The organism is Pseudomonas sp. NY15435 (genome assembly GCF_048068295.1).
In the GTDB taxonomy this organism is placed as follows: domain Bacteria; phylum Pseudomonadota; class Gammaproteobacteria; order Pseudomonadales; family Pseudomonadaceae; genus Pseudomonas.
Genome location: NZ_JBLUQA010000003.1, coordinates 55784 through 113454 on the forward strand (window position 1 = coordinate 55784; position 57671 = coordinate 113454).

Annotated in this window: 47 protein-coding genes and 2 tRNA genes (2 of these 49 running past the window's edge); 9 read left to right on the forward strand and 40 right to left on the reverse strand. The window is 64.3% G+C overall.

Annotated elements, in window-relative coordinates; genetic code table 11:
• From topA to fadB, 4 genes are all read right to left on the reverse strand, one after another.
• On the reverse strand, positions 1-599 hold the 5' end (the start) of the coding sequence (gene topA, locus ACNFH5_RS07470) for a type I DNA topoisomerase (RefSeq protein WP_416745014.1). The gene continues 2008 nt to the left of window position 1, outside the view; the window shows 599 of its 2607 coding nt (coding positions 1-599); its start codon is at positions 597-599; its stop codon lies beyond the left edge, outside the window.
• A 92-nt stretch (positions 600-691) separates the two neighbouring features.
• A complete protein-coding gene (locus tag ACNFH5_RS07475) occupies positions 692-955 on the reverse strand; it encodes a DUF1653 domain-containing protein (RefSeq protein WP_416745015.1) in 264 nt (87 codons plus the stop codon).
• Between the two features lie 123 nt (positions 956-1078).
• On the reverse strand, positions 1079-2254 hold the full coding sequence (gene fadA / locus ACNFH5_RS07480; protein WP_081519444.1) for an acetyl-CoA C-acyltransferase FadA: 1176 nt from the start codon (positions 2252-2254) through the stop codon (positions 1079-1081).
• A gap of 30 nt (positions 2255-2284) precedes the next feature.
• A complete protein-coding gene (gene fadB / locus ACNFH5_RS07485) occupies positions 2285-4432 on the reverse strand; it encodes a fatty acid oxidation complex subunit alpha FadB (RefSeq protein WP_416745016.1) in 2148 nt (715 codons plus the stop codon).
• Positions 4433-4906: 474 nt separating this feature from the next.
• Here fadB and ACNFH5_RS07490 point away from each other — a divergent pair, with 474 nt between their 5' ends.
• Positions 4907-5713, forward strand: a complete 807-nt coding sequence (locus ACNFH5_RS07490; RefSeq protein ID WP_416745017.1) for a hypothetical protein — start codon at positions 4907-4909, stop codon at positions 5711-5713.
• A gap of 5 nt (positions 5714-5718) precedes the next feature.
• On the opposite strand, the gene ACNFH5_RS07495 is transcribed toward ACNFH5_RS07490, so the two are convergent.
• Entirely contained in the window at positions 5719-6153 is a 435-nt protein-coding gene (locus ACNFH5_RS07495; protein ID WP_348586859.1) for a hypothetical protein, read from the reverse strand.
• A gap of 81 nt (positions 6154-6234) precedes the next feature.
• Here ACNFH5_RS07495 and ACNFH5_RS07500 point away from each other — a divergent pair, with 81 nt between their 5' ends.
• Complete coding sequence (locus ACNFH5_RS07500) at positions 6235-6675, forward strand: universal stress protein (RefSeq protein WP_024766849.1); 441 nt, start codon at positions 6235-6237, stop codon at positions 6673-6675.
• 43 nt (positions 6676-6718) lie between these two features.
• Here the strand turns inward: ACNFH5_RS07500 and ACNFH5_RS07505 are convergent, their stop codons facing one another.
• Together ACNFH5_RS07505 and ACNFH5_RS07510 are read right to left on the reverse strand one after the other, a co-directional pair.
• Positions 6719-7405 (reverse strand): DUF6901 family protein, encoded by a 687-nt coding sequence (locus tag ACNFH5_RS07505; protein ID WP_416745018.1) that lies wholly within the window; start codon positions 7403-7405, stop codon positions 6719-6721.
• 62 nt (positions 7406-7467) lie between these two features.
• The gene (locus tag ACNFH5_RS07510; RefSeq protein ID WP_416745019.1) at positions 7468-9378 is read right to left on the reverse strand and encodes an ATP-binding cassette domain-containing protein; all 1911 of its coding nucleotides are present in this window, start codon (positions 9376-9378) and stop codon (positions 7468-7470) included.
• A 211-nt stretch (positions 9379-9589) separates the two neighbouring features.
• Between ACNFH5_RS07510 and ACNFH5_RS07515 the strand changes: the two genes are divergently transcribed.
• Both ACNFH5_RS07515 and ACNFH5_RS07520 read left to right on the forward strand, forming a co-directional pair.
• On the forward strand, positions 9590-11515 hold the full coding sequence (locus ACNFH5_RS07515) for a transglycosylase SLT domain-containing protein (protein WP_416745020.1): 1926 nt from the start codon (positions 9590-9592) through the stop codon (positions 11513-11515).
• Between the two features lie 61 nt (positions 11516-11576).
• Complete coding sequence (locus ACNFH5_RS07520; RefSeq protein ID WP_416745021.1) at positions 11577-11957, forward strand: lysozyme inhibitor LprI family protein; 381 nt, start codon at positions 11577-11579, stop codon at positions 11955-11957.
• Positions 11958-12205: 248 nt separating this feature from the next.
• Here the strand turns inward: ACNFH5_RS07520 and ACNFH5_RS07525 are convergent, their stop codons facing one another.
• The 11 genes from ACNFH5_RS07525 to ACNFH5_RS07575 all read right to left on the reverse strand — a co-directional run bounded on the left by ACNFH5_RS07525 (position 12206) and on the right by ACNFH5_RS07575 (position 27885).
• Positions 12206-13015, reverse strand: coding sequence for an MOSC domain-containing protein (locus tag ACNFH5_RS07525; RefSeq protein WP_416745022.1), 810 nt, complete (start codon positions 13013-13015; stop codon positions 12206-12208).
• Positions 13016-13200: 185 nt separating this feature from the next.
• A complete protein-coding gene (locus tag ACNFH5_RS07530; RefSeq protein ID WP_054909190.1) occupies positions 13201-15582 on the reverse strand; it encodes an efflux RND transporter permease subunit in 2382 nt (793 codons plus the stop codon).
• Between the two features lie 14 nt (positions 15583-15596).
• Positions 15597-16613, reverse strand: a complete 1017-nt coding sequence (locus ACNFH5_RS07535; RefSeq protein ID WP_416745023.1) for a WD40/YVTN/BNR-like repeat-containing protein — start codon at positions 16611-16613, stop codon at positions 15597-15599.
• Positions 16614-17177: 564 nt separating this feature from the next.
• Complete coding sequence (locus tag ACNFH5_RS07540) at positions 17178-18545, reverse strand: DUF1329 domain-containing protein (protein WP_416745024.1); 1368 nt, start codon at positions 18543-18545, stop codon at positions 17178-17180.
• Positions 18546-18613: 68 nt separating this feature from the next.
• Positions 18614-20581 carry a DUF1302 domain-containing protein gene (locus ACNFH5_RS07545; protein ID WP_416745025.1) on the reverse strand — a complete coding sequence of 656 codons (1968 nt, stop codon included), beginning with the start codon at positions 20579-20581 and terminating at the stop codon, positions 18614-18616.
• Between the two features lie 485 nt (positions 20582-21066).
• Positions 21067-23724, reverse strand: a complete 2658-nt coding sequence (pepN, locus tag ACNFH5_RS07550; protein WP_416745026.1) for an aminopeptidase N — start codon at positions 23722-23724, stop codon at positions 21067-21069.
• A 143-nt stretch (positions 23725-23867) separates the two neighbouring features.
• Entirely contained in the window at positions 23868-24695 is an 828-nt protein-coding gene (locus ACNFH5_RS07555; protein ID WP_416745027.1) for a DUF2797 domain-containing protein, read from the reverse strand.
• On the reverse strand, positions 24695-24955 hold the full coding sequence (locus tag ACNFH5_RS07560) for a YeaC family protein (RefSeq protein WP_138525879.1): 261 nt from the start codon (positions 24953-24955) through the stop codon (positions 24695-24697). The genes ACNFH5_RS07555 and ACNFH5_RS07560 overlap by 1 nt, the downstream gene beginning before the upstream one ends.
• Before the next feature lie 199 nt (positions 24956-25154).
• A complete protein-coding gene (locus ACNFH5_RS07565) occupies positions 25155-26021 on the reverse strand; it encodes a rhomboid family intramembrane serine protease (RefSeq protein WP_416745028.1) in 867 nt (288 codons plus the stop codon).
• Positions 26018-26998, reverse strand: a complete 981-nt coding sequence (locus ACNFH5_RS07570; protein WP_416745029.1) for a metallophosphoesterase — start codon at positions 26996-26998, stop codon at positions 26018-26020. Before ACNFH5_RS07570 ends, ACNFH5_RS07565 begins: the two co-directional genes overlap by 4 nt.
• On the reverse strand, positions 26998-27885 hold the full coding sequence (locus tag ACNFH5_RS07575; protein WP_017519352.1) for an NAD(+) kinase: 888 nt from the start codon (positions 27883-27885) through the stop codon (positions 26998-27000). Before ACNFH5_RS07575 ends, ACNFH5_RS07570 begins: the two co-directional genes overlap by 1 nt.
• Positions 27886-27997: 112 nt before the next feature.
• Between ACNFH5_RS07575 and ACNFH5_RS07580 the strand changes: the two genes are divergently transcribed.
• Complete coding sequence (locus tag ACNFH5_RS07580; RefSeq protein ID WP_416745030.1) at positions 27998-28936, forward strand: DUF1853 family protein; 939 nt, start codon at positions 27998-28000, stop codon at positions 28934-28936.
• On the opposite strand, the gene ACNFH5_RS07585 is transcribed toward ACNFH5_RS07580, so the two are convergent.
• The 3 genes from ACNFH5_RS07585 to ACNFH5_RS07595 form a co-directional block, all read right to left on the reverse strand.
• Entirely contained in the window at positions 28924-29868 is a 945-nt protein-coding gene (locus tag ACNFH5_RS07585; RefSeq protein ID WP_416745031.1) for a 1-aminocyclopropane-1-carboxylate deaminase/D-cysteine desulfhydrase, read from the reverse strand. The two genes, ACNFH5_RS07580 and ACNFH5_RS07585, sit on opposite strands and share 13 nt — an antisense overlap.
• 10 nt (positions 29869-29878) lie before the next feature.
• A complete protein-coding gene (locus ACNFH5_RS07590) occupies positions 29879-31339 on the reverse strand; it encodes a chromosome partitioning protein ParA (RefSeq protein ID WP_416745032.1) in 1461 nt (486 codons plus the stop codon).
• Positions 31340-31626: 287 nt separating this feature from the next.
• Positions 31627-33660 (reverse strand): FAD-dependent oxidoreductase, encoded by a 2034-nt coding sequence (locus ACNFH5_RS07595; RefSeq protein ID WP_416745033.1) that lies wholly within the window; start codon positions 33658-33660, stop codon positions 31627-31629.
• Positions 33661-33870: 210 nt separating this feature from the next.
• On the opposite strand from ACNFH5_RS07595, the gene ACNFH5_RS07600 reads away from it, so the two are divergent.
• Entirely contained in the window at positions 33871-34989 is a 1119-nt protein-coding gene (locus ACNFH5_RS07600; protein WP_416745034.1) for a carbon-nitrogen hydrolase family protein, read from the forward strand.
• Positions 34986-36023, forward strand: coding sequence for an AraC family transcriptional regulator (locus ACNFH5_RS07605; protein ID WP_416745035.1), 1038 nt, complete (start codon positions 34986-34988; stop codon positions 36021-36023). Before ACNFH5_RS07600 ends, ACNFH5_RS07605 begins: the two co-directional genes overlap by 4 nt.
• 252 nt (positions 36024-36275) lie before the next feature.
• Here the strand turns inward: ACNFH5_RS07605 and ACNFH5_RS07610 are convergent.
• The 19 genes from ACNFH5_RS07610 to leuC form a co-directional block, all read right to left on the reverse strand.
• Positions 36276-36352, reverse strand: a tRNA-Asp gene (locus ACNFH5_RS07610).
• Positions 36353-36368: 16 nt separating this feature from the next.
• Positions 36369-36444 (reverse strand) — tRNA-Val (locus ACNFH5_RS07615).
• 263 nt (positions 36445-36707) lie between these two features.
• Positions 36708-37466, reverse strand: a complete 759-nt coding sequence (locus ACNFH5_RS07620; protein ID WP_416745628.1) for an SDR family oxidoreductase — start codon at positions 37464-37466, stop codon at positions 36708-36710.
• Positions 37467-37471: 5 nt separating this feature from the next.
• Complete coding sequence (locus ACNFH5_RS07625) at positions 37472-38683, reverse strand: O-succinylhomoserine sulfhydrylase (protein ID WP_416745036.1); 1212 nt, start codon at positions 38681-38683, stop codon at positions 37472-37474.
• 27 nt (positions 38684-38710) lie between these two features.
• Positions 38711-40216 carry an amidophosphoribosyltransferase gene (gene purF, locus ACNFH5_RS07630; RefSeq protein WP_416745037.1) on the reverse strand — a complete coding sequence of 502 codons (1506 nt, stop codon included), beginning with the start codon at positions 40214-40216 and terminating at the stop codon, positions 38711-38713.
• A gap of 106 nt (positions 40217-40322) precedes the next feature.
• Positions 40323-40865, reverse strand: coding sequence for a CvpA family protein (locus tag ACNFH5_RS07635; protein ID WP_416745038.1), 543 nt, complete (start codon positions 40863-40865; stop codon positions 40323-40325).
• 104 nt (positions 40866-40969) lie between these two features.
• A complete protein-coding gene (locus ACNFH5_RS07640) occupies positions 40970-41638 on the reverse strand; it encodes an SPOR domain-containing protein (protein ID WP_416745039.1) in 669 nt (222 codons plus the stop codon).
• A 24-nt stretch (positions 41639-41662) separates the two neighbouring features.
• On the reverse strand, positions 41663-42943 hold the full coding sequence (gene folC, locus ACNFH5_RS07645) for a bifunctional tetrahydrofolate synthase/dihydrofolate synthase (RefSeq protein WP_416745040.1): 1281 nt from the start codon (positions 42941-42943) through the stop codon (positions 41663-41665).
• A complete protein-coding gene (gene accD / locus ACNFH5_RS07650) occupies positions 42940-43815 on the reverse strand; it encodes an acetyl-CoA carboxylase, carboxyltransferase subunit beta (protein ID WP_416745041.1) in 876 nt (291 codons plus the stop codon). Before accD ends, folC begins: the two co-directional genes overlap by 4 nt.
• Before the next feature lie 254 nt (positions 43816-44069).
• Complete coding sequence (locus ACNFH5_RS07655) at positions 44070-44693, reverse strand: phosphoribosylanthranilate isomerase (protein ID WP_416745042.1); 624 nt, start codon at positions 44691-44693, stop codon at positions 44070-44072.
• Positions 44694-44750: 57 nt separating this feature from the next.
• Positions 44751-45608, reverse strand: a complete 858-nt coding sequence (gene truA / locus ACNFH5_RS07660; RefSeq protein ID WP_416745043.1) for a tRNA pseudouridine(38-40) synthase TruA — start codon at positions 45606-45608, stop codon at positions 44751-44753.
• Between the two features lie 19 nt (positions 45609-45627).
• The gene (locus ACNFH5_RS07665) at positions 45628-48519 is read right to left on the reverse strand and encodes a FimV/HubP family polar landmark protein (protein ID WP_416745044.1); all 2892 of its coding nucleotides are present in this window, start codon (positions 48517-48519) and stop codon (positions 45628-45630) included.
• A gap of 168 nt (positions 48520-48687) precedes the next feature.
• The gene (locus tag ACNFH5_RS07670) at positions 48688-49698 is read right to left on the reverse strand and encodes an aspartate-semialdehyde dehydrogenase (RefSeq protein WP_416745045.1); all 1011 of its coding nucleotides are present in this window, start codon (positions 49696-49698) and stop codon (positions 48688-48690) included.
• Between the two features lie 95 nt (positions 49699-49793).
• Complete coding sequence (locus ACNFH5_RS07675) at positions 49794-50960, reverse strand: FimV family protein (RefSeq protein WP_416745046.1); 1167 nt, start codon at positions 50958-50960, stop codon at positions 49794-49796.
• A 281-nt stretch (positions 50961-51241) separates the two neighbouring features.
• Complete coding sequence (gene asd / locus ACNFH5_RS07680) at positions 51242-52354, reverse strand: aspartate-semialdehyde dehydrogenase (RefSeq protein ID WP_045211887.1); 1113 nt, start codon at positions 52352-52354, stop codon at positions 51242-51244.
• 80 nt (positions 52355-52434) lie between these two features.
• Positions 52435-53517 carry a 3-isopropylmalate dehydrogenase gene (gene leuB / locus ACNFH5_RS07685; RefSeq protein WP_416745047.1) on the reverse strand — a complete coding sequence of 361 codons (1083 nt, stop codon included), beginning with the start codon at positions 53515-53517 and terminating at the stop codon, positions 52435-52437.
• Between the two features lie 85 nt (positions 53518-53602).
• The gene (locus ACNFH5_RS07690; protein ID WP_416745048.1) at positions 53603-54367 is read right to left on the reverse strand and encodes a class I SAM-dependent methyltransferase; all 765 of its coding nucleotides are present in this window, start codon (positions 54365-54367) and stop codon (positions 53603-53605) included.
• A gap of 32 nt (positions 54368-54399) precedes the next feature.
• Positions 54400-55044 (reverse strand): 3-isopropylmalate dehydratase small subunit, encoded by a 645-nt coding sequence (gene leuD / locus ACNFH5_RS07695; RefSeq protein ID WP_416745049.1) that lies wholly within the window; start codon positions 55042-55044, stop codon positions 54400-54402.
• Positions 55045-55057: 13 nt separating this feature from the next.
• Positions 55058-56485 carry a 3-isopropylmalate dehydratase large subunit gene (leuC, locus tag ACNFH5_RS07700; RefSeq protein ID WP_416745050.1) on the reverse strand — a complete coding sequence of 476 codons (1428 nt, stop codon included), beginning with the start codon at positions 56483-56485 and terminating at the stop codon, positions 55058-55060.
• Positions 56486-56651: 166 nt separating this feature from the next.
• Between leuC and ACNFH5_RS07705 the strand changes: the two genes are divergently transcribed.
• Positions 56652-57545 (forward strand): LysR family transcriptional regulator, encoded by an 894-nt coding sequence (locus ACNFH5_RS07705; RefSeq protein ID WP_017520368.1) that lies wholly within the window; start codon positions 56652-56654, stop codon positions 57543-57545.
• Between the two features lie 112 nt (positions 57546-57657).
• Positions 57658-57671, forward strand: partial view of an EAL and GGDEF domain-containing protein gene (locus tag ACNFH5_RS07710; RefSeq protein ID WP_416745051.1) — the start only. Its footprint extends 2863 nt past the window's final position; the window shows 14 of its 2877 coding nt (coding positions 1-14); the start codon lies at positions 57658-57660; its stop codon lies off the right edge, out of view.

Genomic DNA, 57671 nt, shown 5'->3' on the forward strand with positions numbered 1-57671 from the left:
CGGCCAGCGGACAGGCCGCGGGCGATCTTGGCCCACAGCAGCGGCGAGACCATGTAGCCCACCACGCGATCGAGGAAGCGGCGCGCCTGTTGGGCATTCACGCGGTTGATATCCAGCTCGCCGGGCTGGGAGAAGGCCTCCTGGATGGCCTTCTTGGTAATTTCGTTGAAGACCACGCGCTTGTAGCGCGAGTCGTCGCCGCCGATGGCCTCGCGCAGGTGCCAGGCAATGGCCTCCCCTTCGCGGTCCAAGTCGGTTGCGAGATAGATGGTGTCGGCATCCTTGGCCAGACGGCGCAGTTCCTCGATCACCTTTTCCTTGCCGGGCAGGATCTCGTACTTGGCCTTCCAGCCGTGCTCCGGGTCGACACCCATGCGGGTGACGAGCTGGCGCTTGGCCTTTTCCTTGGGCGACAGGGCCGGCGCTTCCGAAGCGGTCTTGCGCGCTTTCGCCGCAGGCTCCTTCGACGCAGACGAGCCACTGGTGGGCAGGTCGCGGATGTGGCCGATGCTCGACTTCACCACGTACTGGTTGCCCAGGTACTTGTTGATGGTCTTGGCCTTGGCCGGTGATTCCACGATGACCAGCGATTTACCCATGGATCGGAAGATTCCTGCGTCGAAAAGATGAATTTATAAGGAGGGAGGAGCTAGGAGCGGCACCGCTATATATAGTGGCGGTCGCGCCAAGGTCAAGCTTGGGTTTCGCCGGACGGACCAGTCGAAAGACCCAACGGATCGTTCTCGGCGCTCACCAGAGCAAAGCGCGGAAGCCGTTCTCCGTTCACTTCCACCGCTTCGGTAAACATGCTCAGCGGGCGCACCCAGAGACCGAATTCGCCGTACAGCGCCTGGTAGATCACCAGCTCTTCCTCGGTCTCCGAATGCCGGGCGACACCGAGCACGCGGTACTGCTGTCCCTTGTAATGTCGATACAGTCCGGGCTGCAAGTGCATGTCGGTTCCCCCTCGGCCGGCCAAAAGGCGGCGATTGTGCTGATTGCGCGGCCGCCGGGCAATCCCCACCTGACAAAAACGAAAGCCGGGGCACAAGGCCCCGGCTCTCCCATCGACGAAAGCTTAGACGCGTTCGAAGACGGTGGTGATGCCCTGACCGAGGCCCACGCACATGGTGGACACGCCCAGGGTGCCACTGTTCTGCTTCATCACGTTCAGCAGGGTGCCGGAGATACGAGCACCGGAGCAGCCGAACGGGTGACCCAGGGCGATGGCGCCGCCGTGCAGGTTGACCTTCTCTTCCATCTTGTCGAGGATCTTGAGGTCCTTCAGCACCGGCAGGGCCTGTGCGGCGAAGGCTTCGTTGAGCTCGAAGAAGTCGATGTCGTTGATGGTCAGGCCGGCGCGCTTGAGCGCCTTGTTGGTCGACGGAACCGGGCCGTAGCCCATGATCGCCGGATCAACGCCTGCCACGGCCATGGCACGAACCACGGCCATCGGCTGCACGCCGAGGTCCTGGGCGCGCTGGGCGCTCATGACGATCATGCAGGAAGCGCCGTCGGTGATCTGCGAGGAAGTACCCGCGGTCACGGTGCCACCTTTCGGGTTGAACGCCGGCTTCAGGGCCGCCAGGCTTTCCAGGGTGGTTTCCGGACGGATGGTTTCGTCGAAGTCGAAGACCTTCAGGAAGCCGTTCTCGTCGTAGCCTTCCATCGGGATGATTTCGTCTTTGAACTTGCCTTCCTGGGTCGCTTTCCAGGCCAGCTGGTGCGAACGCACGCCGAACTTGTCCTGCGCCTCGCGGGTGATGCCGTGCATCTTGCCCAGCATCTCTGCGGTCAGGCCCATCATGCCCGACGCCTTGGCAGCGTACAGGGACATGTGCGGGTTCGGGTCGACGCCGTGCATCATGCCGACGTGGCCCATGTGCTCCACACCGCCGATGACGAAGACGTCACCGTTGCCGGTCTGGATCGCCTGCACGGCAGTGTGCAGGGCGCTCATGGACGAACCGCAGAGGCGGCTGACGGTCTGGCCGGCGCTGGTGTGCGGGATCTGGGTCATCAGCGACGCCATGCGCGCGATGTTCCAGCCCTGCTCCAGGGTCTGGTTCACGCAGCCCCAGATCACGTCCTCGACTTCCGCCGGGTCGATCTTCGGGTTGCGCTCCAGGAGCTTGCTGATCAGGTGCGCGGACATGTTCTCCGCGCGGGTGTTGCGGTGCATGCCACCCTTCGAACGGCCCATCGGGGTGCGGCCGAAGTCGACAATGACGGCGTCTCTCGGATTCAGGCTCATAAATTCACTCTCGCTCTATTCGTTGCGCACTCAACCGAAGAACTTCTGGCCGTTCTTGGCCATTTCACGCAGCTTCGCGGTCGGGTGGTACAGCGCACCCAGGTCGGCGTACTTGTCGGCCAGTGCGACGAATTCGGCCACACCGATGGAGTCGATGTAACGCAGGGCACCGCCACGGAAGGGAGGGAAGCCGATGCCGTAGATCAGGCCCATGTCGGCCTCGGCAGCGGTCTCGACGATGCCGTCTTCCAGGCAGCGCACGGTTTCCAGGCACAGCGGGATCATCATGAAGTTGATGATGTCCTCGTCGCTCAGCTCGCGCTGCTCGGTGACGATGGACTTCAGCAGCTCATAAGCCTGCGGATCGGTGACTTTCTTCGGCTTGCCGCGCTTGTCGGTCTCGTAGGCGTAGAAGCCCTTGCCGTTCTTCTGGCCCAGGCGATTGGCGTCGTACATTACGTCAACGGCAGTCTTGCCTTCCACGGCCATGCGGTCCGGGAAGCCTTCAGCCATCACGTCGCGGCCGTGGTGGCCGGTGTCGATGCCGACCACGTCGGACAGATAGGCCGGGCCCATGGGCCAGCCGAACTTCTCCATGATCTTGTCGATGCGCACGAAGTCCACGCCGAAGCCCAGCAGCTTGGAGAAGCCGCCGAAGTACGGGAACAGCACGCGGTTGACCAGGAAGCCGGGGCAGTCATTCACCACGATGGGGTTCTTGCCCATCTTCTTGGCATAGGCCACGGTGGTGGCGACGGCGACGTCGCTGGACTTCTCGCCACGGATGACTTCGACCAGGGGCATCATGTGCACCGGGTTGAAGAAGTGCATGCCGACGAAGTTTTCCGGACGCTTGAGCGCCTTGGCCAGCAGGTTGATGGAGATGGTGGAGGTGTTGGACGCGAGAACCGCATCTTCCTTCACGACGCCTTCAACTTCGGCCAGAACGATCTGCTTGACCTTCGGGTTCTCGACCACGGCTTCGACGACAATGTCGACGTTGCCGAAGTCGCCGTAGGACATGGTCGGGCGAATGGCGTTCAGGGCCTCGGCCATCTTGGCCGGGGTCATGCGGCCTTTTTCGACGCGCTTGCCCAGCAGCTTCGAGGCCTCGTTCAGGCCCATCTGGATACCCTCTTCGCGGATATCCTTCATCAGGATCGGAGTGCCCTTGGAGGCAGACTGATAGGCGATGCCGCCACCCATGATGCCGGCGCCCAGTACGGCAGCCAGTTTCACGTCCTTGGCGATCTCGTCGTACTGCTTGGCCTTCTTCTTCAGGTCCTGGTCGTTCAGGAACAGGCCGATCAGGCTCTGCGCAACCGAGGTCTTGGCCAGTTTCACGAAGCCCTGGGCTTCGATTTCCAGCGCTTTGTCACGACCGAAGTTGGCGGCTTTCTGGATCGACTTGATCGCCTCGACCGGAGCCGGGTAGTTCGGGCCGGCCTGGCCAGCAACGAAGCCCTTGGCGGTTTCGAAGGCCATCATCTGCTCGATGGCATTCAGCTTGAGCTTTTCCAGCTTCGGCTGACGGCGGGCCTTGTGATCCAGCTCGCCGGCAATGGCGCGCTTGACCAGGTCCAGGGCAGCAGCTTGCAACTGCTCCGGGGCCACGACGGCGTCGACGGCGCCGACTTTCAGCGCGTCTTCGGCACGGTTTTCCTTGCCCGAGGCGATCCACTCGACTGCGTTGTCGCAACCGATGATGCGCGGCAGGCGCACGGTGCCGCCGAAGCCCGGGTAGATGCCCAGCTTCACTTCCGGCAGGCCGACCTTGGCGGTGGCGCTCATGACACGGAAGTCGGCAGCCAGGCACATTTCCAGACCGCCGCCCAGGGCGATGCCGTTGATCGCGGCTACGGTCGGGACGTTGAGGTCTTCGAAGTCGCTGAAGATCTTGTTGGCTTCGAGGTTGCCGGCCAGCAGCTCTTCGTCAGGCAGCTTGAAGTTGTCGACGAACTCGGTGATGTCGGCGCCGACGATGAACACGCCCTTGCCGCTGGTCACGATCACGCCCTTGACGGACGCATCGGCCTTGATGGTATCGACTGCTTGGCGCAGTTCATTCAGGGTGAGTCGATTGAACTTGTTGACGGACTCGCCCTTGAGGTCGAAATTCAGTTCGACGATGCCGCTCTCAAGAGCCTTAACCGTGATGGCTTTACCTTGGTAAATCATCAACTGATCTCCACGCTAGGGAAGCTTGAAATCACGCGTCGGACACCGTGTATCGGGACCGTTCGGCAGTGCCGAGGTTAGTCCCAAAGCTTGCGGCACACCCGCCGACGCGATAGCCGGGGCGTTCTGTCCGAGTCGTTGCACGTGGCAAACGCTCGATTCATACGCCCGTTTGATTTGGGTGCGCCCACCTTCTAGCAAAAGCCAATGCTTGTCAATCGGCGAGACGTAACAGTCGCAAAGCGGCCAGGGCGTCTGGGCCGGAGCATTCAGCGCAACCCTGACAAGCTATTCACCACGCCTATCGTGACAATTGCTACCTGGCACCGACGTCCCGACAGCCACTGTTCAAACCCCATGGCCCGCGCTAGAGTCGGGCGCAATGGCGATCTGCCTTCTGCCAATGCCGGCGGACGCCTGGAACCTGTGCAATACAAAACAACAAGAAGCCCATGGCTCCAAGGAGTTGGAACGATGCCCAGCCGTCCGCTCGTGCGTCTGCTGTCTGCGCTCGCGCTCACCGCCCTGCCCCTCATCGCTGTCGCCGACGCCGCCAGCGACCTGCTCAACGTCCACCAGACGCGCCTCGCCGCCCAGCGCAGCCTCGGCGACTTCTTCATGTTCAACGCGATGGAGGGCGACCAGAAGTACGCCAAGATGGTCGAGGCCTCGTCGCAGAGCGCCACAGACGCCCTGGGCAAGCTCGGGGAAATGCCCGGCAACGAATCGAAGAAGCTCAAGACCGAGCTGCAGGATGAGTGGAAGGCCTATGCGGCCCAACTGCATACCCTCACCGGTGCACTGGACAAGAGTGGCTACACCGACCTGCAACCGGTGGCCGACCTCGCCGCGCAGAACCGCAAGCTACTGGATACCGCCGAGCAGCTCTACGCGAAGATCCAGGACGAAAGCGGCAGCAAGGTCCCACCGCTGACCCAGCAAACCCGCGAGCAGAGCCTGCTGATGCAGGATATCGCGGTGGACTACGCCTCGCGCAACGCCTCGGTGGGTGCCAGCTTCTTCGGTGGCGGCGAGGAGCGCCCGCTGGATGACCTGGCCAACCGCTTCGCGATCAACCTGGTGAAGCTGCAACAGGCGCCGCAGACCACCCCGGAGATCGGCCAGGAACTGCGCGGCGTGGCGATCAAGTGGCGCTACATCGAGAAATCGCTGCAGAACTACAACCAGAACAGCGTGCCCTTCCTGATCAACAAGTACTCCGACCGCATCATCGAAGACCTGGAGAAAGTCTCCGGTCTCTATGCCGCGCAGCAGAGCTGATCGCCTCAGGCATGCTGTTTGAGAAAAGTGGCGACCCGCTCGAGGTCGCTGCTGTCGCCCCGCTCGCCCCAGTACAGCGCGAGGAACTGGGGTGTCGCCTCGACCATGTAGACGTCTTTCGGCAGGCTGGCCAGCGCCTGGGCCAGCTCGGCAGGGGCGCTCGCCTCACGCCAGCGATCCAGCCAGACGCCCGGCTCGCTCTGCCAGTAGCACCACGCATCGCGGTTCTTTCCACGGGCGCGGTGGTATTGCGCGCACTGGCGCGGCGGCTGCCGTTCCAGCCAGTGCGGCCACTCCTGCTGCGCCATCTGCATGGCCAGCCCCAGGCGCCGCGCCTGCAGGCGCAGGTCCATCTGCCCACGCTGACCGCGCGAAGGGATCAGCCAGGTCAGCGGGCTGAGCACCAATGCGATGAGAAGAATTACCATCCACGTGGTCATATCGGTTATACCGGTCAAACAGGTCAAGCACGGCCATTGGGGCCATACTGATTAATAACGAGTCCCCCGGAGGAGACGCTCATGCCCTACCAACACATTCTGGTCGCCGTCGACCTTACCGAAGAATGCGATCCGGTGATGAAGCGAGCGGTCGCACTGGCCAAGGCCAACGACGCCCGGCTCTCGGCGGTGCATGTGGTCGAGCCCATGGCCATGGCCTTCGGAGGCGATGTGCCGATGGACCTGTCGATGCTGCAACAACAGCAGTTCGACCAGGCCAAGGAGCGCCTGCACCAGTTCACCCTCACCTACGCCGAGATCACCAGCTCCCAGTGCCATCTGGTCTATGGCCAGCCGCGCCAGGAGATCCACCGCCTCGCCGATGAACAGGATTGCGACCTGATCGTCGTCGGCAGCCACGGCCGCCACGGCCTCGCCCTGTTGCTGGGCTCCACCGCCAACGACGTCCTGCACGGTGCGCCCTGCGATGTCCTCGCCGTGCGTCTGCAGAAAACCAGCTGAGCCAACCTGAGTAGACAGCGGGCCCTGCGGGGCCCGCTTCGTTTCAGGCCCCGAGCATGTCCCCGCTCATCAGCAGCGGCCGCACCTTCTGCAACTGCGCCTCCAGCGAATAGCTCATGCTCGACGCCATGGAGAAGAAGCTGAGGAAAGCCTTCAGGTTCGAGTCGCCATCACAGGTTTCGTGAATACGCTGCCAGAACGCCTGGTTGACCAGTTGCAGTTGCTGGAACTGCTTCACCAGCCCCTTCAGCTCCCAATCCGCATGCCGTCCTTCACGGAAGTTGAAGTACTGACGCATCAGGTACAGCGACACCGCGCGCAGGATGAACTCCTGGTTGCTGGCGAACGGCAAGTGCTGCTGCGCCATCGGCTTGAGCTTGCCCAGCAGCGGACAGGCGCTGGTGGCCATGATCACGCCGAGCAGCGCGCGCAGGCCCTCCTCCAGCCCCGCGTGCTTGATGTACTCACGCTCCGGCGTGCGTACCTGCACCGAGACCTTCTTGAAGGCCGGCAAACCACGAAAGTCCTCGATCACCCGGTGCAGGTCCACCGCCGCCGGGCAGTGGCTGTACTGCGCCGGACTCAGTGGGCAGTTGCTGCAACGGTTGTTCTCCAGGCGCGTCCAGCGTGGCGTCTGGGCGGCTATATGTGGGTCGTACTGGCGCTCCAGCTCGATGCGGTAACTGAACTCGTGCTCATCATCCAGGGTGATGCGGTACTCGATTGCCATTCGGCCATCCCTAACAGTCTTTGATCAGCGATACGCACGGGCACATCACCGGACCGAACGGATCACTCTTCCAGTTCGGCCCAGCGCTCGATCAACCGGTCCAGATCCTCCTGCAGGGTACCGAGGCGCGCGAGCGCGGCCTGGGCTTCGTCCTGCGGACGCTGGTAGAAGTCCGGTGACGCGGTTTCTTCCTGCAGCGCGGCCATTTCCGCTTCCAGGGCCTCGATCTGCCCGGGAATGGCTTCCAGTTCACGCTGCAGCTTGTAGCTCAGTTTCTTCTTCGGCGCGGCTTCCACCGGCGCACTCACAACCGCCGGCTGCTCGGCAGCAGGAGCAGCAGCAGGCTTGTCACCCTTCTCCTCGCCCACGCCGAGCAGCTTGGGCGAGCCGCCCTGACGCAGCCAGTCCTGGTAGCCACCGACGAATTCGCGCACGCGCCCTTCGCCCTCGAACACCAGGGTGCTGGTCACCACGTTGTCGAGGAAGGCCCGGTCGTGGCTGACCATCAGTACGGTGCCGTCGAAGGTCAGCAGCACTTCTTCCAGCAGCTCCAGGGTTTCCACGTCCAGGTCGTTGGTCGGTTCGTCCAGCACCAGCAGGTTGGCCGGCTTGCTGAACAACTTCGCCAGCAACAGGCGTGCCCGCTCGCCACCGGAGAGCGCCTTCACCGGGGTACGGGCGCGCTGGGGGGAGAACAGGAAGTCGCCCAGGTAGCTGAGGACGTGGCGATTCTGCCCGTTGATGGTGATGAATTCGCGACCTTCGGAAATGTTATCGATGACGGTCTTTTCCGGCTCCAGCTGGTGACGCAGCTGGTCGAAATAAGCCACTTCCAGTCGGGTGCCTTCCTTGACGCTGCCGGAAGTCGGCTGCAGATCGCCCAGCAGCAACTTGAGCAGCGTGGTCTTGCCGGTGCCGTTGGCGCCGAGCAGGCCGATACGGTCACCGCGCTGCAACACCAGCGAGAAATCACGGATCAGCGCCGGGCCACCCGGATGGGCGAAGCCGGCTTTCTCGACGACGATCACCTGCTTGCCGGACTTCTCGGCTGTCTCCATCTGGAAACTGGCCTTGCCCTGGCGCTCACGGCGTTCGGCGCGCTCGTTGCGCATCGCCTTGAGCGCGCGCACACGGCCTTCGTTACGGGTACGACGGGCCTTGATGCCCTGGCGAATCCACACTTCTTCCTGGGCCAGGCGCTTGTCGAACAGCGCGTTGGCTGCCTCTTCCGCCGCCAGCTCCTGCTCTTTATGCACCAGGAAGCTGGCGTAGTCGCCGTTCCAGTCGATCAGGTGGCCGCGGTCCAGCTCGAGGATGCGGGTGGCCACGGCCTGCAGGAAGGAGCGGTCGTGGGTGATGAACAGAACCGCGCCGGGGAAGTCCGCCAGGGCGTTTTCCAGCCAGGCAATGGCGCCGATGTCCAGGTGGTTGGTCGGCTCGTCGAGCAGCAGCAGGTCAGGCTCGGCCACCAGCGCCTGGGCCAGCAGCACACGGCGACGCCAACCGCCGGAGAGTTCGGCGAGGGTCTTGTCAGCCGGCAGTTGCAGGCGGCTCAGGGTGGTATCCACCAGTTGCCCCAGACGCCAGCCATCGCGGGCTTCGAGGTCCTGCTGGACGCGTGCCAGCTTGTTCAGATCCTCTTCGCTTTCGATGTGCATGCTCAGGTGGTGGTACTGCGCCAGCAGCTCACCGACTTCGGCCAGGCCTTCGGCGACCACGTCGTAGACGGTACGGTCATCGGCGCGCGGCAATTCCTGCGGCAGCTCACCGATCTTCAGCGACGGAGCGCGCCAGATATCACCGTCATCGGGCTTCTGCTCGCCCTTGACCAGCTTGAGCATGCTCGACTTGCCGGTGCCGTTGCGGCCGATGATGCAGACCCGCTCACCGCGAGCGATCTGCCAGGACACCTTATCCAGCAGCGGAGTGGTGCCGAAGGCGAGGGACACGTCGGTTAACTTGAGCAGGGTCATGAGGGCATCTTCCGTAAAACAGGGCGCGCAGTTTAAGGGAAAGCGCAGAAAAGTCAGAGGGGTGCGGACAAAGTGCAGGAGCGAGATATTCGTCCGCCTTTGAGTCAGGCAAGCCCTGGCGGCGCTTTCACCCCCCGCGCGCAACAGGCTAAGCTACCCGGCAGCGGGCGCGCGCCATCCAGCGCCCACCGATCATCTTCCCGGAAGAGCCATGCGCGGTCGCCTTTTCTCACTGTTTTCCTGCCTGATCCTCAGCCTGTCTGCTTCGACAGCCAACGCAGCGTCCCTGCCCCAACAGCGCCAGATGTACGACGAGGCGCAGAAGGCACTGGCGCGCGGCGACAGCGGTCCGTATTTCAGCTACCAGTCGGCACTGGCCGATTATCCGCTGCAGCCGTACCTGGCCTACGACGAGCTGACCAACCGCCTGAAAAGCGCCAGCAACGCTGAGATCGAGCGCTTCATCGAGCAGCACGGCGACCTGCCGCAGATCAACTGGCTGAAACTGCGCTGGATGCGCCAGCTGGCCGACCGCGGCGACTGGAACACCTTTGTCCGTTATTACGACCCGAAGATGAATTTCACCGAGCTGGACTGCCTCTACGGCCAGTACCAGCTGGGCCACGGCAACAAGGCCGAGGGCTATGCCACCGCCGAGAAACTCTGGCTGGTGGGCAAGCCGCAGCCGGACGCCTGCGATACTACCTTTGCCATGTGGCAGGCCGATGGCCAGCTCACCGAAGAGAAGGTCTGGAAGCGCCTGAAGCTGGCCGCCGAGAAGGGCAACTACAGCCTCGCCAGCGTGCTCTCCAAGCGCCTGCCAACCCTCGGCAGCCAGGGCGCGCTGATGGTCAACGTGGCACAGAATCCATCGCAGCTGAGCCAGACCACCCGCTTCGGCGCCCGCGACCACGCTACCGCCGACGTGGTCGGCCTCGGCCTGCGCCGCCTGGCCAAGCAGGATCCGGAAAAGGCCATCAGCCTGCTCGACTACTACAGCTCGGTGCTGCCCTTCTCCAGCGACGAGAAAGTCTCCATCGCCCGCGAGATCGGCCTGAGCCTGGCGCGTCGCTATGACCCGCGCGCGCTGCCGATGATGGTCAAGTACGACCCGCAACTGCGCGACGACACCGTCACCGAGTGGCGCCTGCGCCTGCTGCTGCGCCTGGGCCGCTGGGAAGAAGCCTACGAGCTGACCCGCGCCCTGCCGCCGTCGCTGGCCGAGACCAATCGCTGGAAATACTGGCAGGCGCGCTCGCTGCAACTGGCGCAGCCGCAGAACAAGCAGGCCGTCAGCCTGTACCAGCCGGTGGCCGGCGAGCGTGACTTCTACGGCTTCCTGGCCGCGGACCGGATCAACGCTCCCTACCAGTTGAACAACCGCCCGGTATCGCTGGACGCGGCGACGATGCAGCGCGTGCGCAACGCGCCGAGCACCCGCCGCGCCCTGGAGTTCTACGCCCGTGGCGAGATCATCAATGCCCGCCGCGAGTGGTACCACGCTGCCCGCCACTTGAGCCACGACGAGCTGCTGGCCCAGGCGAAGATCGCCTACGACATGCAGTGGTACTTCCCGGCCATCCGCGCGATCAGCCAGGCCAAGTACTGGGACGACCTCGATATCCGCTTCCCCATGGCCTACCGCAACACCCTGGTGCGCGAGGCGCGCAACCGCGGCCTGCACTCCAGCTGGGTATTCGCCATCACCCGCCAGGAAAGCGCCTTCATGTCCGATGCGCGTTCCGGCGTCGGCGCCACCGGCCTGATGCAACTGATGCCGGCCACCGCCAAGGAGACTTCACGCAAGTTCGGCATCCCGTTGGCCTCGCCGCAGCAGCTGATCGTGCCGGATGTGAACATCCAGCTCGGCGCCGCCTACCTGAGCCAGGTGCACGGTCAGTTCAACGGCAACCGCGTGCTCGCCACCGCCGCCTACAACGCCGGCCCCGGCCGCGTGCGCCAGTGGCTGAAGGATGCACGTCACCTGGCCTTCGACGTCTGGGTCGAGACCATTCCGTTCGATGAGACCCGCGCCTACGTGCAGAACGTGCTGTCCTACGCGGTGATCTACGGGCAGAAGCTCAACGCGCCGCAACCCATTGTCGACTGGCACGAACGCTTCTTTGACGAACTCTGATCCCTCCCCCGCCCGGCATCCGCCGGGCGGTTTTCATTTCCTAAGGAAAAAGGAAATTTCCATGCGCAAGACCGTTCTCTCCCTGACCATGCTCGCCGCCGGCCTGCTCAGTGCCAACCTCGCCCTGGCCGCCTGCGAGAAGCCGCGCAACGCCTTCGACAGCGTGTACTGCCTGAGTACCGAATACGCCCAGGTCGACCGCGAGCTGAACAATGAATTCGGCACCCTGCGCAAGATGCTCAACGACGGGCAGAAGGCTGCGCTGAAGAAGAGCCAGATCGCCTGGATCAAGGACCGCGACGCCCAGTGCAGCTACGAGCGCGACGGCGGCTACTTCGTCAATCTGCAGTGCGCGGTGGACAAGACCAACGAGCGCCTGGCCGTGCTGCGTGAGCGTGAGCGCGAGTGCCAGAGCACCGGTTGCGTCGAGGCCAAGCTGTAAGACCAGCCCCAGGGCCCGACTGAGCAAGGCATTGGCGATGGGCTCGGTGTAACGGCGTACAACCGCCGACGGTTGTACGCCCTGCGGCTATCTGTAGGAGCGAGCTTGCTCGCGAACCGCCCCAACGCCAGAGCTGCCGGCGAGTCTGTTCGCGAGCAAGCTCGCTCCTACAAAAGATGTTCATCCAAGCGTTGGAAGCAAGGGCGCACAACGCTCCACGTTATGCGCCGCCGGGCCTTGGCCATGCCCTACTCCAGGACTTCCACGTCCATGCCCACGCGCAGCTCGCCGCTGTTCAGGGCAATCAGGTTCTGGCCGAACAGCGCATCGCCGTTGACGTTACGGTACTGGAGCAGCGTCGCCAGCGGCTGGCGCTCCGGGTCGCGCTCGCCAGTATGCGGGTCGATGGTGGTGAGGATGCAGCGCGAGCAGGGCTTGGCCACCTTGAAGGTAACCTCGCCGATGCGGATGCGCTTCCAGCCGTCTTCGGCAAAGGGTTCAGCGCCAGTGACCACCAGGTTCGGGCGGAAGCGCAGCATTTCCAGCGGGCGGCCAACTTTGGCAGACAGGTCGTCCAGCGACCCCTGGCCGATCAGCAGCAGCGGGAAACCATCCGCGAAGTGCACATGCTCGCCGGGCTCGGCGTAGGCCGCATCCACCTGACGCGCACGCTGCTCAGGCATCTGCACCAGGCGCACATCCCGACCGAGGAAAGCGCTCAGCCACTGGGCGGCGGCATCGCCCGCATCGGGCACCTGCAGCATGTCGCGCCAGATCAGCACGCCGCGCAGGTTATCGTCGCTGCCCGGCACGTCCACCAGCAGGTCATCCATGCCGGGCGCGCGCAAGCGCAAGGCGGCGAAGCCGTCCTGCCAGCGTGCCTCGATGCGACCCATCTGCGGCAGCAGCCGCTGAGTGAGGAAGCGTCCATTGGCGGCATCTACCACCATCCAGCGTCGATCCCCTTCCAGACCGAGGGCGTCCAGTCGGACGGCTTCCAGGGGCTCATAGGCGGTGGATTTGACCGGGTAACGGTAGAGCTCGCTCAGACTGAACATCGGAAGCTTCCTTTCATGCGGGCGAAAGCGACCTTATACGGTGTGGGACGGGCGTCTAGCAATGGGGCATTGCGATCGCGGGCATGGCTCCAGATGCATTCCCGAGCGCGCCGAGCTCCTTATCCGGCGCAATAAAAAACCGCGGCCCTGGGGCCGCGGTTTTTTGTTTACCGCTGAAGCATCGATCAGTGGACCAGGATCGATGCCTTCTTCTGACGCACCTTCTCCGGGTTGATCAGGAAGCGCGCCAGCGCCGGCAGCAGCCACAGGGCACCGAACATGTTCCAGAGAAGCATGAAGGTCAGCATCAGGCCCATGTCGGCCTGGAACTTGATCGCCGAGAAGATCCAGGTGGCGACGCCGATGGCCAGGCACAGACCGGTGAAGAGCACCGCTTTACCGGTGGACTTCAGGGTCTCGTAGTAGGCCTCCTGCAGAGACAGCCCCTGGCGCAGGAAGGACTCCAGGCGGGTGTAGATGTAGATGCCGTAGTCCACGCCGATACCTACGCCCAGCGCGATCACCGGCAGGGTCGCCACCTTCACGCCGATGCCCAGAGTGGCCATCAGCGCGTTGCCCAGCACCGAGGTGAGGATCAGCGGCAGCACGATGCACAGGGTCGCGGCGAAGGAGCGGAAGGTGATCAGGCACATCACCGCCACGCAGATGTACACCAGGATCAGGATGGTCAGTTCCGAGTGCTTGATCACGTCGTTGGTGGCGGCCTCGATACCGGCGTTACCGGCGGCGAGCTTGAACTTCAGGTCGTCCTTCTCGTTGGCCTTGGCGAAGTCCTGCACGACGGCCACGGCACGGTCGAGGGTCTCGGCCTTGTGGTCGTTGAGGAACACCAGCAGGGGCGCCAGCGAGCAGTTGCTGTTGAACAGGCCTTCGGCGCGGCTGATGGAGTTGTTCAGCACGTCCTGGTTGCGGGACAGCGACTCCCACTTCAGGTTGCCTTCGTTCATGCCCTTGATCATCTGCTTGGAGACGGTGACCAGGGAAATGGCCGACTGCACGCCCTGGGTGTTCTCCAGGCGCCAGGCCAACTCGTCGATGGCGGACAGGGTCTTGTGGGTGGAACAGCCCTCGGCTTCGGACGCCACCATCACCACCAGCACGTCGGAGCTGGTCGAGTAGTTGCGGATGATGAAGTCGTTGTCCAGGTTGTAGCGCGAGTCCGGACGCAGCTCCGGCGCGCCCTGGTCGAGGTCACCGATCTTCAGGTGATGCCCCTGCCACATGCCGCCGGCGAACATCGCCAGGGCGATGACCACGGAGATCGGCGCCACGGACGGGCTGGCGAAGTTGGACAGCGCGCGCCAGAAGGGATGGTCGCGCACGGCGTCTTCCTTGCTGCGCTGCACCGCCTTCTTGCTGATGCCGATGTAGGAGATGGCGACCGGCAGCAGGATCAGGTTGGTGAACACGATCACCGCCACGCCGATGGAGGCGCCGATGGCCAGCTCGCGGATCACGCCGATGTCGATCACCAGCAGGGTGATGAAGCCGACGGCGTCCGCGAGGATCGCGATCATGCCCGGCAGGAACAGCTGGCGGAAGGTACGGCGAGCAGCCAGCAGCGGGGTTTCCGCGTCACTGGACTGCAGGGCGATACCGTTGATCTTCTGCACGCCGTGGGAAATACCGATGGCGAAGATCAGGAACGGCACCAGCATCGAGTACGGGTCCAGCCCGAAGCCGATGATGTGCAGCAGGCCCAACTGCCAGATCACTGCCACCAGGGTGGTGGACAGCACGGCAATGGTGGAGCGCACGCACTTGGTGAACCACAGCAGCAGCACCAGGGTGATGACGAAGCAGATGCCGAAGAAGCCGACCACCATCAGCAGGCCGTCGATCAGGTCACCGACCTTCTTGGCGAAGCCGGTGATGTGGATCTTCACGTTGGGGTTCTGCAACTGGTACTTGTCGCGGATCTTCTCTTCCAGCTCATGGGAGAACTGGCGATAGTCCAGCTTCATCAGCTTGCCCTGGTCCTTCGGGTCTGGGTAGACCTCCAGCAGCGGCACGTCGACGATGCTCGACTTGAAGTTGTTGGCGACCAGGCGGCCGATCTGGCCGGACTTGAGCACGTTGTTGCGCAGCAGGTCCAGGGCCTTGGCGGAGCCGTCGTAGGTCTGCGGGATCACTTCGCCACCGGCGAAGCCTTCCTCGGTCACTTCGGTCCAGCGCACGCTCGGGCTCCACAGAGACTTCATGCCGGAGCGGTCGACGCCGGGGATGTAGAAGACCTCGTCATGGATCTGCCGCAGCGTCTCCATGTACTCCTTGGTGAAGATGTCGCCGTTCACCGCTTCCACCGAAATGCGCACGGTGTTGCCGAGGTTGGCCAGGTCGTTGCGATGCTCCAGCATGTTCTGGATGAACGGATGCTGCAGCGGAATCATCTTCTCGAAGCTGGTGGACGGGCGCACCTGCGTGGCCGACCAGGCGAGGAAGACGGTCACCAGCAGGCACGCGATGATCACGAACGGCCGGTGGGTGAAGATGATGCGTTCCAGGAAAGTCGCCTTGTCCTGTTGATGCTTGTTCAGAGCGTTCATTGCGGCTCCCCGGCTTATTGTTGTTCTGTCAGCTCGGCGCCGGTCGCCGTAGCCAGGTGGATACCGCCCTGGCCGACCAGGACCAGGTTGCCATTGCCGGCCGCGCTCACGCCCGCGAGGGACAGGCGGTCCGGACGGTTGACGACACTGAAGCTCACGCCGTCGTCCTTGCTCTCCAGTACGCTGCCGCCATGGCCGACGACGACGATGGTGCCGTCATCCAGCAGGCTGCCCTCGGAGAGACCGAACTCCAGCTCGCCACCATTGGCGGTGGGCAGGCTGACCTGCTGCCAGGTGCCGCCGAAATCGGTGGAGCGGAACAGGTGGCCGCGCAGGCCGTAGGCCAGGACGGTGCCAGCCTGGGTGGTACCGGTGGCGCCGAACAGCGAGCCTTCATATGGGCCCTGGAGTTTTTCCCAGGTCTCGCCCCAGTCCTTGGAGCGGAACATGCTGCCCGCTTCGCCGACCACGAACAGGCCGGAATCCTTCACCGCCGTGATGGCGTTGAGGTGGAACTGGTCTTCATTGTCCAGGCGATCGCTGACATCTTCCCAGCTCTTGCCACCGTCGGTGGTTTCCAGCAGCGCGCCGTAGGCGCCCACGGCCATGCCGTGGTTCTCGTCCTGGAACCAGATGTCCAGCAGTGGCGCTTCGCGCTTCAGGTCTTCGAACTGACGAGTCCAGGTGGTGCCGCCATCGGTGGTAGCCAGGACCTGGGCGTCATGGCCGACGGCCCAGCCCTTCTTGTCATTGATGAAGAACACCGAGGTCAGGAGTTGGCGGGTCGGCACGGTGGCCTGGGTCCAGCTCTTGCCTGCGTCGTCGGAATAGAGGATGTGCCCGTGATCACCCACCGCGACCAGACGCTTGCCGGCGTGGGCGATGCTCAGCAGCAGGCTGCTGGACGCCTTGGCGGAAATGATCGAGTTGGAATCGCTGGCGGCGTCCGTTGCGGCAACGGCATGCAGCGGCGCCAGGGACATCATCAGGAAGGAAAACGCGCCGAGCAGGGAAACCGTCTTGCGCGACATCGGGAAGGAGCTTCGCACTCCCGATACGGGCTGCTCGCTCGAAGTGCGCCACAGGGGCTCACGCATATGCCTTTACCTCTTTTTCTTATGCAGGCGGTATGTAGTTTGGAGCTATATAGCCAGCCTTTTCCGGGGCTGACAATTAACGGCACGTTATCTTTTGTTAAGCCCCGGGCGCCTCACTCGAAAGGATGAGTGCATTTTGCCATCTCGCCCGAAAGGCGCGCAGCTGGGGGCTTGCAGCGGGTGGAGCGGTAACACTTTTCCGATTCCAGCTGTTCGCCCAGCCCTCGTGCAGCCTTGCCGGGGAAACCTCTTTTTGTAGGAGCGAGCTTGCTCGCGAACGGCGTCATGACGCCGCTTCGGAGCTTGGCGGGTTCGCGAGCAAGCTCGCTCCTACAATGTCGAGAGCCCTCACCCTCGCCTCTCCCGGCGGAACAGGGTTGGGCGAGGGAAAGCACAGGCAAGGCTTATCCAGAAGACTGTTGTTCCTACCTGTCCCGGTTTTCCTGAGCACATGAAAAAGCCCGCCAAGGGGCGGGCTTTTTCAGGCATGACGCGAACTCAGCGGGTGCCGCGGCGACGCAGTGCGGACGGGCTGAAGTAGGAGTCGTCCGGTACGGCCTGACCGAAGTCGATGGTGCTCGGCTCTTCGTTGTCCAGGTTCTGTACGTGGTAGCGACGGGCCTGCAGGTCGTGGAAGGTATCCAGAGCGGTCCAGGTGGTGGGCAGCTCGTAGTAGTTCTTCAGGTAAGCCAGCGAAACACGCCACAGCTCGCCGCGACCGTCGTACTGGTCGACTTCGGCGGCGCCCCAGCTGTCTTCGTCCAGGAACAGCACGCGCTTGGAGTAGATGTGGCGCGAGCCCGGCTTCAGGGTGCCTTCGACGACCCACACGCGGTGCAGTTCGTAGCGGGTGTATTTCGGGTTCAGGTGGTTCGGGGTCAGCAGATCCTTGTACTTAACCTCAGGGCTGGAAACCTTGTAGTTGTTGTACGGGATGTACATTTCCTTCTTGCCGATCAGCTTCCAGTCGTAGCGGTCTGGCGAGCCGTTGAACATGTCGGTGTCGTCGGCGGTACGCAGGCCGTCGGCGGCAGCGATCGGGGTGTCGTAGGCCAGGTTCGGCGCACGGCGCACGCGGCGCTGGCCGGCGTTGTAGCCCCAGGCCTGGCGCGGCTCCTTCACCTGGTCCAGGGTCTCGTGTACCAGTGCGGCACCACCGGCCAGGCGCGCCGGGCTCTTGGTGAACGACAGGTAGTAGAACAGCAGGTTGTTCAGGTCCGAGAAGCTCTTGCCCTGGATGTAGTACTTGAACAGCGCTTCCTGCTGCGAGGTCACCAGCGAGTAGTCACCGTTGCGCTGCACGGCCACTTCGGACGCGCGACGCACGACGTAGGTGCCGCGGTAGCGGGCGATGTGGTTCCACACCGCTTCCACGCCGTTCTGCGGGATCGGGAACGGAATGCCGCCGAAGGCGTCGACGAAACCGTTGCCGCCCTCGGCCAGCTTGGCGCTGGTGGCGTTCTTCAGGGTGTTGTCATACACCCACTGCGGCGCCGAACCGCTGCGGCGGCTCGGGTACACCGGCATCTGGAAGGTGTCCGGGTAGGTGGCGAACAGCGCCAGGGTGCCCGGGGTCAGATTGGCCTTGTACTGATCCAGGTTCGCCTTGGTGATGGTGTACAGCGGCTTGTCGCTGGCGAACGGGTCAATGTGGTGCTGGCCTGGTTTGTAGCCGGCCGGCGCCTGGGTGATGCCACCAGTCCAGGCCGGGATGGTGCCGGCAGCGTTGCCGGCCTTTTCCGCGCCCAGCGGGGTCAGGGACGACTGCAGCTTGGCCGCATCCTGCGGGGAAACCGCCGCCAGAGCGCTGCCGGCGGACAGGGCCAGGGCCACGGCGGCGCCGACCAGGGTACGCATGTTGCGCATGTTGCTTCTCCGTGAGGGGCGCGCGACAGCTCGGAGAGCTTGCCGCGCGGCTTTGGATCTAATGGTCGTTAGAACGAGTACTTGACGTTGAAGCCCACGTTGTCGCGGTCGCGTGCGGCGTTGTTCTGCCCGGCGCCGTAGAACTCGGTGTATTGCAGCTCGGCTTCCAGGGCGTTCAGGTAGGTAGCCTTGACGCCCAGGGTGTAGGCCTTGCGGCCTTCGATGAAGTTGCCGGTCTGGTAGGAGTTGCCTTCGAAGTCGTCCTTGTAGACGGCGTAGGGCGAGATGTTCACGCCGGCGAAGACATCGTTCCAGGTACCCGACAGCAGCAGGGTGTAGCCGTAGGCGTTCTTGTTCACCTGATCGTCGCGGTCGTAGCCGGAGATGTAGGCGCCGTTGCCACGGCCGGAGTAGTAGCGGGTGCTGCCGTCATAGGCGGTGTACTGCAGGTCGCTGCCGCGCAAGTGCTCGGAGGCCAGTTCCGCCACACCCATCAGCGAGTCGAAGGACAGCGACGGGCCGAAGTTGTAGATGGTGCCCAACGAGGTGTTGAAGGCCTCGACGCGTTCGTAGTTGTGGATCTGGTCGCGAATCGAAACGTCACCACCACCGATGTTCACGGTCTTGCCACTGGCCAGCGCCGGAGCCTGGACCAGCAGGTCGCCGAGCAGGTCGTTGGTGGTGGCGATGCCGATCGGCAGATTCGGGCGGTAGGCCAGCTCGCCGAACACCGAGGCGTCGCCCACGGTGGTGTTGAAGCTGAAGCCGTACATGCGGATGTTCTCGACGTACTCACGACGAGCGTTGACCTGGTTGGCCACGTCCACGGAGGTCGCGCCGTTGACCAGGCTCAGCACCTGGCCGGCCAGGGCATTGCCGCTGCCGGCAGCGCTGACGAGCTGGTCGTAGGAGGTGAAGCCGCCGACGCCAGCCAGTTGGTCGAGGTCAACGCCGGCATAATCGCTGTTGAGGTCGGCGTAGATGGTCGGCTCTTTGGAGTGATAGTTGACGAAGTAGAAGCCGAACTCGGTGGAGTTCAGTTCTTCAGCCACATAGTGGAAGGCCACGCCGAACTGACCGTCGTTCTTGGCGTTGATGTCCTTGCCAACGTTGGCGACCTTGAACACGCCATTGGAGTCCAGGTACTGGGTACCCTGCAGGCCACCGACATGGGCAGCGGACAGCTGCGGGTAGAGGCTCTGGAACAGCGGGTTGGAGAGCGCACCCACGGTGGTGTAAGCGGTATTGCCGCCATCGGCGAACAGGTCGGTCTCGGAGAAGAAGGTGCCAACCGGGTCGATGCGGGTCTCTTTCCAGTTCCACTGGTAGAAGGCATCCATCGACAGGTTGTCGGTCAGGCCGATGTTGAAGCTGGCGGCTTCAACCGGCATCAGCACTTCCTTCAGCTCCGAGCCCGGCAGGCGGAACTTGGCGGCGTCCACCGGGTTGGTGGTGTTCACGCCACCACGGTAGAAGATGCCCTCGCCCCAGTTGAATACCTGGCGGCCCAGGCGCGCGGTCAGCGGGTGATCGGCCACGTCCCAGTTGCCGTAGACGTAGGCGTCTAGGATCTCGGCGCGGTTACCGGCGGCGTCGCGGGTCTCGCTGGTGAAGCGATCGCTGTTGGGGTATGTCTGGCTCGGCTGCGCAGGATGGTTGTTGTCGTAGTAGTCGTTGCGCTTGTCCATGATCTGGGTGTCATAGAAAGCCGAGCCACGTACGAACAGACCGTAGTTCTTGTAGGTCGCTTCCAGGTCGGAAGTGATCTTGTACACCTCGGAAACCAGGCCAGTGTCGAAGTTGCGGTTGCCGTCGTTGCCGTTGATGTCGTTGTTGGTCTTGTCCTGGCCCTGCACGCGCCACAGGGCGCCGTAGGACACGGTGCTGTCCAGCGAACCGGTGACTTCGTTATCGAGGAAGCTGAACTCGACCGCCGTTGCCTGGGCAGACATCAGCAGCGGCAGGATACCTGCCAGGGCAAAGCCCGCACGGGCAGGCGCATAACGCAAGACGGGCTTGCGAACTGGGATTTCCATTAGGACTCACTCCATGGACTGATCATTCTTTGGCGGCGCCGCCAGTGCGCGGTACGCCTTGTCAGCCGTTATTCCACGGCCTTGTTGTCGTCGATCTGAAGGAAACTCCCCCAAGGTGCTCGACACGCCTCCCGTCCCAATGGACGGGCAAAGGCTAAGCGGGGTCCGCCGGTGCAACCCCAGTGCCAAGAGCACCGATGCATACGATTCTGCTTACAAAAAATAAAGAAACAGCGCGCTACTTTTTGTGACTGGTCATTCACTGATCAAATCAGGTGGCCGATTGCGCCATTCAGCACGCCAGATGGCGCAATCGGCCCCTGAAGGCGCGACGCAGACACATCGGCGTTTTTCGCTCAATAGCGTGCAGCGATAAGCCAGACGTCGATTAATTTCGATAGGTAACAAAAAGGTGTTACCAACATAAGTTGGTAACACCTTTTCGAACATGGCATGCGCCCCTGGAACGGGGCGCGGCGGGTGTGTTACGCGAGGCTTTTGCTGACCACTTCGTATACATCGCTGGACAGCTCGCCGGACGCCAGGATGCGCTCCAGTTCAGCCTTCATCAGCGCCTGGCGCGCCGGCGCGTACTTGCGCCAGCGGGTCAGCGGCGTCAGCAGGCGCGAAGCGATCTGCGGGTTGAGCGCGTTGAGGGTGATGATCTGGTCGGCCAGGAAGCGGTAGCCAGCGCCATCCGCGCGGTGGAAGTTCACCGCGTTCTGGTTGGCGAAGGCCCCGATCAGCGCGCGGATCTTGTTCGGGTTCTTCAGGGTGAAGGCAGGATGGCTCATCAGCGCCTGCACGCGCTCCAGCCCGCCCGGCAGGGTGCAGCCGGCCTGGACACTGAACCACTGGTCCATCACCAGCGGGTCATCCTTGAAGTAGTCGGCGAACATCGCCAGCGCCTCGTCCTTCTCGCTCTCGAAGGACGAATTGACCAGCACGGCGAGCGCGGTCAAACGCTCGGTCATGTTGTCGCAATCCTTGTACTGCTCCTGGCAGGCGGCGAGCACTTCGGCCTTGCCGCTCTGAATGAGGTAGGACAGCGCGATGTTCTGCAGGCTGCGGCGGGCAATGTGCGAGGCCTCGGCAACATAGGCGGTCTCGCGGGATTGCTTGCGGTTGGCCTGGTAGCGCTCCCACAGCTGCTCGTGCAGCGCCGCGGCGATCTGCTGGCGGGCAAACTCGCGCGCGGCGTGGATCGCTTCGACATCGGCCACTTCGCTGATCTCGGTGAGGTAGGCCTCGCTGGGCAGCGAAAGCATCTCGGCGACCATGGCCTGATCCAGGCCGGTGTCCAGCAGCAGGGTACGGAAGGCGGTGATCAGGCGCTCATCGAGCACCAGCGTCTCGCCACGCTGGTGCTGGCCGATCAGTTCCTGCAGCACCTGCACGGACAGCTGCTGGCCAGCTTCCCAGCGGTTGAAACCGTCCTCGTCATGCTGCATGAGGAACATCAGCTGGTCGCGGTTGTACGGGAAGCTCAGCTTCACCGGCGCGGAGAATCCACGCAGCAGCGACGGCAGCGGCTTCTCGGCGAGACCGACGAAAGTGAAGGACTGCTCGGCCTCGGTCACCTGCAGCACACGGTCGCTGCCGTGGGCATGCTCTTCACCCTGCAGGCGCAGCGACAGGGCGTTGCCGAGCTTGTCGATCAGGCCCATCTGCACGGGAATGACGAAGGGCTGCTTCTCGCTCTGCCCCGGCGTGGCCGGGCAGCTCTGGCGGAAGGTCAGGGTGTAGCTCTGCGCGGCAGCGTCGTAGCTCTCCTCGACCGCCAGACGCGGGGTGCCGGACTGGCTGTACCAGCGCTTGAACTGGGTGAGGTCGACGCCGTTGGCGTCCTCCATGGCCTTGACGAAGTCGTCACAGGTCACTGCCTGGCCGTCATGGCGCTCAAAGTAAAGGTCGGTGCCCTTGCGGAAGCCGTCGGCACCCAACAAGGTATGGATCATCCGCACCACTTCCGAACCCTTCTCGTAGACGGTCAGGGTGTAGAAGTTGGAAATCTCGATGAAGGAATCCGGGCGCACCGGGTGCGCCATGGGGCCGGCGTCCTCGGCGAACTGGTTGGTACGCAGGAAAGCCACGTCCTCGACGCGCTTGACGGTGCGCGAGTTCATGTCGGCGGAGAACTCGCTGTCGCGGAACACGGTGAAGCCTTCCTTGAGCGACAGCTGGAACCAGTCGCGGCAGGTCACGCGGTTGCCCGACCAGTTGTGGAAGTACTCATGCGCCACTACGCCTTCGACACGCTGGTGCGCGGCGTCGGTCGCGGTCTCGGCCTTGGCCAGCACGCAGCTGGAGTTGAAGATGTTGAGGCCCTTGTTCTCCATCGCGCCCATGTTGAAGTCGTTGACCGCGACGATCATGAAGATGTCCAGGTCGTACTCGCGGCCGTAGACCTTCTCGTCCCAGCGCATCGAGTTCTTCAGGCTGTCCATGGCGTGCTGGCACTTGTCGATGTTCTCCGGCTCGACATAGATGCGCAGGGTGACTTCGCGCTCGCTCATGGTGGTGAACTGGTCTTCCACGCACCAGAGGTCGCCGGCGACCAGGGCGAACAGGTAGGCCGGCTTCTTGAACGGGTCCTGCCAGGTCGCCCAGTGACGGCCGCCCTCTTCCGAACCGCTGGCCACCGGGTTGCCGTTGGACAGGAGCACCGGGTACTTGTGCTGCTCGGCCGAGAGCGTGGTGGTGAAGCTGCTCATCACGTCCGGGCGATCGAGGTAGTAGGTGATCTTGCGGAAGCCTTCAGCCTCGCACTGGGTGCAGAACATCTTGCCGGACTTGTACAGGCCTTCGAGCGCGGTGTTGCTTTCCGGGTGGATGCGCACGGTGCTGTCGACGGTGAAAGTCTTCGCCGTCGGCTGCAGGGTCAGGTGGTTTTCGTCGAGCTGGTACTGGCCCGCCGCGAGCGGCTGGTCATCCAGCGCCACTGACAGCAGCTCCAGCTGCTGGCCGTCGAGCACCAGCGGCGGCAGGCCGTCGCCACGCTCGGGGTTGCGGCGCATCACCAGCTGGGCGTGGACCAGGGTGTGGTCCTCGTACAGCTCGAAGGTCAGGTTGGTCTCGTCGATCAGGTACTCGGGCGCCTGATAATCCTTGAGGTAGATGACTTTCGGTTGCTCGGTACGCATGGCTTTTGGCCCCTTGGAAGGCGGCAGGCGAATGGGCCGGCCGGAGGAATACTGACTCTAGCGATTGGGAACGGCGCGGGCGAGTCGGGAACGCATCTATCCCTAGATGCGTTCCTCGCGCCGAAAATTCAATGCAGGTCCGATCAGGCGCTGATGGCCAACTGGTACGCGGTGAACTTGCGCACGTTGATCACGCCGGTATCGAAGATCAGGTACTGACCCTTGATACCCTGCAGGGTACCCTCGACCACCGGCGTCTTGTCCAGATCGAAACTGGTGATCTTGGCCAGGTAGGCCTCCACCGGATAGCTGATCTCGATGGGCGCCATGTCGATCACCGGCTGGATCGCCTGCAGGCCGAAGCGCTGCTGCAGGGCGACGATGCCCTCGGCGCAGGCGTCGAAGATCTGCTCGCGGATGGCCACCAGGTCCAGCGGCTCGGCTTCGCCCTTGAGCAGGGCGCGCCAGTTGGTGCGGTCGGTGACCTGGCTGCGCAGCAGGTCCTCGACGAAGCCCGACTGCTGGCGGGTTGCCACGCGCATGATCGGCAGCGCCTGGCGCGCGCCCTGGTCGATCCAGCGGGTCGGCACCTGGGTGGCGCGGGTGATGCCCACCTTGGCTCCCGAGGAGTTGGCCAGGTAGACCACATGATCGGTCATGCAGAAGCGCTCGCCCCACTCCGGCTCGCGGCAGGAACCGTCCTCGAAGTGGCACTTCTCCGGGCTCATGATACAGCTGTCGCATTGCGCCAGCTTGGTGAAGCACGGGTAGCAGTAACCCTGGGCGAAGCTCTTCTTGGTCTTGCGCCCGCAGTGGCTGCAGAAGATTTCGCCCAGGTATTCCAGGCGCACGGTCTTGCCAATCAGCGGGTTCACCGGAATCTGCGCATCGCCCAGGCGGAAGGCATACTGCACGGGGCTTTCCAGGCGCGCCGACATCTTGTCCAGGGCGCCGCGTCCGATCTCTTGCATCAGTGCAGGGAGTTGGAGGAGAAGATCATGTTCGGGATCGGCTCGGCGTGGGAAGCGCATTCCTGCGGGCCCATGTAGCCGGTACGCTGGTCCTCGGGCAGGTTGTCCATCTCCCAGGCAATCATGGCCTGCAGCGACAGCTCCTTCTGTTCCTGGGACAGCTTGCGGCCGTCTGGCCATTTGCCGATTTCCACGGCCAGCTTGAGGCTCTCGTAGATTTCGGGGGTGATGTTCTCGATCATTTCGGCGAAGGACGACATGGGCCGGCTCCTGCAGGGGAAAAACGAAGCCGGCATTCTACCGGCCCGATGGCTTTGACGCACGAACAGAGGTCAGGCGGTCGGTGATTGCTCTTGTGGTCATTGCTCTTGTGTAGGAGCGAGCTTGCTCGCGAACAGGCCCCTGGGATGCTCCGGAGCTAGACGGTTCGCGAGCGAGCTCGCTCCTACATAGCCAGAGTCAGGCCGCGCGGCGCCGTGCCAGCAGCCCACCGATCAGGCCACTCAGGCACCCCGCCACCAGCCCACCCACATGTGCGCCGTTGGCGATAGAGCCGAAACCGAGCAGATCAATCACCCCCGACAGGCACACCAGCAGCCAGATCAGCATCATCGCCACCACGCCCTTGGGCAGGTGGTAGGCCGGCGTTGGCGCCATGCGCTGGAAGATCCAGCAGTGGCCGAGCAGACCATAGAGCACACCGGACAACCCGCCGAACAGGCTTGGCCCGCTCACAGCGTACTGCACCAGGTTCGACACCAGGCCAAAGCCCAGGCTCAACCCCAGCAGCAACCATGGGCCCTGGCGATACTCGATGCGCCGGCCCAGCTCCCAGTACCACATGGCATTCATCGCCAGGTGCAGCCAGCCGAAGTGGATCAGCATGGGCGTGAACAGACGCCACCACTGGCCCTGCGCCAGCGAGTCGGACAGCGGATAGAACAGCGCGCGGTCCTCGCCGACCATCTGGAAATTCTGGAAGGTGAACCAGCGCAGCGTCTCCGGCGAAGTCCCCAGCAGGGTGATGGCCGCCACCACAAAGGTCACCAACAGCACCACCGCAGTCATCCGGCTCATCCGCAGTTGCTGGACAAAACCCGGCCCGCGGCGCTGAGGTTCGGCCTGCACGGTGAACTCCGGGTCGCCCTGCGGATAGCGCTGGTAAAGGCTGCGAACCTGCTCGGCCAGTTGAGAGTTGGGCACCCAGAGCACCTGTTCACCGGCCTCTTCGCTGACCCGAAACGGCACATTCAGCCGTCGCAGCAGGCCAACGAACTCACCCAGATCGACTGCCGCCGGCAACCGCATTGCTTCAATGGCACTCACTCATCGCCCTCCGCACGCTTCACATCCACCCAAACGAACTTGTTGCGGTCCAGCCGCGTTTCCTCGTCCAGCCGGTAAGCCGAGAGCTTGCCGTACATCACCGCGCTGTAGTCCAGGCAGGCAAGGTTCGGGCGGATAGGTGCCGGGGTGCCACGCCGCCAGTAGTGGCCGACGAACAACAGTGGCTCGTCGGCGCCGTAGGTCAGCAGGCGAGATTTCTGGTCTTCGCTCAGGCGCTCGCTGGCCACTTCGTCGGGCAACGCGTCGGGCTGGAACACGATGTCGCCGTAGGTCTCCGGCGCGCGGTCCTCTGCCCAGAACTTGGTGCGGAAGAAGGCGCGGGTAAAGCCGTCGCTGCCGGTCAGGGTCAGGCCGTTGGGCAGGCGCATATCCGTGCCACGCAGCAGGCGGTCGCAGGCCTGCTGGGCGAAGCTGCCCGGCTCGGCGGTGGCCATGAGGAAGGTTTCGTCGATGCGTCCGTCCGGGAACTGCTGGCGCAGCGCCTCGATCACGTCGTGATCCCAGCAGGCGTGGACCATGCGGAAGCGCCCGGCATCGAGGAACAGCGGCATCTCCTGGAACCAGCCGAGAAAGTCGCGCCAGTCCGCCGGGTGGCCTTCGAACTGCTCCAGCGTCTCGCGGATCAGCCGGGCATGGCGCGGCGTGTGCTCGCGCACGTACTGGCGGCCACTGCCGGGCGCCGCGGGGGTGGACCAGCCCAGGGCGTTGAACTCGTGGTTGCCCATGATGCACAGCGCCTCGCCAGCGGCGACCATGTCGTGCACCCGATGCAGCGCCTCGCGGATCCGCGGGCCACGGTCGATGATGTCGCCGAGGAACAGCGCCTGGCGCCGTGCATGTCGCCACACGCCACCCTGCGATCGATAACCGAGGCGCTCCAGCAGGTGGTCGAGGGTGTGCGCGCAGCCGTGGATATCGCCGATCAGGTCATAGCCGCGTGCGGGGTCGAGTTCCATCACTCGCTGCTCCCGAGGCGGCTGCCCCAGCCCAGCTTGGTCCGGCAGACCTCGTAGTAGTTGTGGTCGATGGGGTGGATCAGGCGCAGCTTCTGCGGCTTCTTGCTCACCGTGACGGTGTCGCCCGGCGCACAGGTGAAGTGGTTCTGGCCGTCACAGGAAACCTGCGGGTAGATCTGCATGTTGGGCGAGACGACGATCTTCAGCTCACTGTTGCCGTCCACCACAATGGGCCGACTGGAGAGCATGTGCGGGTACATCGGCACCACCACGATGGCATCCAGCTTGGGATGCATGATCGGCCCGCCGGCGGAGAGCGCGTAGGCGGTCGAGCCGGTCGGCGTGGCGACGATCAGGCCGTCGGCCTTCTGGCTGCAGACGAACTGACCGTCGATATACAGCTCGAACTCGATCATCCGCGTGGACTTGCCGGGGTGCAGCACCACGTCGTTCAGCGCATCACCCTGGCCGATGGATTCGCCATGGCGGCGCACCAGGGCGTCGAGCAGGAAGCGGCTCTCGACGATGTACTGGCCGCCGAGCACTTCGGCGACCTTGGTCTCCAGCTCGTCGGGGCGGATATCGGTGAGGAAGCCCAGGCTGCCGCGGTTGATCCCCAGTACCGGCACCTTGTGCCGCGCCAGGGCACGCGCGGCGCCGAGCATGCTGCCGTCGCCGCCAACCACGATCACCAGGTCGCAGATCTCGCCCATGATCTTTCGCGAGCAGGTCTGCAGGCCGTGGCCCGGCAGCACCTCGGCAATGGTGTCCTCGAGGATCACGTGCAGGTGGCGCTCGGTGAGGAATTTCTTCAGCCGACGGATGGTTTCCAGAACCTGGGTGCTGCCCAGGCGGCCGATAATGCCGATATTGCGAAAGGGTTCCATGGGACTCCGGACGGCTTTGCGGTGCTCGAATATCGGAATTATGGGCGAAAGGCGGAAGCAGCGGCAAACCGCAGCGTGGCCGGAACGAGTCTGTAGCGGCTAGGCTTGGGGCATGACCGACTCCACCGCCCTGCTCGACGAGCTGCTGATCGACCTGCGCCAGCCGCAGGTCCGCGACCTCGCCTGGACGCTGCTCTCCCCGCCCCTGCTGCAGCCTGGCAGCCCCGCCCTGCGCCACCCGCTGCATGCCAGTCGCTGGTACTCACGGCCCGCACTGCTGGCCGACTGGCTGCGCGACCAGGAACGGTCGCCGGACGAACTGGTGGCGCAGCTGGAATCCGCGCCGCACCAGCGTCTGGGGCGCTACTACGAGCACCTCTGGCAATACGCTCTGGAGCGTGCCCCTGACCTGCGCCTGCTGGCGGCGAACCTGCCGGTGCGCGACAACGGCCAGACCCTCGGCGAACTGGACCTGCTGCTGGAAGACGATGACGGATTGCACCACCTGGAGCTGGCCATCAAGCTCTACCTCGGCCCCAGTGACGACGGCCCCGACTCCTGGCTCGGTCCGGGCGCCGAAGACCATCTGCTGCGCAAGATCGAGCACTTCTACCAGCACCAGTTGCCGCTCTCCTCCACCGCCGAAGGGCTGGCCGTAGTCCGCGAGCACAGCGATGCCGCGCCCTCCGCCAGCCTCTGGCTGGGCGGCTACCTGTTCTACTCCTGGCCCACGCCCTGCCCGCCGCCCGCCGGCGCCAGCGACAACCACCAACGCGGCCGCTGGCTGCACCGACACGCCTGGCCGGCCTACCAGGCACAGCATCCGCATGGCTGGCAGGCGCTGTCGCGCAAGGGCTGGCTATCCCCAGCCGCCGAGGATGAATGCTGGAGTACGGAGCGCTTCGCCACTTGGCTGGCGGAATTGCCGGAAGACGGCTTCCCGCAGATGCTGGTGCGCATGGAGTTCCGCCAGGGGCGTTGGCGGGAACAGGAGCGCCTGTTCCTGGTGGGTGACCGCTGGCCGCGGGTGCACAGCGGCTATTCCCGCTGAGCGGCCAGCGCCTTCAGTTTCTCGGCCAGAGCCCGGCGCCCCTGCAGGCCCCCGGTGTGGATCGCAACAATACGAGTGCGCCGCGCGATACGTCCGGCGGCGATCTCCTCACGTAGCGCCAGCAGCAACTTGCCGGTATACAACGGCTCCAGCGGCACGCCGCATTCAGCTTCGGCCGCGAGAATGAAGCGTGCCAGCGTCGGGTCGATCCGCGCGAAGCCGCCACGGCTGGCGTCGATCAGGCGGTATCCGCTATCGCTCACACCCGCCTCGCCCAGCAACTCGCGCACCTGTGTTTCGACGCCATGTCCCGGCGGCACCGCCATGGCACCAATCACCGGATGCGCACCGTCCTCGCCGAGCACCAGACCGGCCAGGGTCGTGCCGGTGCCGCAAGCCACCCAGAGCTGCTGATACTCCTCCCAGCCAAGGGCGTCGAGCTGTTGGCGAACCAGCTCGACCAGTAGCGAGCAGCCTTGCGCGCCAGGGAGTCCGCCGCCGCCCTCGCCGACCGCCAGCAACTGGGGATAGCGCTGGCGCCACGGCGCCCAGAAATCCGCATCGTGACGCCGACGATAGCCGCCGTAGCCGAGCCAGTGGAGCCGCATGCCGAGCTGGCGCAGATCAGCCACCGTGGGATTGTCCTGCTCGTCCCCGCGCAACAATCCGACGGTCTCGAAGCCGAACCGCGCGCCGGCCGCCGCTACCGCATGCAGATGATTGGAATGGGCGCCACCCAAGGTCATCACACCGCCCAAACCGAGGTCGGCGGCCTGCTGGAGGTAGGGCGCAAGCTTGAACCACTTGTTGCCGGAGACCAGCGAATCCACCAGGTCCAGGCGCAACAACGCCAGCTCGACGCCGGCGCGGTCGAGCCAATGCAGGTGGACGCGTTGCAGGGGAGCTTCGGGGCGCCAGTCGGGAAACCGCAAGGCGCCCCGGTCAGCCTGTGGTGACGCTGCGCAGTCGGCCGGCGGTCTTGTGTCGGGAGCAGCAGTTGCTGTCGCCTTCGACAAAGCGGCCGGGGGTTTCCACGCGATCGATGGGCATGGCGCAGCGCTCGCCGTTGGACAGTCGTCCTTCACAGGCGGGTTGCTGGTAATGGGCGAGCCAGCTGCGGTACTGGTCTTCGGCAACGAAGCACTTGGCCGCAGCATAAGCCATGGGGTTTTCCTGGTAACGGGCGACATCCTGCAGCGACAGGGTCAGATGACCGGCGCCGGGATGGTACACCACGAAGATCACCCCCAGGCCAGCCAGACGCTCCAGCACCGAGCCATCGGCCGCCTTGGTCGACAGCGCATCCAGATCCAGGCGCAGCCCCTCGGCACCCTGCTGAAGTTGCGCGGCGACTTCGCGCAACTGAGTGGTTTCCTCGCGCAGTTGCTCAGCTTCCTTGCGCAGTTGCTGATTCTCCAGCTGCAGTTGCTGATCCAGCTCGTTGCGATAACCCAGCTCGACATCGCGGACGGAAATCTGCTCCTTGTAGCGAGCCTCCAGGCTGGCCATACGGGTGCGTGACTCTTCCTCGATCTGTTGGCGCAACTGCTCCAGCTCGTCGCGGCCGCTCTGTTCGATATGGCGCAGTTGCGCGGTCAGTTCCTCGCGCCCGCGCTGGAAGCCATTGGCCTGACCATCCAGTTCACGGCGCAGGCCGGCATTGATTTCTTCCTCGCGCTTGATGCCTTCGCGCAGCGCGGCCAGTTCGGCCTGCAGCACCTTGACCTGCTCCTGCGCACCGAGCTTCAGGCGGCTGAGCTCCTGCTCGTGCTGCTGGCTGACCTGCGACAGGCGGGCCTCATGCTGACCGAGCAACTCAGCAGTCTTCTGCTGGTGCTCCTCGAGCATCGCGCGGGCCAGCTTCTCGGCCTCTTCGCGGGACTCTTCAGCGGGCGCATACCACTGGTGCTCGTCAGCCATCTGCAGGCGCGCCAGCTCCACGGCGGCCGGTTCTTCCTCCACCAGCACGCCAAGGTTGTTGCGCTTGATCGATTCCCGCAGTTGCACCAGATGGTTCTGGCTGGCGTCCAGAGTCGGGTCCCACAAATGCATCTGATGCCAGGACACCGGGCACTGGCTGCGGCAAGCGAGGCGAATGGGACCGGCGCCCATATCAGGCCCGCGGCCGGCGCGATCGGCCAGGTTGCGCAGTGGCAGGTTCCAGCCGCGGTCAGCCTCGCCCTTCTCGTCGAAGTCCAGGTAGAAGAACACCACCGCCTTGACCAGCAGGCGCGGGTTGATCAGCACATAGGCGAGCTGCATCTGCTGATCGGCGTATTCCGGCATCTGCACGACGTTGTCGAGCAGCGCCTCGAATTCGGGGTAGAGCATTTCCCTGCAGACGCCACGGTCATTGAAGAAGACCACGGCTTCCACCATTTGAGGCTTCTTCTGCATGCTCATCGATTGACCTCTGGGCTCGTGCGGGAGGAAGTCTGGAAAAAGGGTCTGTCAGAATTGCAGCACCCAGATGGCGGGAAAATCCCGACATCCGAGCAAGTCTAGGGGAATTAATGTCGCAGGCAATGTGACTCGGTTGGCACCCGCCCCGGCGGTCAGGCCGGGCGGTTAACTGGCTGGATAATTCTGTGACGCGGTTGGATTTTCGAAAGGATATCCGAGCCCGGAAGGGAACTTTTCCGGGCCCGGTTTTGAGACCTGAATCTCAGCCGGCTCAGGTCTCAAGCACTTCAGATCTCGGCAGCGAGGCGCGAGCCCTGGTTGATGGCGCGCTTGGCGTCCAGCTCGGCAGCCACGTCGGCGCCACCGATCAGGTGCACACTCTGGCCGGCAGCGACCAGGCCGTCATGCAGCTCGCGCAGCGGGTCCTGGCCGGCGCAGACGACCACGGTATCCACCGGCAGCACCTGCGGCTCGCCGCCGGCGATGCTGATGTGCAGGCCGTCGTTGTCGACCTTGAGGTATTCGACGCTGTTGAGCATCTGAACCTGCTTGTTCTTCAGGCCGGTGCGGTGGATCCAGCCGGTGGTCTTGCCCAGGCCGTCGCCGACCTTGGACTTCTTGCGCTGCAGCAGGAATACCTGGCGCGCCGCAGCGTGCGGATGAGCCTGGATGCCAGCGATGCCACCACGGGCTTCCAGGTTCTCGTCGATGCCCCACTCCTGCCAGAAGGCATGGCGGTCCAGGCTGGTGGATTCGCCGGCATGGGTGATGTATTCGGAAACGTCGAAGCCAATGCCGCCGGCGCCGATCACGGCGGCAGACTTGCCGACCGGCTTGCGCTCGAGGATGGCGTCCAGGTAGCTGATCACCTTGGCGTTCTCGATACCCGGGATCGCTGGAGTGCGCGGCACGATGCCGGTAGCCAGGATGATCTCGTCGAAGCCGCCCTTGACCAGGTCATCGACACTGACGCGGGTATTCAGGCGCAGGTCGACGCCGGTGGTTTCCACCTTGCGCTTGAAGTAGCGCAGGGTCTCGTAGAACTCTTCCTTGCCCGGCACGCGCTTGGCAACGTTGAACTGCCCACCGATCTCGCTGGCGGCGTCGAACAGCGTCACTTCATGGCCACGCTCGGCCGCCACGGTGGCAGCGGACAGCCCGGCGGGGCCGGCGCCAACCACGGCGATTTTCTTCACGTGGGTGGTCGGGATGTAATTCAGCTCAGTCTCATGGCAGGCGCGCGGGTTCACCAGGCAGCTGGTCAGCTTGCCGCCGAAGGTGTGGTCCAGGCAGGCCTGGTTGCAGCCGATGCAGGTGTTGATCTCGTCCGCGCGGCCTTCGGCAGCCTTGTTGACGAAGTCCGGGTCGGCAAGGAACGGACGGGCCATGGAGACCATATCGGCGTCGCCTTCGGCCAGCACCTGCTCGGCCACTTCCGGAGTATTGATGCGGTTGGTGGTGACCAGCGGTATGCCGATCTCGCCACGCAGCTTCGCGGTGACCTTGGTGAAGGCCGCGCGCGGCACCTTGGTGGCGATGGTCGGGATACGCGCCTCGTGCCAGCCGATGCCGGTATTGATGATGGTGGCGCCGGCCTTTTCGATGGCCTTGGCCAGCAGGACGATCTCGTCCCAGGTGCTGCCGCCTTCCACCAGGTCGAGCATCGACAGGCGATAGATGATGATGAAGTTCGGGCCCACGGCCTCGCGTACGCGGCGGACAATTTCCACCGGCAGGCGCATGCGGTTCTCGTAGCTGCCACCCCAGCGATCGGTGCGGTGGTTGGTGTGGGCGGCGAGGAACTGGTTGATGAAGTAGCCTTCCGAACCCATGATCTCGACGCCGTCGTAGCCGGCCACCTGGGCCAGGCTCGAGCAATTGACGAAATCGGCGATCTGCTTCTCGATACCCTCTTCATCCAGTTCGCGTGGCTTGAACGGGTTGATCGGCGCCTGGATGGCGCTGGGCGCGACGGACTTGGGGCTGTAGGCGTAACGGCCGGCGTGGAGAATCTGCATGCAGATCTTGCCGCCCGCCTCGTGCACCGCCTGGGTGACGATCTTGTGCTTCTCGGCTTCTTCGGCGGTGCTCAGCTTGGCCGCGCCGGAATAAACGCCACCCTCCTCGTTCGGGCCGATGCCGCCGGTGACCATCAGGCCGACGCCGCCACGGGCGCGCTCGGCAAAGTACGCCGCCATGCGCTCGAAGCCCTGGGGCTTCTCTTCCAGGCCGGTGTGCATGGAGCCCATCAGGGTGCGGTTGCGCAGGGTGGTGAAACCCAGGTCCAGCGGCGCAAGCAGGTGGGGATAAGTGGCGGTCATGATTCCTCCGGCATTCACGGTGATGCCGCGCCCTCAGCCTGCGGAACGGCAAGGCATGGAGCACGGTCGGTATGGGGCAGACTCTAAGGAGCGCACACCGGTCGCTCAATGATCGAAAATGACAAGTTACTGACCAAAGATGACACCCCGTCTTGGCAACGCCCGGCCCAACCCCTACCCTGTGGTGCATCCCATGAGTACCCGTCTTTTATGCGCAAGCTGATCTTTCTCGTCCTGGTGATTCTCTTCGCCGGTTATGCCGGCTGGGCGGAGCGTCGCCCGGTGGGCCATTACCTGTCCGACCTGCGTAGCCAGGTGGCGCTCAACCAGGGCCAGCCGTCCGAGCGCGGCAACCTGCTGGGTGTACAGCCGGAGCTGTTCACCCAGGACTACCAGAGCGTCGAGCGCCTGCACCTGAAGTTCCATGCTTACCTGGCCAAAGCTCGCGACGAAGGGCTGATCAACCCGCGCACCGTGGTGGTCTTTCCCGAGCACGTCGGCACCTGGCTGGTGGCCGCCGGCGAGAAGCCCGAGGTCTACCAGACCGAGCACATGGCCGAGGCCATGGAGTGGATGGCCGCCAGCAACCCGCTGAAACTGGCGCGCGGCTGGCTCGGCGCCAAGGGCGAGGACCGCATGGCCGACGCCCTGTTCCGCATGAAGGCGGTGGACATGGCCCACGACTACCAGACGCTGTTCGGCGGACTGGCAAAGGAATTTGGCGTGACCATCGTCGCCGGCTCCATCGTGCTGCCCAATCCGCGCATCGTCGAAGGCCAGATTCGCACCGGCAACGGCCGCCTCTACAACGTCAGCCAGGTCTTCGGCAGCGACGGCCTGCCGCTGGGCAAGCCGCAGCGCAAGCTGTTCCCCATCGACGACGAGAAAGGCTTCACCCGCGGCGGCGATGCCGACGACCTGCAGGTGCTGCAGACCCCGGCCGGACGTCTGGGCGTGCTGGTCTGCGCCGACAGTTGGTACCCAGCGAGCTACAGCGCGCTGGCCGCGAACAAGCCCGACATCATTGCCGTGCCGGCTTTCCTCACCGGCAACGGCAACTGGAGCAAGCCGTGGAAGGGCTACAACGGCAGCGCGACGCCCAACGACGTGACCCTCAAACCCGGTGAACTCACGGAAGGCGAAGCCTGGGAGCGCCTGGCCCTGGCCGGCCGCCTCGGCGAAAGCGGCGCCCATGCTGGCATCACTGTGTTCCTCCGTGGCCATCTCTGGGATCTGGGCAGCGATGGCCGCAGCCTGGTCGTCAGCGGTAGCAACCATACCCTGGCGCCCGAAGGACCCGGCGCACACCTGATCAACCTCTGGCTATGACCCGCCCGAGCATGCGCCTCGGCGACCTTTCGGTGGGCTTCGTCCACAGTCTCGCCGACGCCCTGGCAGAAAGCGGCGTCGCTCCCCAACCCCTGCTCCAGCAATACGGTCTGGACGCGGCGCGCCTGGGCGAGCCCGGCGCACGGTTGTCGATTCCCCGCTACATGCGTTTGGGCCACGCGGCCATCCAGCAGAGCGGCGACCCAGCCCTGGGCCTGCGCATGGGTCAGTTGAGCCGACCGAGCCAGAGTGGCCTGGCCGGCGTCACGGCAGCCCAGGCACCCAACCTGCGCGCCGCCGCCCGCGCGCTGATTCGCTTCGAACCGCTCTATGCGCAGAACTATCGCGGCCAGAGCAGCTTCATCGAGGACGCCAGCGGCGCCTGGCTGCGCTTCTACTCCATCAGCCCGTACAACACCTACAACCGCTTCGTGGTGGATTCGGTGCTGGCTGGCTGGGTGAGCATGCTCGGCAGCATCGGCGCGCAGCCGCTGCGCCCGGAGAAGATCGAGATCGAGTATCCGGCGCCGGCCTGGGCATCGCGCTTCGAAGAAATGCTGGGTTGCCCGGTGGAGTTCGGTGCTGCGCACAACCAGTTGCGCCTGGACCAGTCGACCCTGGCACGCGGCAACCCGGACCACTGCCCGAGCACCTGGCGGCAACTGCTTGATATCTGCGAGAAGGAACTGGAGCAGTTGACCCGCACCCGCAGCCTGCGCGAGCGCGTCGCCCAGCTGCTGGGCCCGATGCTCAACGGTCGCGAACCGGACCTGGAGGAAGTGGCCGCACGGCTCAAGCTGCCAACCTGGACGTTACGTCGCAAGTTGGCCGAGGAAGGCACGCAGTTCCGCAGCATCCTCAACGACACCCGCCGCGACCTGGCGATGATCTACATCCGCGACACCGACCTGGCCTTCGGCGAAATCGCCTACCTGCTTGGTTTCGCCTCGGCGGAAGCCTTCCAGCGCGCCTTCAAGCGCTGGAGCGGGCAGACACCGGGGGAATTCCGCCGCGCCCAGCGCCACAGCGCCTGATCACATCTCCGTGGCGTCGTCGGCCGGCTCCGGCAGATCCTGTTCCACGGCATGCAGCTCCAGCAGTTCTTCCTGATAGTCATCCATTGGCTTTTCTCCTGACCGTTCGATCCGGTTTTAGCAAAGACCACGGGAAAAAAGCTAGACGGCAAAGGTGAACGACCTGTGACAGCGTCTTTCAGAGCGACGACAGGATTTTTCGGACGGAAACGAAAAAGCCCTCAGGTATTGCTACCTGAGGGCTTTCGAATATGGCGCAGCGGACGGGACTCGAACCCGCGACCCCCGGCGTGACAGGCCGGTATTCTAACCGACTGAACTACCGCTGCGCGTAACTTGCGAGAGTGGTGGGTGATGACGGGATCGAACCGCCGACCCTCTGCTTGTAAGGCAGATGCTCTCCCAGCTGAGCTAATCACCCTTCGTCTCGAAGTGGGGCGCATTCTACAGCCGGCAGAACCTAAGTCAATGCCCTGATTGAACTTTTTTTCATTTTCCGCAAAAAAAGTTCGGTGTGCGGTTAGCGACCTCGGCGCGGCTCAAGGTTCGCGAGCAAGCTCGCTCCTACAGGGTCAGCCTATGCCCGCTCTTGTAGGAGCGAGCTTGCTCGCGAACAGCCCAAGTGCAGAACCCCAAAAAGAAAAGGGCGACCCTCGGGCCGCCCTCCTCTGCCACACCCGACTCTCAGTCGAGGTAGATCATCTTGCGCGTCATGCCGCCATCGATCACCAGCTCCTGCCCGGTGACGAAGCCGGTACTCTCACCAACCAGCCAGGCCACCGCTGAAGCGACGTCCTCCACCGTGCCGACGCGGCCGACCAGATGCTGGTCATGGTCCAGTTCGGTCAGCGGTTCGGCCTCGCGCTCGCGCAGGTCGCGGGCGTCGATCCAGCCAGGGGAAATCGCATTGACGCGAATATCCGGACCCAGGCTGCTGGCCAGGGCGTGGGTCAGCGACAGCAGCCCGCCCTTGCTCGCCGCGTAGGCTTCGGAGTTCGGCTCGGACTGATGCGCCCGGGTGGAGGCGATGTTGACGATGGCACCGCCGTGCGCGCGCAGGTACGGCGCACAGTGCTTGGCCAGCAGCATCGGACCGGTGAGGTTCACCGCCAGGGTGCGGTTCCACTCGTTCAGGCCAAGGCCTTCCAGCGCGGTGTTGTGCGGCCGGGCGATGGCGGCATTGCTCACCAACGCATCCAGGCGGCCGAACTGACCGATCAGCTCGGCCACAGCCGCAGCGACCTGCCCTTCGCTAGCCACGTCCACCGCGATGAAGCTGGCACGCTCGCCCAACGCCGCCGCCACCTTCGGGCCGCGCTCACGATCGATGTCCGCCAGCACCACCTGCCAGCCCTCGGCCACCAGCCAGGCAGCGACACCCAGGCCGATGCCATGTGCTGCACCGGTGACCAGCACTACCCGGCCGTTGCCCAGGGCGTCCATCACGCTCACAGTGCCGCCAGGCCCCGCGCCAGGTCGGCCTTGATGTCGTCGACATCTTCCAGGCCCACGGCGACACGGATCAGGTTGTCACGGATACCGGCGTTCTCGCGCTCGGCCGGCGACAGTCGACCGTGGGAGGTAGTGGCCGGATGGGCGATGGTGGTCTTGGTGTCACCCAGGTTGGTGGTGATGGAGATCATCCGGGTGGCGTCGATGCAGCGCCACGCCGCGTCCTTTCCGCCCTTCACCTCGAAGCTCACCACCGCGCCGAAGCCCTTCTGCTGACGCTTGGCCAGCTCGTGCTGCGGGTGGCTGGCAAGGCCCGCGTAGTACACGCGCTCCACACCCGGCTGCTGCTCCAGCCACTGCGCGACCTGCTGGGCCGAGGCGCTGTGGGCCTGCATGCGCACGCGCAGGGTTTCCAGGCCTTTGATGAAGATCCAGGCGTTGAACGGGCTGAGCGTCGGGCCGGCGGTACGCAGGAAGCCGACAACGGGCTCCATCTGCGCGCGGCGACCGGCAACCACGCCCCCCATGGTACGGCCCTGGCCGTCGATGTACTTGGTCGCGGAGTGGATCACCACGTCAGCGCCGAGCTTCAGCGGCTGCTGCAGCGCGGGGGTGCAGAAGCAGTTATCCACCGCCAGCAGCGCACCCTTGGCATGGGCGATCTCCGCCAGTGCGGCGATATCGACCAGCTCGGCCAGCGGATTGGACGGCGATTCGACGAAGAACAGCTTGGTGTTCGGCTTGCAGGCCGCTTCCCAGGCTTTCAGGTCACTCAGCGGTGGGTAGTCCACCTCGATGCCGAAGCGCTTGAAGTACTTCTCGAACAGGCTGATGGTCGAGCCGAATACGCTGCGCGAGACCAGTACGTGGTCACCGGCGCTGCACAGGCTCATTACCAGGGAGAGGATCGCCGACATGCCAGTGGACGTGGCCACTGCCTGCTCGGCGCCTTCCAGCGCGGCGATGCGCTCCTCGAAAGTGCGCACCGTGGGGTTGGTGTAGCGCGAGTAGACGTTGCCCGGCACTTCACCGGCGAAGCGCGCGGCTGCGTCGGCGGCACTGCGGAACACATAGCTGGAGGTGGTGAACAGGCCCTCGCCGTGTTCGCCCTCCGGGGTGCGGCGTTGCCCGGCGCGTACCGCGAGGGTGTCGAAACCGACGCCCTCCAGGTCGCTGTCCAGCCGGCCGGCTTCCCAATCCTGAGCCATGCCCTGCTCTCCCTATTCGTTTCTAAATCAGTCGTTGTAGAGATCGATGATGGCGCTGACGGCGGCGCCCTTGGTCTTGGTCGCGTCGTTGCGCGCCTGCTCGATCTTGTTCAGATAGGCTTCATCGACGTCGCCGGTGACGTATTCACCGTTGAACACGGCGCAGTCGAAGTGTTCGATCTTGATCTTGCCGCCCTCGGTGGATTCGATCAGGTCCTGCAGGTCCTGATACACCAGCCAGTCGGCACCGATCAGCTCGCCGACTTCCTCGGTGCTGCGGTTGTGCGCGATAAGCTCATGGGCGCTCGGCATGTCGATGCCGTAGACGTTGGGGTAGCGCACCGCCGGGGCGGCGGAGCAGAAGTAGACGTTCTTCGCGCCGGCCTCGCGGGCCATCTGGATGATCTGCTTGCAGGTGGTGCCGCGAACGATGGAGTCGTCCACCAGCATCACGTTCTTGCCGCGGAATTCCAGCTCGATGGCGTTGAGCTTCTGGCGTACCGATTTCTTGCGCGCGGCCTGGCCGGGCATGATGAAGGTACGACCAATGTAGCGGTTCTTCACGAAACCTTCGCGGAATTTAACGCCCAGGCGGTTGGCCAGTTCCAGGGCCGCGGTACGGCTGGTGTCCGGGATCGGGATAACCACGTCGATGTCGTGGTCCGGACGCTCGCGCAGGATCTTGTCAGCCAGCTTCTCGCCCATGCGCAGACGCGCCTTGTAGACCGAGATGCCGTCGATGATGGAGTCCGGACGGGCGAGGTAGACGTGCTCGAAGATGCACGGAGAGTACTGCGGATTGGCCGCGCACTGACGGGTGTAGAGCTTGCCGTCTTCGGTGATGTACACCGCTTCGCCCGGAGCCAGGTCGCGGATCAGGGTGAAGCCGAGGACGTCCAGGGCAACGCTTTCCGAAGCGATCATGTACTCCACGCCGTTCTCGGTGTGACGCTGACCGAAGACGATCGGGCGGATCGCATGGGGATCGCGGAAGCCGACGATACCGTAGCCGGTGATCATCGCCACCACCGCGTAGCCGCCCACGCAACGGGCATGCACGCCGGCCACGGCGGCGAACACGTCTTCCTCGGTGGGCTGCAGCTTGTTGCGCACTGCCAGCTCATGGGCGAACACGTTGAGCAGCACTTCCGAGTCGGAATTGGTGTTCACGTGGCGCAGGTCGGATTCGTAGATTTCCTTGGCCAGTTGCTCGACGTTGGTCAGGTTGCCGTTGTGCGCCAGGGTGATGCCGTACGGCGAGTTGACGTAGAACGGCTGCGCCTCGGCGGAGCTGGAGCTGCCCGCAGTCGGGTAGCGCACGTGACCGATGCCGATCTTGCCGACCAGGCGCTGCATGTGGCGCTGCTGGAAGACGTCACGGACCAGGCCGTTGTCCTTGCGCAGGTACAGACGGTCGTCCTGACAGGTGACAATCCCCGCAGCGTCCTGGCCACGATGCTGGAGAACGGTGAGCGCGTCATAGAGCGCCTGATTGACGTTCGACTTGCCCACGATACCGACGATGCCACACATGCGACGCAACCCCTAGTTGGTGTTCAGGCTAAAACAATTCCATATTCGGCAGTATCCACCGGACCTGCCGTTGCGGCGACGGCTTCCCGTCGCCTGTGCCTGCCCGTCACTGGGCCGGCAGCAAAGACCCCACTCCGGATGGCGGAGTGATGGTCACGCCGGACATCCAATGCCCGGCAAAAGTCAGGATGAAATTCTTCGACCAGTCAGCAACCATCAGGAAATGCGGCATCAGCACCGATTGCTGCCACCACGGGTCCTGTTGCACCGGAGCCAGGCTCAGCAGGCCGACCAGCAAAACCACCAGCAGCACGCCACGGGCGCCGCCGAACACCATACCCAGCACACGGTCGGTGCCGGACATGCCGGTCACTCGGACCAACTCGCTGATGAGGAAATTGACGAGTGCGCCCAGCAGCAGCGTGACGACGAAAAGAAGAGCGCAAGCGGCGATGACACGCCCCGAGGGCAGCTGAATGTAGGGTGCGAGATGCTCGGCCAGGGCGCCGCCGAACATCCAGGCGACCGCACCGGCTACGATCCAGGTGACCAGCGACAGGGCTTCCTTGACGAAACCACGGCTCAAGCTGATCAGGCTGGAAATGACGATGATGCCGATCATCGTCCAATCGACCCAGGTAAATGCCACGTTGCGGCCCAGAAACGGAAAGGCCCCGCATTTTAGCAGAGGCCTTCGATTTAGAAGAGCCCCAGTTTGACATGGGGCCGATTGAGAGAAGCTAACGAACGAACTCAGCCGCGCTCAGGCTGGAATCGCACCACGAAACCATTGAGCTTTTGTTGCTTGCCGAGCTGGTCACGCAGGCGATCCGCTTCCGCGCGCTCGACCACCGGGCCGACGAACACCCGATTCATGCCGTCGAAACTGCGCACATAAGCGTTGTAGCCCTGGCTGCGCAGGGACTTCTGCAGTTCATCAGCGCGGGCACGGTTGGACAGGCTGGCCAACTGCACCGACCAGCTCACCGGCAGGTTGTTGCTGTCCAGGCGCTGGGCCGGCTGTTGCGCCGGCGCGGCCGGAGCGGCACTGGCCTGGGCAGGCTGCTGAGCGGGCGCAGCAGGCTTGGGCGCAGCTGGCTGCGGGGCCGGAGCCTTGGGCTGAGCGGGCTGGGACTGCTGGGCTGGCAAGCTGGCGATCGGCGCGGAAGGCGCCTGCGCAGCCGCCGTCTCGGCAGGCGGCGCACCATTGTCGACATCCTCGGCCTGCGGCTCGGGGACTTCGGTGGGTTGCACTTCGACGGTGGGCATGGCCGGCGGCTTGGGCATCACCGGCGCCTCGACCACCACCTGGCGTACATCATCCTCGCGGGAGAACAGCATCGGCAGGAAGATCACCGCCAGCGCCAGCAGCACCAGCGCTCCGACTACCCGCTGCTTGAGCCCCTTATCGAGCAACGCCATGCAACAACTCCCCTTAGGTCTACCTTATTGAGCAGCCTTGGCGAGCCACTCCAGGGCATCCGCCACGCTGTAGAACGATCCGAACACCAGAATCTCGTCCTCGGTGCTCGCTGCATCGCATTGCGCTACCAACGCCGCGGCGATATCGCCATGGCAACTGACCTGCGCCCCGCGAGCCTGCAATGCCGCCTCCAGCTCTCCAGCGGGACGGCTGCGGCCGGTGGGCAGTGGCGCGACGGCCCAATCCTGCACCAAGCCGAGCACGGGTTCCAGTACGCCGTCGAGATCCTTGTCCGCCAGCAAACCGAACACTGCATGGCGCACACCCTTGGGTGGCGCCGCACGCAGGCGACTGGCCAGGTATTGCGATGCGTGTGGATTATGCCCGACGTCGAGCAGCAAGTGGCGCTCTTCGCCGTGCCATTGCACGGTGCGGCGATCCAGGCGCCCGGTAACACGGGTGCGCAGCAGCGCAGCGATCAACTGCTCAGGCTGCCACGGCAGGTCCAACAAGGCGTAGACCTGCAAAGCCAGCGCAGCGTTCTCCATCGGCAGATCGAGCAGCGGCAGGCTGTGCAGGCTCAGCGCCTCGCCCGTGGCGGAACGGCCGCGCCAGTGCCAATCGCCCTCGCCCATCGCCAGATCGAAATCGCGACCGCGCAGCACCAGCGGTGAACCGAGCTTGCGCGCCTGCTCCATGATCGGCGCCGGCGGCTCCAGATCACCACACACGGCAGGCTTTGTGGCGCGGAAGATACCGGCCTTCTCGAAGGCCACGCTTTCGCGGGTATCCCCCAGCCAGTCGGCGTGATCGATGCCGATGCTGGTGACCACAGCGACGTCGGAGTCGATCAGGTTGACCGCATCCAGGCGGCCGCCCAGTCCAACCTCCAGCACCACGGCATCAAGGTTGGCGCGCTCGAACAGCCAGAAGGCCGCGAGAGTGCCCATCTCGAAGTACGTCAGGGAGATTTCGCCACGGGCCGCCTCGACGGCGGCGAAGGCTTCGCAGAGCGCCTCATCGCTGGCCTCGACGCCATCGATGAGCACGCGCTCGTTGTAGCGCAGCAGGTGCGGCGAGCTGTAGACACCGACGCGCTGCCCCTGCTCACCGAGCATGGCAGCGAGGAAGGCGCAGGTGGAACCCTTGCCGTTGGTGCCGGTGACGGTCACCACGCGGGGCGCGGGGCGCCCCAGGCCAAGCCGGCCAGCTACTTCACGGGAGCGATCCAGCCCCATGTCGATTGCCGTGGGGTGGAGTTGTTCGAGATAGCTGAGCCAGTCGGCAAGGGTACGTTGGGTCATCCTGCGAGCGCGGTACTTGGAGTGTGGGTGAATTTGGCCAGCAGGCTGGCGAGCCGCTGACGCATTTCTGCACGGTGGACGATCATGTCGATGGCGCCGTGCTCGAGCAGGAACTCGCTGCGCTGGAAGCCTTCCGGCAGCTTCTCGCGCACGGTCTGCTCGATCACCCGTGGGCCGGCGAAGCCGATCAGGGCGCGTGGCTCACCGACGATCACATCGCCAAGCATCGCCAGGCTCGCGGACACACCGCCGTAGACCGGGTCGGTCAACACGGAGATGAACGGGATACCTTCTTCACGCAGGCGAGCCAGCGCGGCGGAGGTCTTGGCCATCTGCATCAGGGAGATCAGCGCTTCCTGCATGCGTGCGCCACCCGAGGCGGAGAAGCAGATCATCGGGCAACGGTTTTCAAGGGCGTAGTTGGCCGCGCGCACGAAGCGCTCGCCAACGATGGAACCCATGGAGCCGCCCATGAAGGAGAACTCGAAGGCACTGACCACGACCGGCATGCCCATCAGCTTGCCGCTCATAGCGATCAGCGCGTCCTTCTCGCCGGTGTCTTTCTGCGCGGCGGTCAGGCGATCCTTGTACTTCTTGCTGTCACGGAACTTCAGGCGGTCCACCGGCTCCAGCTCGGCACCCAGCTCCTCGCGGCCTTCTTCATCAAGGAAGATATCGATACGCGCGCGGGCGCCGATACGCATGTGGTGATCGCACTTGGGGCAGACGTCGAGGGTCTTTTCCAGCTCCGGGCGGTACAGCACCGCCTCGCAGGACGGGCACTTGTGCCACAGGCCTTCCGGTACCGAGCTCTTCTTCGCCTCGGAACGCATGATGGAAGGGATCAGCTTGTCTACCAGCCAGTTGCTCATGCTCTCGTCTCCAGTGCAGGGGCTCAGCGCGGTGGGCTGCGCAGGCTCCTGAGCAAATTCATCGTCGCGGTTCCGACCTCAAGGATGGAACCCCTCGCAAACAAAGGCGCCGCCTGGGGCGTCACCACGGATACAGCACTCGATGCGGGGCGTCGGTGGGCAGGTCTTCCTGCTGCGACTCCCAGCGCTACCCGCAGGCAGCGACTGGGTAGTGGACGGCGGCAGGCCGCTCGTCGTCACATGAAGATTCCGCGTCACGCCACCGAACGACATTGCGCGATGAAATCGCGGATCTTCTGCGCATCCTTGATGCCCTTGCTCGCCTCCACTCCGCCGCTCACATCCACGGCGTACGGACGCACCTGGGCGATTGCATCGGCCACGTTGCCGACCGTGAGCCCGCCAGCCAGGATCAGCGGACGCTGCACATCCTTCGGCACCAGGGACCAGTCGAAGGCCAGCCCGGTTCCACCGGGAACGCCTTCAACGTAGGTATCCAGGAGGAACCCACTGGCCTGCGGATACTTCGCGATCTGCGCCGCCACATCATCACCAGGCTTCACCCGCAGGGCCTTCATATAGCGCTTGTGCCAGCCGGAGCAGGCCTCGGGCGTCTCGTCGCCATGGAACTGCAGGATGTCCAGCGGCACCGCATCGAGAATTTCGCCCAGCTCGCAGCGACTGGCATCAACGAACAGCCCAACAGTGCTGACGAACGGCGGCAGCGCGGCAACGATGGCCCGCGCCTGCTGGATACTCACCGCGCGCGGGCTCTTGGCGTAGAACACCAGACCAATGGCGTCGGCACCCGCCTCGGCGGCGGCCAGGGCATCCTCGACTCGGGTAATACCGCAGATTTTGATGCGAACGGCTGACAAGATGCAGCAACCTTCAGGCAAGTGATCGATCGATGGTAGCAAATGACCCCGGCATCGTCAGCCGACGATATCCGGCAAACTTGAAAGGAAATGTGGCCCCAGGTAGCGCTCGGGCAAGACGAATTCCTCGGGGTATTCCACGCTCACCAGGTACAGCCCGTACGGATGCGCGGTAATGCCGCTGGCACGCCGATCGCGCGCAGCCAGCGCTTCGGCCGCCCATTCCACCGGGCGTTCACCGGCGCCGATGGTCATCAGCATCCCGGCAAAGTTGCGCACCATGTGGTGCAGGAACGCGTTGGCACGGACATCCAGCACAATAAAGCGCCCGTGCTCGATCACCTCCAGGTGATGCACCGTTTTCACCGCCGACTTGGCCTGGCACTGCACCGCGCGAAACGAAGTGAAGTCGTGGGTACCGACCAGCGCGCGGGCCGCTTCACGCATGCGCGAGACATCCAGCGGGCGGTGGTTCCAGGTGACCTCTTCGGCCATATGCGCCGGGCGTATCTGGTCGTTGTAGATCACGTAGCGATAGCGTCGCGCCATGGCGGTGAAGCGCGCATGGAAATGCGCCGGCATCACCTTGGCCCAGGTCACGCTGATGTCACCGGGCAGGTTGGCATTGGTGCCCATGACCCAGGCGATGAGCGAACGCTCGGCGGTGGTGTCGAAATGCACCACCTGCCCGCTTGCGTGCACCAGCGCATCAGTGCGACCCGCACACATCAGCGAAACCGGGTGATCAGCCACCCGGGACAGAGCTTTTTCCAGCGCGCCCTGCACGGTCGGCACACCATCTTCCTGGCGCTGCCAACCGCGATAACGCGAACCTTTGAATTCGACGCCCAGGGCAATCCTGGAAACGCCAACGGCGGCCGATTCGGCCGCCGCTGAGGGTACTGCTTCAATCATCTATCTGGAGCCTTCCGGCTCAGGCGATACGCCCGAGCAATTCGCGCGCTTCCTGCTGCTGGTTGTCGTTACCCTCGGTGAGTACTTCATCGAGGATGTCGCGGGCGCCTTCAGTGTCACCCATGTCAATGTAGGCACGCGCCAGGTCGAGTTTGGTGGCCGCTTCGTCAGCGCCGGAGAGGAAGTCGAAATCGTCTTCGTCGTCGGCACTCTCGCCCGGCAGGTCCAGATCGCTTGCAGCGAAGCTTTCTTCTGCCAGCGACTCGACCGGAGCCTGCGGCTCGTCGTTCTGCGCGGAGAGACGGTCCAGCTCGGCGCTGACCTCATCCAACTGGGCAGCGAAGCTGTCGTCGGCCTTGGCCGGTGCCGGCTCGTCATCCGCCAGGGACAGGTCGAAGTCGTCCGGCAGGTCGTCGGCCTGCGGCGCCTTGCTCTCGATATCCAGGCTGAACTCCTCGGGGCTCACGCCGGACAGCGATGCGGTGTCGTCGTCCAGGCCCAGCAGGAAATCATCTTCCGCCGATGCCAGGGTGGAGGGGCCGTCCTTCTCCAGGTCCTTGTCCAGATCCAGGGAGAAGTCGCTCAGGTCGTCGACCAGCGACGGAGCCTCAGCCTTGGCGGCAGGCGCTTCCGGCAGGTCCAGGTCGAAGGCGAAATCGTCCTCGACCTTGGTGCTCGGCGCTGCAGCCGGCGAGCCACCCAGGGTCAGGTCATCATCCAGGTCGACGCTGCCGAAGGACAGCTCATCGTCCTGCGCGGCGGCCGGAGCGGCAGGCTTGTCGTCGCCCAGCTCCAGATCGTCCAGCGCCAGGTCGAAAGCATCGTCCAGGTCGCCATGGGGCTGCACGGCAGGTTCGACTGCGGCGGCCGGGCTATTGGCAGACGGGCTATCGATGGCGAAATCGTCCAGGCTGAACCCGTCGAGATCGTCGTCGGAAGTCGCTGCGGCCGCGGCCAGACCGCCACCCACAGCCGCCAGGACGACCATGCCCGGGTAGCGGGATTTCAGTTGTTCTACCTGCGGCTCGGCGCCGCCGATCTCACGCAGCTCGTTTTCCTGACGGGCAAAGCCTTCACGGTCACCGATCTCGGCGTAGACCTCCATCAGTTTCAGACGCAGATCGGTGCGCTGCGGCTCGTCGTAGATGGCGCCCTGCAACAGCTCGGCAGCCTGATTGAAGCGACCATAGGCGATGTAGATGTCTGCCTCGCCCAGCGCATCACTGGTTTGAGCAGCAACGCGCTCCGGAGCAGCCTGTGCCGGGGCGGCAACTTCGGCCGCCTGCGGTACGTCCAGGGTGTCCAGCTCGCTGCCGGCAAGGGTCAGGTCGTCATCGAGATGCGGCTCGTCATCAACGGCATAGGCAGCGAGGCTTTCCTGCTCCTTGGCGGCGCGACGGCGGGAAATGATCATCAGCAGGACCAGCAGCGCCAGCAGTGCACTGCCGGCGATGGCGCCCAGCCAGATCGGGTTGGCCAGGACCTCATCGAGGAAGCTGGCCTCGGACTGCACGGCCGGCGCTGCCACCGGCGCCGGAGCGGGCTCGGGTTTCTTCGCCTCAGCCACAGGGGCCGGCGCGACAGGAGCAGGAGCGGGTTGCGGTTGCGCCTCGGCGGCAGGAGCCGGCGGAGTGCCTGCATCGCCAGCGGGAGCCGGCGCGACCGGCTGCTCTGCGGCAGGCGCAGGCGGCGTCACGGGCTGGGCGGCCGAATCGGTGCCAGGCACCGACACGGCGGCACCATTGGCCGCGGCGCCCTTGTCGCTGCCCAGTTCGCTCTGCAGCTTCGCCAGTTGCGCATCCTTGAGTGCGATGAGCTTCTGCAGCTTGTCCATCTGGCTCTGCAGGTCGGTCATGCGGCCGGTCAGCTCGTCGTTCTCGCGACGGGTGCTGTCGAGGCTTTCCTTGGTGACGGCCAGCTTGTCAGCGACGGCCTGGCCGTCCTTGCTGCCCTTGTCACCGCCCTTGGCCTTGCCGTTCTCGCCGGAGAGCAGACGCAGGCTGTCCTTGGTTTCAGCCTGGGCCGGAGCATTACCGGCGTTGGCGCGCGGCGTGGCATCCAGTTGACGTGCGCCACCGGCAGGCAGGCTGCGGCCTTCGCGCCAGGCAGTGTATTGCTGTTTGACTTCGGCTTCAGCAGTCGGCTGGGTGCGCGCCTTGATCTGCTCGGCATCGGGCAGACGCAGCACCTGGCCACTCTTCAGACGGTTGATGTTGCCGCCGAGGAAAGCATCCGGATTGAGGTCCTGGATCGCCAGCATGGTCTGCTGGACGGAAACGCTGCCATCCGGGCGCGCACGGGCGGCGATTTCCCAGAGGGTGTCATTCTTGCCGGTGCGGTACTCGTTGCCGTCGATGCGGCGCGAACTCGGAGCGGCTGCAGCCGGGGCGGGGCTGCGGGCAGGCGCCGGAGCAGCAACCGGGCGCGGCGCGGCAGTGGCGGATGGACGCACCACCGGCGCGGGGACGGCCATCGGCGCGCGCGGCACGGCGGCGGCGGTCTGCGGGGAATACAGTGGCGGGTCGAGCAGCACGGTGTACTCGCGCAGCAGCCGGCCGTTGGGCCACATCACTTCCACAAGGAAGTTCAGGTAGGGTTCCTGCACCGGCCGGTCGGAGGTGACGCGAATGACGCTCTTGCCGTTGGGCTTGACGATAGGCGTGAACTTGAGCCCGGTCAGGAAGTACTGACGGTCGACGCCCGCCTTGTTGAAGTCTTCCGGCGATGCCAGCTTCGGGATTACCTCGGCCGCGGACAGATCGCGAACTTCGACCAGGTCGATCTCGGCATCCAGCGGCTGGTTCAGCGCCGAACGCAGGTGGATATCCCCCAACCCCAGCGCATGTGCCATGCCCGAGGTCAGTGCCGAAGCAGCTGCGATTGCCTGCACCAGTTTGCGAAGCCGGACCATATAGTAATCCCTTGTTTTAATAGCTTTTTTCTGGATTAGAACAACGTCTATCGGGCGCCGCTGCCCACTACACCCTCCGTTTTCACGGCGGTGCTCTCCCCTGTCAGCGACGTTCCCGGCCAGTATTGCCAAGCTAGAATACTTCTTCAAATATTCGGTAAGTATCTTTTACAGATAGTGTTTTATCAACAATTCGCCCAAGTTCACAGCATTTAGGGCTGCGCCTTTTCTCACATTATCTGACGCAATCCACAAATTCAGTTCGCACGAATCTGTCAGACCGTTCCGAAGGCGGCCGACATAAACACTATCCTGCCCCTGCGCATCGCCGATGACAGTCGGGTAATCGTCTTCCACCAGCTCGATGCCCTCCGCCGCCTCCAGCGCCGCAGTGACAGCGGACAGGGAAACCGGCGCCGCCGCCTTGATAGATAGCATCAGCGTATCGCCGAAGAACACCGGCGCCAGACTACAGGTCACGCTCAGGCCGTCCTTCAGCTCAGGGAACAGGACAGTGAGCTCGGCCGCGATGCGGCGCTCAACCACCGAATAGCCCTGCTCGTCGACGCCACCCACCTGCGCCAGCATGTTGAAGGCGAACTGGCGGTCCACCAGGCGTGGCTCCAGCGGGCGGGCATTGAGCAGCTCGGCAGTCTGTCGCGCCAACTCCTGCACACCTTCGCGCCCCAGCGCGGAGGCGGACAGGCAGGCACTCACCGTGACCTGGCGAAGCTCCAGCACACCGCGCAATGCCGCAAGCACCTCGGCAACCTCGGCGGCAGGCGCTGCCGGAGCGGCAATCAGAGCAGGAAGCTGCAAGGATTCGACGGCATCGCCATTCACGCAGGCTTGAGCCAACAGCGCAGCAGTATTGGTCAACGACGCACCGCTCAGATCGATCACGCTGCAGCCAGCCTGGCCGGCGCGAGCGGCGCAATCGGCAGCGGCGTCGGCGCCTACCGAGAGGAAGGCCAGACGCACCTTGGCGAAATCGAAATCATCGAGCTTGCCAACCCGGATGTTGCGTCCGCGGAAGGCCACCGACTTGCCGGCGGATTCGCCACTGGCCAGCAGGTACAGGTTGGCGACAGGGAAGTCGCGCTCTTCCAGCAGTTCGACCAAAGCCTCGCCAACGAGTCCAGTGGCGCCAACTACGGCGATGTCGAGTGTTTCAGGCATCGAAGTGTCTCAAATCGGTGGGAAAAGTAGCGCAGCACTTTACTGCCCCCACCGGCGACGAAGCAATCGAGGGCTCCGCCGCCTATCGCCGCAGGTCAGGGCCGCGGCTCACCCCCGGTAGCCTGGGCGGTCAGCGGCGCGGACACCTGGGCGACCTCCCCTGCCGCGGCCTGGGGATTGCCCGCCGCCGGGGCAGCCTGAGCCTTGACGCGATCCTGCTCGGCCAGGCGCGCGATCAGGCCGGCAATCTGCGAGTCCTTCAGTTCGATCAGCTTGTTCAGCTTTTGCGTCTGGCTTTCCAGGTCGGAAATCCGGCTACGCAGTTCGTCGCCTTCGCGACGCGCGCTGTCCAGGCCCTCCTGGGCGACGGCCAACTGTTCCGTCTCGACCTTGCCCTTGTCTTTGCCCGGCTGACCGGAGACCAGGCGCAGGTTGTCGCGCTCCTCGGCCTTGGCCGGCGCGCTACCCGCTTCGGCCTTGTGGGTAGCGTCCAACTGGCGTCCCTGCTGGGCCAGCTGCGGATTGCGCTTGGCCTTCCACTCGGAATTCTGGGTTTCCACGTGCGCCACTGCCTGGGCATGGCTCTGCTCGCGAACCTGCTGCTTGTCGGGCAGGCGCAGCACCTGACCGACCTTCAGGCGATTGATGTTGCCGTCGACGAAGGCGTCGGGGTTCATCCGCTGGATCGCCGCCATGGTCTGCATGACCGAGACGCCGCTGGACGGGCGATTGCGCGAAGCGATGTCCCACAGCGCATCATTGCGCTGGATGCGATAGCTGTCTGCCGGCACATTGGCCACAGCCGGCGCCAGAGCTTGCATCTGCGGCGCACGAACCGCAGCAACCACCGGTGCGACCGACGGCGGCGTCACCGGGCTGGCCACATAGGTTGGCGGGTCCAGCAGCAAGGTGAATTCACGCACCAGGCGACCCTGCGGCCAGACGACCTGGAGGACGAAGTTCACGTAGGGCTCGCGAATTGGCTTGGACGAGCTGACGTGGATGACACCACGGCCGTTCTTGCCAAGATCGGGGGTGAACTTCAAACCGCTGGTGACGACGTTGCGATCCACGCCCAGGCGCTCGAAGTCCTCTGCCGAGGCGAGGGTCACCAAGACCTCCTCGGAGCTCAGGTCAGCCGCGCCGCGCAGGTCGATATTGGCCGAGAGGTTCTGCCCCAACGCCGCCCGCGAGGAAATGTCGCCCAGTTCCAGGGCGCCGGCCATGCCCGGCATGAACGCCGCGGCGACTGCCGTCGCCAACCACAATCTGTGTAACCGAGCCATTTTCTCCCCCGCTGCTTGCCATCGGCCGGCGCGAAAAGGCGCGCCGAAACCTGTCCCCATGGACGGGCTGCGAGGATAGCGACTGGTTCCCGGTGGCTTTTCCGGGTGCGTCACAGAAACTGGCGCCAAAGAGCCGCCAATCCAACGGACTGGCATTTTTGTGCGGCGGTTCACCTACACGCCGGGAACTTCTCGTGCTCCACAAAGCACGACGCCGGCTCAAGGCCGGCGTCGTGGGGTCAGCACTCAGGAGCGAATCAACGCTCGAGCAGGATGCGCAGCATGCGGCGCAGCGGCTCGGCAGCACCCCACAGCAGTTGGTCGCCAACGGTGAAGGCGCCCAGGTACTGAGTGCCCATGTTGAGCTTGCGCAGACGCCCCACCGGAACGCTCAGCGTGCCGGTGACGGCTGCCGGAGTCAGTTCGCGCATGCTGATCTCGCGCTGGTTCGGGATCAGCTTGACCCAGGGATTGTGCTGGCTGATCAGGCCTTCGATGTCCGCGATGGGCACATCCTTGTTCAGCTTGATGGTCAGCGCCTGGCTGTGGCAACGCATGGCGCCGATGCGCACGCAGATGCCGTCCACCGGGATCGGGTTCTTGAAGCGGCCGAGGATCTTGTTGGTCTCCGCCTGGCCTTTCCATTCTTCGCGGCTCTGGCCGTTGGGCAGTTCCTTGTCGATCCACGGGATCAGGCTGCCGGCCAGCGGCGCGCCGAAGTTCTCGGTGGGCATGGCGTCGCTGCGGATGGCTTCGGCGACCTTGCGATCGATGTCGAGGATGGCGCTGGACGGGTTGGCCAGGTCATCGGCGACGGAAGCATTGATGGCGCCCATCTGCTTGATCAGCTCGCGCATGTTCTGCGCGCCGGCGCCCGAGGCCGCCTGATAGGTCATGGCGCTCATCCACTCGACCAGGCCGGCTTCGAACAGGCCGCCCAGAGCCATCAGCATCAGGCTGACGGTGCAGTTGCCGCCGATGTAGTTCTTGGTGCCGGCGTCCAGCGAGTTGTCGATGACCTTGCGGTTCACCGGGTCGAGGACGATGACCGCGTCATCCTGCATGCGCAGGCTGGAGGCGGCGTCGATCCAGTAGCCCTGCCAACCGGCTTCACGCAGTTTGGGGAAGACTTCGCTGGTGTAGTCGCCGCCCTGGCAGGTCAGGATGACGTCGAGGGTTTTCAGTTCCTCGATGCTGTAGGCGTCTTTGAGGGGGGCAATGTCCTTGCCAATGGACGGACCTTCGCCACCCACGTTGGAGGTGGTGAAGAACACCGGCTCGATCAGGTCGAAGTCCCGCTCTTCCAGCATCCGCTGCATGAGCACCGAACCCACCATGCCACGCCAACCGATCAGACCTACACGCTTCATCGCTACTACACCTTCAAATATTTAGAGGGCCGTCGTTCCCGCTTTCCTACAAGAGCGCGGGAACGAGCGAGCCGGACAGATTACAGATTCCGCAGAGCCGCGACTACCGCATCACCCATTTCGCGAGTACCGACCTTGGTGCAGCCTTCGGACCAGATGTCACCGGTACGCAGGCCCTGGTCAAGCACCAGGCTCACGGCCTTCTCGATGGCGTCGGCAGCGGCGCCTTCGTTGAAGGTGTAACGCAGCATCATCGAGACCGAGAGGATGGTCGCCAGCGGGTTGGCGATACCCTTGCCGGCGATGTCCGGTGCGGAACCGTGGCAAGGCTCGTACATGCCCTTGTTATTCGAATCCAGGGAGGCGGACGGCAGCATGCCGATGGAGCCGGTGAGCATGGAAGCCTCATCCGACAGGATGTCGCCGAACATGTTGTCGGTCACCATCACGTCGAATTGCTTGGGTGCGCGGACCAACTGCATGGCGGCGTTGTCGACGTACATGTGCGACAGCTCGATGTCCGGGTAGTCCTTGGCGACTTCCTCGACCACTTCGCGCCACAGCTGGCTGGAGGCCAGGACGTTGGCCTTGTCCACCGAGCACAGCTTCTTGCCGCGCACGCGGGCCATGTCGAAGCCGACGCGGGCGATGCGGCGGATTTCGCTCTCGCTGTACGGCAGGGTGTCGTACGCCTGGCGCTCGCCGTTCTCCAGCAAACGCTGTTCGCGCGGTTGGCCGAAGTAGATGCCGCCGGTCAGCTCGCGAACGATGAGGATGTCCAGGCCGGCGACCACTTCGGGCTTCAGGCTGGAGGCATCGGCCAACTGCGGGTAGAGGATGGCCGGACGCAGGTTGCCGAACAGGCCCAGTTGCGAGCGGATCTTCAGCAGACCGCGCTCGGGGCGGATGTCACGCTCGATCTTGTCCCACTTCGGGCCGCCCACGGCGCCCAGCAGAACCGCGTCGGAGTTGCGCGCGCGTTCCAGGGTCTCGTCGGCCAGCGGTACGCCGTGCTTGTCGATGGCCGCGCCGCCGATCACGTCTTCGGTCAGTTCGAAGCCCAGGCCGAACTTGTCGTTGGCCAGTTCCAGCACCTTGACCGCTTCGGCCATGATTTCCGGGCCGATACCGTCGCCGGGGAGAACCAGAATCTGTTTGCTCATCTCTCTGCTCACTTTAAAAAGTCGCTTGGCAAAAAACGTAACGCTCCGGGCGGCGCAAGCCACCCGGAGCGGTCAAAAACTGAACTCAGCGCTCCGCCCAGAGCACCAGCACGTCAGTGCTGAAGGAGCCCTCGGCGTCGATCTCGAAATACTCGCGCACCTCGTCGCCCATCGAAAGCTGCAGGGCACGAATGGCCTGGCGCATCACCTCGGGAGTGCGCATGCGCTCGACCCAGGAAGTGAACTCCAGACGCAGCCGCTGGCGCTTGGCGGCGGTCACCGCAAGGCCGGCCTCGCCGACCAGGCGCGCCCACTCCGAAGGCGAGTAATCACGCACGTGGCTGGTGTCGCGCAGGACCTCGACAGTCTGCAGATAGGTGTCCAGCAGGGGCAAGCCCGGCGCCGCGACATCGATGAAGCAGACCGCGCCGCTCGGCTTGAGCACCCGGCGCACTTCGCGCAGCGCCCGGCCGACATCCCGCCAGTGGTGCGCAGAATAACGGCTGAAGACGAAATCGAACTCGCCGTCCTCGAAAGGCAGCTGCTCGGCAGCACCACAGCGCGTGGCGATGTTGCCCAGGCCGCGCTCGGCGGCGGCCGAGGCCACCACATCGAGCATCTGCTGGGACAGGTCGTAAGCCACCACTTCGCCGGCCAGCGGCGCGACGTTGAAGCTCACGTGCCCTGCCCCGCACCCCAGGTCGAGCACGCGCGCACCGGTAGTCGTCGACAGTCGCTCGCGCAACTGGGCGAATTCTTCACCCTGGGCGTGTACGGCGCTGGTCAGGTAAGCGTTGGCCTGGGCGCCGAACTGGCGCTGGACCACTTGCTCGTGACGACTCTCGGTCATGCTGCTCTCCTTACTGAGTGGTGCAACGGCCATCAGGCGTCGCGGAACAACCAGGGTTGTTGCTGTTTATAGCCACCTTCGAAACTGCGGATGGCCTCGGCGTCCTGCAAGGTCAGGCCGATGTCGTCCAGGCCGTTGAGCAGGCAGTGCTTGCGGAACGCGTCCACTTCGAAGCTGTACTGCTTGCCGTCCGGGCGGGTCACTGTCTGCGCGGCGAGGTCGACGGTCAGCTGGTAACCCTCGGTGGCTTCGCACTGGGCGAACAGCTCGTCCACTTCTTCGTCCTTCAGGATGATCGGCAGCAGGCCGTTCTTGAAGCTGTTGTTGAAGAAGATGTCGGCGAAGCTCGGCGCGATCACCGTGCGGAAACCGTACTCGTCCAGCGCCCACGGCGCGTGCTCGCGGGAGGAGCCGCAGCCGAAGTTCTCACGGGCCAGCAACACGCTGGCACCCTGGAAGCGCGGGAAGTTGAGGACGAAGTCCTTGTTCACCGGGCGCTTGGAGTTGTCCTGGTTCGGCTGACCCACGTCGAGGTAGCGCCACTCGTCGAACAGGTTCGGGCCGAAGCCGGTGCGCTTGATCGACTTGAGGAATTGCTTGGGGATGATCTGGTCCGTGTCGACGTTGGCGCGGTCGAGCGGCGCGACGAGACCGGTGTGCTGGGTGAAGGCTTTCATCTATTGGGTCTCCTCAGGCCTGCATCAATTCACGTACGTCGATGAAACGACCGGTCACGGCAGCCGCGGCGGCCATTGCCGGGCTCACCAGGTGGGTACGACCACCGGCGCCCTGGCGACCTTCGAAGTTGCGGTTGGAGGTGGAAGCGCAATGCTCGCCACTTTCCAGGCGGTCCGGATTCATCGCCAGGCACATGGAACAGCCCGGTTCGCGCCATTCGAAACCGGCTTCGATGAATATCTTGTCCAGGCCTTCCTGTTCGGCCTGGGCTTTCACCAGGCCCGAGCCCGGCACAACCAGCGCCTGCTTGACGGTGGCAGCGACCTTGCGGCCCTTGGCCACCGCGGCTGCGGCGCGCAGGTCTTCGATGCGCGAGTTAGTGCAGGAGCCGATGAACACGCGGTCCAGCTGGATATCGGTGATCGCCTGGTTGGCGTTCAGGCCCATGTACTTCAGCGCGCGGACGATGGAATCGCGCTTGACCGCATCGGCTTCGGCCGCCGGGTCCGGCACGTTCTGGTCCACCGCGAGGACCATCTCGGGCGAAGTGCCCCAGCTGACCTGCGGCTTGATGTCCTCGGCACGCAGCTCGACGATGGTGTCGAAGTGCGCATCGGCGTCGGAAACCAGATCGCTCCAGGCTTCCACGGCCTTGGCCCAGTCGCTGCCTTGCGGCGAGAACGGACGACCCTTCACGTATTCGACGGTCTTCTCGTCGCACGCCACCATGCCGACGCGGGCGCCCGCCTCGATGGACATGTTGCAGATGGTCATGCGGCCTTCCATGGACAGGTCACGAATGGCGCTGCCGGCGAACTCCAGGGCATGGCCGTTGCCGCCCGCGGTGCCGATCTTGCCGATCACCGCGAGGACGATGTCCTTGGCAGTCACGCCGAAGGGCAATTTGCCTTCCACGCGGACCTGCATGTTCTTCATCTTCTTGGCAACCAGGCACTGGGTGGCGAGCACGTGCTCCACCTCGGAGGTGCCGATACCGTGGGCCAGCGCACCGAAGGCGCCGTGGGTCGAGGTGTGCGAGTCGCCGCAGACCACGGTCATGCCCGGCAGGGTCGCGCCCTGCTCCGGGCCGACCACGTGGACGATGCCCTGGCGGACGTCGTTCATCTTGAATTCGAGGATGCCGAAGTCGTCGCAGTTCTCGTCCAGGGTCTGGACCTGGATGCGCGACACTTCGTCAGCAATGGCCTGCAGGCCGCCCTTGCGCTCGGCCTGGGTGGTCGGCACGTTGTGGTCCGGGGTCGCGATGTTCGCATCGATGCGCCAGGGTTTGCGGCCAGCCAGGCGCAGACCTTCGAAGGCCTGCGGCGAGGTCACTTCGTGGAGGATGTGGCGGTCGATGTAGATGAGCGACGAACCATCGTCACGGCGCTTCACCTCGTGCATTTCCCAGAGTTTGTCGTAGAGCGTCTTGCCGGCCATCAGAGAGTCCTCATCAGCGTCTTTCTATGCCCCTTGGGCTTGTGGGGATGATCCTATGGAAAGGCACTGAATAACTCAAATTCATATTTTTTATCCAAAGGATTCCCACGAGGAATACGGTGCGTTATAAAAGTCGGGCGCCGCTTCCAGAGCGCAGGGAGTCGACATGGATCTGACCAGCCTCAACACCTTCCTCGCCATTGCCGAATCCGGCAGCTTCTCCGAGGCCGGCGAGCGCCTGCACCTGACCCAGCCGGCGGTGAGCAAGCGCATTGCCGCCCTGGAGAACCAGCTGGGCGTACGTCTGTTCGACCGCGTCGGCCGCGAAGTGACCCTGACCGAGTCCGGTCGCGCCTTGCTGCCGCGCGCCTATCAGATCCTCAGCGTACTGGATGACACCCGTCGCGCCCTGACCAACCTTAACGGCGAAGTGAGCGGCCGGCTGGTCCTGGCCACCAGTCACCACATCGGCCTGCACCGCCTGCCGCCGCTGCTGCGCGCCTTCACCAAGGCCCACCCACAGGTGGCGCTGGATATCCAGTTCTGCGACTCGGAGGTGGCCTACGAAGAAATTCTCCACGGCCGCGCCGAGCTGGCCGTCATCACTCTTGCCCCTGAGACTGCCGAACCCGTGCGCGCCGTGCCGGTGTGGGACGACCCGCTGGACTTCGTTGCCGCCCCCGAGCACCCGCTGTCGGTGCAGGGCCCGGTATTCCTCGCCGACGTGGCGCGGCACCCGGCGGTATTCCCCGGCGGCAATACCTTCACCCACCACATCGTGCGGCGCATGTTCGAGGCTGAAGGCCTGACACCGAACATCGGCATGAGTACCAACTACATGGAGACCATCAAGATGATGGTTTCCATCGGCCTGGCCTGGAGCGTACTGCCTCGTACGATGCTGGATGACAGCGTCGTACGCCTGCCGCTGCAGGACATCCAGCTCAGCCGCCAGCTGGGCTACATCCTGCATACCGAGCGCACACTGTCCAACGCCGCCCGGGCCTTCATGCGCCTGCTCGACGCCCAGGCAGCCGGGCTTGCGCCTGTCGCGGCCTAACCTCTATTGTTCTGACAGAACTAGAAGAAGGGGCCCGAATGCCCGTCCGCACGCCACTTCGCGTTAGCCGGCCTCACTTGGTCGGCGCCGCCAGCCATCGGGGAAGCGCCGCATGAGCCGCGCCCC

Coding starts and splice junctions, on each gene's coding strand:
- ACNFH5_RS07475 (WP_416745015.1), bottom strand. CDS start 955: ATGCACTTGCAGCCCGGACTGTATCGACATTACAAGGGACAGCAGTAC.
- fadA (WP_081519444.1), bottom strand. CDS start 2,254: ATGAGCCTGAATCCGAGAGACGCCGTCATTGTCGACTTCGGCCGCACC.
- fadB (WP_416745016.1), bottom strand. CDS start 4,432: ATGATTTACCAAGGTAAAGCCATCACGGTTAAGGCTCTTGAGAGCGGC.
- ACNFH5_RS07490 (WP_416745017.1), top strand. CDS start 4,907: ATGCCCAGCCGTCCGCTCGTGCGTCTGCTGTCTGCGCTCGCGCTCACC.
- ACNFH5_RS07495 (WP_348586859.1), bottom strand. CDS start 6,153: ATGACCACGTGGATGGTAATTCTTCTCATCGCATTGGTGCTCAGCCCG.
- ACNFH5_RS07500 (WP_024766849.1), top strand. CDS start 6,235: ATGCCCTACCAACACATTCTGGTCGCCGTCGACCTTACCGAAGAATGC.
- ACNFH5_RS07505 (WP_416745018.1), bottom strand. CDS start 7,405: ATGGCAATCGAGTACCGCATCACCCTGGATGATGAGCACGAGTTCAGT.
- ACNFH5_RS07510 (WP_416745019.1), bottom strand. CDS start 9,378: ATGACCCTGCTCAAGTTAACCGACGTGTCCCTCGCCTTCGGCACCACT.
- ACNFH5_RS07515 (WP_416745020.1), top strand. CDS start 9,590: ATGCGCGGTCGCCTTTTCTCACTGTTTTCCTGCCTGATCCTCAGCCTG.
- ACNFH5_RS07520 (WP_416745021.1), top strand. CDS start 11,577: ATGCGCAAGACCGTTCTCTCCCTGACCATGCTCGCCGCCGGCCTGCTC.
- ACNFH5_RS07525 (WP_416745022.1), bottom strand. CDS start 13,015: ATGTTCAGTCTGAGCGAGCTCTACCGTTACCCGGTCAAATCCACCGCC.
- ACNFH5_RS07530 (WP_054909190.1), bottom strand. CDS start 15,582: ATGAACGCTCTGAACAAGCATCAACAGGACAAGGCGACTTTCCTGGAA.
- ACNFH5_RS07535 (WP_416745023.1), bottom strand. CDS start 16,613: ATGTCGCGCAAGACGGTTTCCCTGCTCGGCGCGTTTTCCTTCCTGATG.
- ACNFH5_RS07540 (WP_416745024.1), bottom strand. CDS start 18,545: ATGCGCAACATGCGTACCCTGGTCGGCGCCGCCGTGGCCCTGGCCCTG.
- ACNFH5_RS07545 (WP_416745025.1), bottom strand. CDS start 20,581: ATGGAAATCCCAGTTCGCAAGCCCGTCTTGCGTTATGCGCCTGCCCGT.
- pepN (WP_416745026.1), bottom strand. CDS start 23,724: ATGCGTACCGAGCAACCGAAAGTCATCTACCTCAAGGATTATCAGGCG.
- ACNFH5_RS07555 (WP_416745027.1), bottom strand. CDS start 24,695: ATGCAAGAGATCGGACGCGGCGCCCTGGACAAGATGTCGGCGCGCCTG.
- ACNFH5_RS07560 (WP_138525879.1), bottom strand. CDS start 24,955: ATGTCGTCCTTCGCCGAAATGATCGAGAACATCACCCCCGAAATCTAC.
- ACNFH5_RS07570 (WP_416745029.1), bottom strand. CDS start 26,998: ATGGAACTCGACCCCGCACGCGGCTATGACCTGATCGGCGATATCCAC.
- ACNFH5_RS07575 (WP_017519352.1), bottom strand. CDS start 27,885: ATGGAACCCTTTCGCAATATCGGCATTATCGGCCGCCTGGGCAGCACC.
- ACNFH5_RS07580 (WP_416745030.1), top strand. CDS start 27,998: ATGACCGACTCCACCGCCCTGCTCGACGAGCTGCTGATCGACCTGCGC.
- ACNFH5_RS07590 (WP_416745032.1), bottom strand. CDS start 31,339: ATGAGCATGCAGAAGAAGCCTCAAATGGTGGAAGCCGTGGTCTTCTTC.
- ACNFH5_RS07595 (WP_416745033.1), bottom strand. CDS start 33,660: ATGACCGCCACTTATCCCCACCTGCTTGCGCCGCTGGACCTGGGTTTC.
- ACNFH5_RS07600 (WP_416745034.1), top strand. CDS start 33,871: ATGCGCAAGCTGATCTTTCTCGTCCTGGTGATTCTCTTCGCCGGTTAT.
- ACNFH5_RS07605 (WP_416745035.1), top strand. CDS start 34,986: ATGACCCGCCCGAGCATGCGCCTCGGCGACCTTTCGGTGGGCTTCGTC.
- ACNFH5_RS07620 (WP_416745628.1), bottom strand. CDS start 37,466: ATGGACGCCCTGGGCAACGGCCGGGTAGTGCTGGTCACCGGTGCAGCA.
- ACNFH5_RS07625 (WP_416745036.1), bottom strand. CDS start 38,683: ATGGCTCAGGATTGGGAAGCCGGCCGGCTGGACAGCGACCTGGAGGGC.
- purF (WP_416745037.1), bottom strand. CDS start 40,216: ATGTGTGGCATCGTCGGTATCGTGGGCAAGTCGAACGTCAATCAGGCG.
- ACNFH5_RS07640 (WP_416745039.1), bottom strand. CDS start 41,638: ATGGCGTTGCTCGATAAGGGGCTCAAGCAGCGGGTAGTCGGAGCGCTG.
- folC (WP_416745040.1), bottom strand. CDS start 42,943: ATGACCCAACGTACCCTTGCCGACTGGCTCAGCTATCTCGAACAACTC.
- accD (WP_416745041.1), bottom strand. CDS start 43,815: ATGAGCAACTGGCTGGTAGACAAGCTGATCCCTTCCATCATGCGTTCC.
- truA (WP_416745043.1), bottom strand. CDS start 45,608: ATGATTGAAGCAGTACCCTCAGCGGCGGCCGAATCGGCCGCCGTTGGC.
- ACNFH5_RS07665 (WP_416745044.1), bottom strand. CDS start 48,519: ATGGTCCGGCTTCGCAAACTGGTGCAGGCAATCGCAGCTGCTTCGGCA.
- ACNFH5_RS07670 (WP_416745045.1), bottom strand. CDS start 49,698: ATGCCTGAAACACTCGACATCGCCGTAGTTGGCGCCACTGGACTCGTT.
- asd (WP_045211887.1), bottom strand. CDS start 52,354: ATGAAGCGTGTAGGTCTGATCGGTTGGCGTGGCATGGTGGGTTCGGTG.
- leuB (WP_416745047.1), bottom strand. CDS start 53,517: ATGAGCAAACAGATTCTGGTTCTCCCCGGCGACGGTATCGGCCCGGAA.
- ACNFH5_RS07690 (WP_416745048.1), bottom strand. CDS start 54,367: ATGACCGAGAGTCGTCACGAGCAAGTGGTCCAGCGCCAGTTCGGCGCC.
- leuD (WP_416745049.1), bottom strand. CDS start 55,044: ATGAAAGCCTTCACCCAGCACACCGGTCTCGTCGCGCCGCTCGACCGC.
- leuC (WP_416745050.1), bottom strand. CDS start 56,485: ATGGCCGGCAAGACGCTCTACGACAAACTCTGGGAAATGCACGAGGTG.
- ACNFH5_RS07705 (WP_017520368.1), top strand. CDS start 56,652: ATGGATCTGACCAGCCTCAACACCTTCCTCGCCATTGCCGAATCCGGC.